The sequence below is a fragment of the Pseudomonas sp. 24 E 13 genome (genome assembly GCF_900004715.1).
GTDB lineage: Bacteria > Pseudomonadota > Gammaproteobacteria > Pseudomonadales > Pseudomonadaceae > Aquipseudomonas > Aquipseudomonas orientalis_A.
Genome location: NZ_CVTO01000153.1, coordinates 70312 through 122544 on the forward strand (window position 1 = coordinate 70312; position 52233 = coordinate 122544).

Annotated in this window: 50 protein-coding genes and 1 other RNA gene; 33 read left to right on the top strand and 18 right to left on the bottom strand. The window is 60.8% G+C overall.

The window, feature by feature from the left end; all coding sequences use genetic code 11:
• Window positions 1–247: 247 nt before the first annotated feature.
• Window positions 248–1642 (bottom strand): argininosuccinate lyase, encoded by a 1395-nt coding sequence (gene argH, locus BFP90_RS23565; RefSeq protein ID WP_065886979.1) that lies wholly within the window; start codon window positions 1640–1642, stop codon window positions 248–250.
• A gap of 502 nt (window positions 1643–2144) precedes the next feature.
• On the opposite strand from argH, the gene BFP90_RS23570 reads away from it, so the two are divergent.
• The 7 genes from BFP90_RS23570 to BFP90_RS23600 all read left to right on the top strand — a co-directional run bounded on the left by BFP90_RS23570 (window position 2145) and on the right by BFP90_RS23600 (window position 8530).
• Complete coding sequence (locus tag BFP90_RS23570) at window positions 2145–2891, top strand: LytR/AlgR family response regulator transcription factor (protein ID WP_065893926.1); 747 nt, start codon at window positions 2145–2147, stop codon at window positions 2889–2891.
• Window positions 2892–3028: 137 nt separating this feature from the next.
• Window positions 3029–3970 carry a hydroxymethylbilane synthase gene (gene hemC / locus BFP90_RS23575; protein ID WP_065893925.1) on the top strand — a complete coding sequence of 314 codons (942 nt, stop codon included), beginning with the start codon at window positions 3029–3031 and terminating at the stop codon, window positions 3968–3970.
• The gene (locus tag BFP90_RS23580) at window positions 3967–4725 is read left to right on the top strand and encodes a uroporphyrinogen-III synthase (protein ID WP_065898104.1); all 759 of its coding nucleotides are present in this window, start codon (window positions 3967–3969) and stop codon (window positions 4723–4725) included. The genes hemC and BFP90_RS23580 overlap by 4 nt, the downstream gene beginning before the upstream one ends.
• 18 nt (window positions 4726–4743) lie before the next feature.
• A complete protein-coding gene (locus BFP90_RS23585) occupies window positions 4744–5859 on the top strand; it encodes a uroporphyrinogen-III C-methyltransferase (protein ID WP_065898105.1) in 1116 nt (371 codons plus the stop codon).
• A 5-nt stretch (window positions 5860–5864) separates the two neighbouring features.
• Window positions 5865–7106 (top strand): heme biosynthesis protein HemY, encoded by a 1242-nt coding sequence (locus BFP90_RS23590; RefSeq protein WP_065886984.1) that lies wholly within the window; start codon window positions 5865–5867, stop codon window positions 7104–7106.
• Between the two features lie 237 nt (window positions 7107–7343).
• Window positions 7344–7895 carry a disulfide bond formation protein B gene (locus BFP90_RS23595; RefSeq protein WP_065898106.1) on the top strand — a complete coding sequence of 184 codons (552 nt, stop codon included), beginning with the start codon at window positions 7344–7346 and terminating at the stop codon, window positions 7893–7895.
• A 179-nt stretch (window positions 7896–8074) separates the two neighbouring features.
• Window positions 8075–8530 (top strand): Rsd/AlgQ family anti-sigma factor, encoded by a 456-nt coding sequence (locus tag BFP90_RS23600; RefSeq protein WP_065898107.1) that lies wholly within the window; start codon window positions 8075–8077, stop codon window positions 8528–8530.
• 52 nt (window positions 8531–8582) lie between these two features.
• On the opposite strand, the gene BFP90_RS23605 is transcribed toward BFP90_RS23600, so the two are convergent.
• A complete protein-coding gene (locus BFP90_RS23605; RefSeq protein WP_065886987.1) occupies window positions 8583–9260 on the bottom strand; it encodes an FKBP-type peptidyl-prolyl cis-trans isomerase in 678 nt (225 codons plus the stop codon).
• 192 nt (window positions 9261–9452) lie between these two features.
• Here BFP90_RS23605 and BFP90_RS27780 point away from each other — a divergent pair, with 192 nt between their 5' ends.
• Entirely contained in the window at window positions 9453–10514 is a 1062-nt protein-coding gene (locus tag BFP90_RS27780; RefSeq protein ID WP_083203319.1) for an AlgP family protein, read from the top strand.
• On the opposite strand, the gene BFP90_RS23620 is transcribed toward BFP90_RS27780, so the two are convergent.
• Window positions 10511–10975, bottom strand: coding sequence for a TIGR02444 family protein (locus BFP90_RS23620; RefSeq protein WP_065898109.1), 465 nt, complete (start codon window positions 10973–10975; stop codon window positions 10511–10513). The genes BFP90_RS27780 and BFP90_RS23620 overlap by 4 nt on opposite strands.
• Before the next feature lie 50 nt (window positions 10976–11025).
• Between BFP90_RS23620 and abc-f the strand changes: the two genes are divergently transcribed.
• The 5 genes from abc-f (at window position 11026) to BFP90_RS23645 (ending at window position 16693) form a co-directional block, all read left to right on the top strand.
• On the top strand, window positions 11026–12936 hold the full coding sequence (gene abc-f, locus BFP90_RS23625) for a ribosomal protection-like ABC-F family protein (RefSeq protein WP_065898110.1): 1911 nt from the start codon (window positions 11026–11028) through the stop codon (window positions 12934–12936).
• Entirely contained in the window at window positions 12936–13508 is a 573-nt protein-coding gene (locus BFP90_RS23630) for a mechanosensitive ion channel family protein (RefSeq protein ID WP_065886992.1), read from the top strand. The genes abc-f and BFP90_RS23630 overlap by 1 nt, the downstream gene beginning before the upstream one ends.
• An 87-nt stretch (window positions 13509–13595) precedes the next feature.
• Entirely contained in the window at window positions 13596–14228 is a 633-nt protein-coding gene (locus BFP90_RS23635) for a LysE family transporter (RefSeq protein ID WP_065886993.1), read from the top strand.
• 111 nt (window positions 14229–14339) lie between these two features.
• Window positions 14340–16235, top strand: coding sequence for a cytochrome c/FTR1 family iron permease (locus BFP90_RS23640; RefSeq protein WP_065893915.1), 1896 nt, complete (start codon window positions 14340–14342; stop codon window positions 16233–16235).
• Between the two features lie 2 nt (window positions 16236–16237).
• Complete coding sequence (locus tag BFP90_RS23645) at window positions 16238–16693, top strand: YaiI/YqxD family protein (protein WP_065886995.1); 456 nt, start codon at window positions 16238–16240, stop codon at window positions 16691–16693.
• Between the two features lie 106 nt (window positions 16694–16799).
• Here the strand turns inward: BFP90_RS23645 and elbB are convergent, their stop codons facing one another.
• Complete coding sequence (gene elbB / locus BFP90_RS23650; RefSeq protein WP_065893914.1) at window positions 16800–17465, bottom strand: isoprenoid biosynthesis glyoxalase ElbB; 666 nt, start codon at window positions 17463–17465, stop codon at window positions 16800–16802.
• Window positions 17466–17580: 115 nt separating this feature from the next.
• Here elbB and BFP90_RS23655 point away from each other — a divergent pair, with 115 nt between their 5' ends.
• Window positions 17581–18816, top strand: a complete 1236-nt coding sequence (locus BFP90_RS23655) for a sterol desaturase family protein (RefSeq protein ID WP_065893913.1) — start codon at window positions 17581–17583, stop codon at window positions 18814–18816.
• Here BFP90_RS23655 and BFP90_RS23660 read toward each other — a convergent pair.
• Window positions 18797–19432, bottom strand: coding sequence for a DedA family protein (locus BFP90_RS23660; RefSeq protein WP_065886998.1), 636 nt, complete (start codon window positions 19430–19432; stop codon window positions 18797–18799). The two genes, BFP90_RS23655 and BFP90_RS23660, sit on opposite strands and share 20 nt — an antisense overlap.
• Window positions 19433–19640: 208 nt before the next feature.
• Here BFP90_RS23660 and hemB point away from each other — a divergent pair, with 208 nt between their 5' ends.
• Both hemB and ppk1 read left to right on the top strand, forming a co-directional pair.
• Window positions 19641–20654, top strand: coding sequence for a porphobilinogen synthase (gene hemB, locus BFP90_RS23665; protein ID WP_065898111.1), 1014 nt, complete (start codon window positions 19641–19643; stop codon window positions 20652–20654).
• Between the two features lie 17 nt (window positions 20655–20671).
• The gene (gene ppk1, locus BFP90_RS23670; protein WP_065893912.1) at window positions 20672–22894 is read left to right on the top strand and encodes a polyphosphate kinase 1; all 2223 of its coding nucleotides are present in this window, start codon (window positions 20672–20674) and stop codon (window positions 22892–22894) included.
• Between the two features lie 130 nt (window positions 22895–23024).
• Here the strand turns inward: ppk1 and ppx are convergent, their stop codons facing one another.
• Window positions 23025–24527: an exopolyphosphatase gene (gene ppx, locus BFP90_RS23675; protein WP_065893911.1), complete on the bottom strand. Its 1503-nt coding sequence runs from the start codon at window positions 24525–24527 to the stop codon at window positions 23025–23027.
• A 482-nt stretch (window positions 24528–25009) separates the two neighbouring features.
• Here ppx and BFP90_RS23680 point away from each other — a divergent pair, with 482 nt between their 5' ends.
• From BFP90_RS23680 to BFP90_RS23695, 4 genes are all read left to right on the top strand, one after another.
• Window positions 25010–25666, top strand: coding sequence for a DUF1120 domain-containing protein (locus BFP90_RS23680; protein ID WP_065893910.1), 657 nt, complete (start codon window positions 25010–25012; stop codon window positions 25664–25666).
• A 131-nt stretch (window positions 25667–25797) separates the two neighbouring features.
• Window positions 25798–26487 carry a fimbria/pilus chaperone family protein gene (locus tag BFP90_RS23685; RefSeq protein ID WP_083203321.1) on the top strand — a complete coding sequence of 230 codons (690 nt, stop codon included), beginning with the start codon at window positions 25798–25800 and terminating at the stop codon, window positions 26485–26487.
• Window positions 26488–26494: 7 nt separating this feature from the next.
• Entirely contained in the window at window positions 26495–28996 is a 2502-nt protein-coding gene (locus tag BFP90_RS23690; protein WP_065898112.1) for a fimbria/pilus outer membrane usher protein, read from the top strand.
• Window positions 28986–29534: a hypothetical protein gene (locus BFP90_RS23695; RefSeq protein ID WP_065898113.1), complete on the top strand. Its 549-nt coding sequence runs from the start codon at window positions 28986–28988 to the stop codon at window positions 29532–29534. The genes BFP90_RS23690 and BFP90_RS23695 overlap by 11 nt, the downstream gene beginning before the upstream one ends.
• Here BFP90_RS23695 and BFP90_RS23700 read toward each other — a convergent pair.
• Genes BFP90_RS23700 through BFP90_RS23715 form a run of 4 tightly spaced genes read right to left on the bottom strand, consistent with a single transcriptional unit; the run spans window position 29506 to window position 32345 of the window.
• Window positions 29506–30243 (bottom strand): amino acid ABC transporter ATP-binding protein, encoded by a 738-nt coding sequence (locus tag BFP90_RS23700; RefSeq protein ID WP_065887006.1) that lies wholly within the window; start codon window positions 30241–30243, stop codon window positions 29506–29508. The two genes, BFP90_RS23695 and BFP90_RS23700, sit on opposite strands and share 29 nt — an antisense overlap.
• The gene (locus BFP90_RS23705; protein WP_065893906.1) at window positions 30230–30880 is read right to left on the bottom strand and encodes an amino acid ABC transporter permease; all 651 of its coding nucleotides are present in this window, start codon (window positions 30878–30880) and stop codon (window positions 30230–30232) included. Before BFP90_RS23705 ends, BFP90_RS23700 begins: the two co-directional genes overlap by 14 nt.
• Complete coding sequence (locus tag BFP90_RS23710; protein ID WP_065898114.1) at window positions 30877–31545, bottom strand: amino acid ABC transporter permease; 669 nt, start codon at window positions 31543–31545, stop codon at window positions 30877–30879. The genes BFP90_RS23705 and BFP90_RS23710 overlap by 4 nt, the downstream gene beginning before the upstream one ends.
• A gap of 14 nt (window positions 31546–31559) precedes the next feature.
• The gene (locus BFP90_RS23715) at window positions 31560–32345 is read right to left on the bottom strand and encodes a transporter substrate-binding domain-containing protein (protein WP_065887009.1); all 786 of its coding nucleotides are present in this window, start codon (window positions 32343–32345) and stop codon (window positions 31560–31562) included.
• A gap of 255 nt (window positions 32346–32600) precedes the next feature.
• On the opposite strand from BFP90_RS23715, the gene BFP90_RS23720 reads away from it, so the two are divergent.
• The 6 genes from BFP90_RS23720 to BFP90_RS23745 all read left to right on the top strand — a co-directional run bounded on the left by BFP90_RS23720 (window position 32601) and on the right by BFP90_RS23745 (window position 39874).
• Window positions 32601–33296: a FadR/GntR family transcriptional regulator gene (locus BFP90_RS23720; RefSeq protein ID WP_065887010.1), complete on the top strand. Its 696-nt coding sequence runs from the start codon at window positions 32601–32603 to the stop codon at window positions 33294–33296.
• A gap of 120 nt (window positions 33297–33416) precedes the next feature.
• Window positions 33417–33746: a thioredoxin TrxA gene (gene trxA, locus BFP90_RS23725; RefSeq protein ID WP_015886460.1), complete on the top strand. Its 330-nt coding sequence runs from the start codon at window positions 33417–33419 to the stop codon at window positions 33744–33746.
• A 234-nt stretch (window positions 33747–33980) separates the two neighbouring features.
• A complete protein-coding gene (rho, locus tag BFP90_RS23730) occupies window positions 33981–35240 on the top strand; it encodes a transcription termination factor Rho (protein ID WP_003176825.1) in 1260 nt (419 codons plus the stop codon).
• Window positions 35241–35397: 157 nt separating this feature from the next.
• Window positions 35398–37380: an acyltransferase family protein gene (locus BFP90_RS23735; RefSeq protein WP_065898115.1), complete on the top strand. Its 1983-nt coding sequence runs from the start codon at window positions 35398–35400 to the stop codon at window positions 37378–37380.
• Between the two features lie 59 nt (window positions 37381–37439).
• Complete coding sequence (gene ubiD / locus BFP90_RS23740; protein ID WP_065887012.1) at window positions 37440–38906, top strand: 4-hydroxy-3-polyprenylbenzoate decarboxylase; 1467 nt, start codon at window positions 37440–37442, stop codon at window positions 38904–38906.
• The gene (locus tag BFP90_RS23745; RefSeq protein WP_065893903.1) at window positions 38906–39874 is read left to right on the top strand and encodes a CDP-6-deoxy-delta-3,4-glucoseen reductase; all 969 of its coding nucleotides are present in this window, start codon (window positions 38906–38908) and stop codon (window positions 39872–39874) included. The genes ubiD and BFP90_RS23745 overlap by 1 nt, the downstream gene beginning before the upstream one ends.
• 181 nt (window positions 39875–40055) lie before the next feature.
• On the opposite strand, the gene BFP90_RS23750 is transcribed toward BFP90_RS23745, so the two are convergent.
• Window positions 40056–40538 carry a sn-glycerol-3-phosphate transporter gene (locus BFP90_RS23750; RefSeq protein ID WP_065898116.1) on the bottom strand — a complete coding sequence of 161 codons (483 nt, stop codon included), beginning with the start codon at window positions 40536–40538 and terminating at the stop codon, window positions 40056–40058.
• Between the two features lie 327 nt (window positions 40539–40865).
• Here BFP90_RS23750 and BFP90_RS23755 point away from each other — a divergent pair, with 327 nt between their 5' ends.
• Both BFP90_RS23755 and BFP90_RS23760 read left to right on the top strand, forming a co-directional pair.
• Complete coding sequence (locus tag BFP90_RS23755; RefSeq protein WP_065898117.1) at window positions 40866–43253, top strand: TonB-dependent receptor plug domain-containing protein; 2388 nt, start codon at window positions 40866–40868, stop codon at window positions 43251–43253.
• A gap of 27 nt (window positions 43254–43280) precedes the next feature.
• Entirely contained in the window at window positions 43281–43934 is a 654-nt protein-coding gene (locus BFP90_RS23760; RefSeq protein WP_065887016.1) for a gamma-glutamylcyclotransferase, read from the top strand.
• Here the strand turns inward: BFP90_RS23760 and glpT are convergent.
• Complete coding sequence (glpT, locus tag BFP90_RS23765) at window positions 43931–45268, bottom strand: glycerol-3-phosphate transporter (RefSeq protein ID WP_065887017.1); 1338 nt, start codon at window positions 45266–45268, stop codon at window positions 43931–43933. The two genes, BFP90_RS23760 and glpT, sit on opposite strands and share 4 nt — an antisense overlap.
• 211 nt (window positions 45269–45479) lie before the next feature.
• Window positions 45480–46457 (bottom strand): NADPH:quinone oxidoreductase family protein, encoded by a 978-nt coding sequence (locus tag BFP90_RS23770; protein WP_065893900.1) that lies wholly within the window; start codon window positions 46455–46457, stop codon window positions 45480–45482.
• Between the two features lie 150 nt (window positions 46458–46607).
• On the opposite strand from BFP90_RS23770, the gene BFP90_RS23775 reads away from it, so the two are divergent.
• Complete coding sequence (locus BFP90_RS23775; protein WP_065887019.1) at window positions 46608–47024, top strand: flagellar basal body-associated FliL family protein; 417 nt, start codon at window positions 46608–46610, stop codon at window positions 47022–47024.
• A gap of 4 nt (window positions 47025–47028) precedes the next feature.
• Here BFP90_RS23775 and BFP90_RS23780 read toward each other — a convergent pair whose 3' ends face one another.
• Complete coding sequence (locus tag BFP90_RS23780; protein ID WP_065898118.1) at window positions 47029–47478, bottom strand: EVE domain-containing protein; 450 nt, start codon at window positions 47476–47478, stop codon at window positions 47029–47031.
• A gap of 194 nt (window positions 47479–47672) precedes the next feature.
• Here BFP90_RS23780 and BFP90_RS28890 point away from each other — a divergent pair, with 194 nt between their 5' ends.
• Entirely contained in the window at window positions 47673–47819 is a 147-nt protein-coding gene (locus tag BFP90_RS28890; protein ID WP_015886446.1) for a hypothetical protein, read from the top strand.
• Between the two features lie 6 nt (window positions 47820–47825).
• On the opposite strand, the gene BFP90_RS23785 is transcribed toward BFP90_RS28890, so the two are convergent.
• The 4 genes from BFP90_RS23785 to BFP90_RS23800 form a co-directional block, all read right to left on the bottom strand.
• Complete coding sequence (locus tag BFP90_RS23785; RefSeq protein ID WP_065898119.1) at window positions 47826–48455, bottom strand: 5-formyltetrahydrofolate cyclo-ligase; 630 nt, start codon at window positions 48453–48455, stop codon at window positions 47826–47828.
• A 58-nt stretch (window positions 48456–48513) separates the two neighbouring features.
• A non-coding RNA gene (gene ssrS / locus BFP90_RS23790) (6S RNA) lies at window positions 48514–48692 on the bottom strand.
• Between the two features lie 30 nt (window positions 48693–48722).
• Window positions 48723–49040, bottom strand: coding sequence for a cell division protein ZapA (locus BFP90_RS23795; protein WP_065887022.1), 318 nt, complete (start codon window positions 49038–49040; stop codon window positions 48723–48725).
• Window positions 49037–49246: a TIGR02449 family protein gene (locus BFP90_RS23800; RefSeq protein WP_003177365.1), complete on the bottom strand. Its 210-nt coding sequence runs from the start codon at window positions 49244–49246 to the stop codon at window positions 49037–49039. Before BFP90_RS23800 ends, BFP90_RS23795 begins: the two co-directional genes overlap by 4 nt.
• A 139-nt stretch (window positions 49247–49385) precedes the next feature.
• On the opposite strand from BFP90_RS23800, the gene BFP90_RS23805 reads away from it, so the two are divergent.
• From BFP90_RS23805 to ubiH, 3 genes are all read left to right on the top strand, one after another.
• Window positions 49386–49943, top strand: a complete 558-nt coding sequence (locus BFP90_RS23805) for a YecA/YgfB family protein (RefSeq protein WP_065898120.1) — start codon at window positions 49386–49388, stop codon at window positions 49941–49943.
• Between the two features lie 20 nt (window positions 49944–49963).
• Entirely contained in the window at window positions 49964–51286 is a 1323-nt protein-coding gene (gene pepP, locus BFP90_RS23810) for a Xaa-Pro aminopeptidase (RefSeq protein ID WP_065898121.1), read from the top strand.
• Window positions 51283–52233 (top strand): 2-octaprenyl-6-methoxyphenyl hydroxylase (gene ubiH / locus BFP90_RS23815; protein WP_065898122.1); only part of this gene is annotated, 951 nt, incomplete at its 3' end. The genes pepP and ubiH, both read left to right, overlap by 4 nt.

Here is a 52233-nt window from a genome sequence, read left to right on the forward strand (position 1 = left end):
TATGTACTCGGTCCAATCCAACATCCCGGCCAGCCCAGAGGCCGCCATCGGGGGCAAGCCCCCTCCCACAGTTCGACCTCGGAGCGTCAGGTAGATACGCGTTAGCTCCCTCGCCATAGGAGCGGTGTCGCACCAAAATTGTGTAGATACCTATGCCCCGATGAGGGAGTGTCAGTCAGCACATGTGTGACTGACCCACCGCCATCGGGGGGGCAAGTCGAATCGTCGCACCGCCCCCCCACATTTTTTAGCGACTGGCGAGCAGTGCCTGGCCACGCACGACTGCGGCCTTCACCTGCGCCGGCGCAGTGCCGCCGATGTGATTACGGGCATTCACCGAGCCTTCCAGGGTCAGCACGGCAAATACGTCCTGCTCGATCTGGTCGCTGAACTGGCGCAGTTCTTCCAGGCTCATTTCCGCCAGGTCCTTGCCGGTGTCCACGCCGTACTTCACGGCATGGCCAACGATTTCATGGCAGTCGCGGAAGGGCAGGCCACGACGCACCAGGTAGTCGGCCAGGTCGGTCGCGGTGGAGAAACCACGCAAGGCCGCTTCGCGCATGATCGCATGCTTGGGCTTGATCGCCGGAATCATGTCGGCAAACGCACGCAGTGAATCGCGCAGCGTGTCGGCGGCGTCGAACAGCGGTTCCTTGTCTTCCTGGTTGTCCTTGTTGTAGGCCAGCGGCTGGCCTTTCATCAGGGTCAGCAGGCCCATCAGCGCGCCGAATACGCGGCCGCTCTTGCCACGTACCAGTTCGGGAACGTCGGGGTTTTTCTTTTGCGGCATGATCGAGCTGCCGGTGCAGAAACGGTCCGGCAGGTCGATGAACTGGAATTGCGCGCTGGTCCACAGCACCAGCTCTTCGGAAAAGCGCGACAGGTGCATCATCGCAATGCTGGCGGCGGCGCAGAATTCGATGGCGAAGTCGCGGTCCGACACGCCGTCCAGGGAGTTACCGCCCACGGCATCGAAGCCCAGCAACTGCGCGGTGTACTCGCGGTCGATCGGGTAGGTGGTGCCGGCCAGCGCGGCGCTGCCCAGTGGCATGCGGTTGGCGCGCTTGCGGCAATCGACCAGGCGCTCGTAATCGCGGCTGAGCATTTCGAACCAGGCCAGCAGGTGGTGGCCGAAGGTCACGGGCTGAGCGGTCTGCAGGTGCGTGAAGCCGGGCATGATGGTGTCCGATTCGCGCTCGGCCTGTTCCAGCAAACCTTTCTGCAGGCGGGTGATTTCAGCCAGGATCAGATCGATTTCATCGCGCAGCCACAGGCGGATATCGGTGGCCACCTGGTCGTTACGGCTGCGACCGGTGTGCAACTTCTTGCCGGTCACACCGATGCGATCGGTCAGGCGTGCCTCGATATTCATGTGCACGTCTTCCAGGTCGACGCGCCAGTCGAACGTGCCGGCTTCGATCTCGCCCCGGATGGTGGTCAGGCCTTCGATGATGCTGTCGCGCTCGGCATCGGTCAGCACGCCGACCTTGGCCAGCATGGTGGCATGGGCGATGGAGCCCATGATGTCGTGGCGGTACAGGCGCTGGTCGAAGTTGACGGAGGCGGTGAAGCGCGCGACGAAGGCGTCGACGGGTTCACTGAAGCGGCCGCCCCAGGACTGGTTGGTCTTGTCGGTGCTCATGAATTCGCTCGTGATCTGCTTAAAAAAGGCGTGAAGGTGTGCCGCCGATAATAACAGGGTTGTTCGCGGACGCGATGGTGCGGGTGGACGGCAATTTTATTTGTACAAAGGATGGCTAAGTGCCTTGCCGCCGATCGCATCCAGGACGAGACTGGGAGCAGGCCGTTATTGAAACGATATTTGACGATTGAGCAATATCGTTCCAGCGAGCGTCTACAGTTGGACTGAGAGTGTGTGAATGCACCAAAGTCGGGTGATGCGGTCAGAGCCCAGACTATCCATTAAATACGGGGGTATTCGGATTGTGTATCAGCAAACCCTATGACAATGCGCGAAGTTGGCGGGTCTTGGGCGCTATTGAACAGGTCCGGGTAAATTTGGGTGCCACTCCAAGGGCACTTTTTGCCGCTTGCGCCAGTCTTAGCGTGGATCGCTGTGACGTAAGTCACCGCACCTGTCTACGCTATCCTTGTGCGAGACTCACGCAGGAATCCAGCGCAATATGAATGTCCTGATCGTTGATGACGAACCCCAAGCCCGCGAGCGACTGAGCCGTCTGGTCAGTGAAATCGAGGGTTATACAGTCCTTGAACCGAGCGCCACCAGCGGCGAAGAGGCGTTGACGCTGATCGACAGCCTCAAGCCGGATGTGGTGTTGCTCGATATCCGCATGCCGCTCCTCGATGGCCTGCAAGTCGCTGCCCGTCTGAGCGAGCGCGAATCGCCACCGGCCTTGGTGCTGTGCGCGGCACAGGAAGAGTTTTCTGCACAGACGCTCGAAGAAAGCGGTGTGAGTTTTCTCGTCAAGCCGGTGGCCGGCGACGCATTGCTCAAGGCGTTGAAGAAGGCCGAGCGTCCCAGTCGCGCCCAGCTCGCAGCCCTGACCCAACCGGCTGCCCAGAGTGGCAATGGCCCCCGCAGCCATATCAGCGCACGCACCCGCAAGGGCATCGAGCTGATTCCCCTCGCTCAGGTGGTCTATTTTATCGCCGACCATAAATACGTGACCTTGCGTCACGAAGCGGGCGAAGTGTTGCTCGATGAGCCGCTCAAGGCCCTGGAGGATGAGTTCGGCGACCGCTTTGTGCGCATCCATCGCAATGCGCTGGTGGCTCGCGAGCGAATCGAGCGCTTGCAGCGCACGCCTCTTGGCCACTTCCAGCTCTTTCTGAAGGGGCTCAACGGCGATGCCCTGATCGTCAGTCGGCGCCATGTCGCCGGCGTGCGCAAGATGATGCAGCAGCTCTAGCCAGGGGCGGTGGCGAGCTCTGCAGTTCCTATCCCGGTGTGATGCGGCCAGGGAGGCCCCGCACTTGCTGATTCAAATCAAAGCGTATTTGCCTGAGCTGTTATTATCTGCCGTATCTATTCAGTACGGATTGATCCATGTCTTCTCGCGAAATCCGCATCGCCACCCGTAAAAGCGCCCTGGCCTTATGGCAGGCCGAGTACGTCAAAGCACGTCTTGAACAGGCTCATCCTGGCCTCAGGGTGACCCTGGTGCCCATGGTCAGTCGCGGCGACAAGCTGCTGGACTCGCCGCTGTCGAAAATTGGCGGCAAGGGGCTGTTCGTCAAGGAGCTGGAAACCGCGCTGCTGGAAAATGAAGCAGACATCGCTGTGCATTCGATGAAAGACGTGCCCATGGACTTCCCTGAAGGGTTGGGCCTTTTTTGCATCTGTGAGCGGGAAGACCCGCGCGACGCCTTTGTTTCCAACACTTACGCATCTCTGGATGAGTTGCCCCTGGGCAGTATCGTGGGCACCTCGAGCCTGCGTCGCCAGGCCCAATTGCTGACCCGTCGACCCGACCTGCAGGTCCGCTTCCTGCGTGGCAACGTCAACACGCGCCTGGCCAAGCTCGATGCGGGCGAGTATGACGCGATCATCCTCGCCGCCGCCGGCCTGATCCGCCTGGGCTTCGAAGACCGCATCACCCGCGCAATCAGCGTCGAAGACAGCCTGCCGGCCGGCGGGCAGGGCGCGGTCGGCATTGAATGCCGTACCGCCGACAGCGAAATTCACGCACTGCTCAAGCCGCTTGACCACGCGGACACCGAAGTTCGTGTCACAGCCGAGCGAGCCCTGAACAAGCACCTCAACGGTGGCTGCCAGGTACCGATCGCCTGCTATGCCGTGCTCGAAGGTGAAAACCTGTGGTTGCGTGGCCTGGTAGGCGACCCGGAGGGCGGCACGTTGCTGACCGCCGAGGTGCGTGGTCCACAACGCGACGCCACGGCCCTGGGCATCCAGGTCGCCGAGGAACTGTTGGACAAGGGCGCTGGCGCCATTCTGCAAAAAATCTACGGCGAGGCCGGCCCGCAGTGACCCAGTGGCGAGTGCTGCTGACACGGCCTGCCGAAGAATCGGCAGCCCTGGCGGCGACATTGTCCGATGCGGGAATATTCAGCAGCGAACTGCCGTTGCTGGAGATCGAAGCTTTACCGGTCACGCCGGAACAACAGGCGGTCCTTGGGGCGCTGCAGCGCTATTGCGCAGTGATCGTGGTGAGCAAGCCGGCGGCGCGTCTTGCCTTGCAACAATTGACCGCGCCCTGGCCGCGACTGCCGTGGTTCAGTGTGGGGGCGGCCACGGCACAGGTACTGGCCGATCAGGGTTTGGACGTCCACTATCCGCCAACGGGTGACGACAGCGAAGCCTTGCTTCAATTGCCGGCCTTGCGCGAGGCTATCGCATGCCCCGGTGCCAGGGTATTGATCCTGCGCGGCGAGGGCGGCCGGGAGTTGCTCGCAGAGCGTTTGCGCGAGCGAGGTGTTAGTGTCGACTACCTGGAGTTGTACCGCCGTTTTCTCCCGGCCTACGACGCGGGCGCACTGATGCAACGCATCCAGTTGGAACGCTTGAACGGCCTGGTGGTCAGCAGTGGGCAGGGTTTTCTACACTTGCAGGCCCTGGCCGGCTCCGATTGGCCTCAGGTGGCGAAGCTGCCGTTGTTTGTGCCCAGTCCGCGCGTCTACGAGATGGCGCGGGCCGCTGGCGCAGAAAAAGTTGTGGATTGTCGAGGCGCGAGTGCCTCGGCTTTGTTAGTGGCGTTAGGGAGCAATCCCGTTCCCACTCTCTGATACGCAAAGGACGGATACGTGAGCGAAACAGCCTTGCCTAAAGATGAAGCTCAGCCCGCGCTCGATGCGCCGGTCGGGACACCGGTCACCGCGCCACGCCGTGGCAATGGCCTGGCGGTCGTCGCGTTGCTGCTTGGCGCTGCCGGTGTTGCCGCCGGCGGCTGGGGGATCTGGCAGGTCCGTGCCCTGCAAGCCAGCAGCCAGCAGCAACTGGGTCAGGTGCAGACCCTCGATGACCAATCCCAGAGCCTCAAGCAGAGCCAGCAACAATTGGCCGCCCGCCTGGCGCAATTGCCCGGCGCGGATGAGCTGGAAGAGCGTCGACGCCTGGTTGCCCAGTTGCAGGGTGATCAGCAGCGCCTGAACCAGCGTCTGGAAACCGTATTGGGCGCCAGCCGCAAGGATTGGCGCCTGGCTGAGGCCGAGCATCTGATTCGTCTGGCCAGCTTGCGTCTGTCGGCTTTGCAGGACATCAACAGCGCCCAGTCGCTGGTCCAGGGTGCCGACGAAATTCTTCGTGGGCAAAGCGACCCAGGCGCGTTCGCCGCCCGTGAGCAACTGGCCAAGAGCCTGGCGGCTTTGCGCAGCACCGAACAACCGGACCGCACCGGCTTGTACCTGCAGTTGGCGGCGTTGCGCGACCAGGTGGTGCAATTGGCGGCTGTCGCTCCGGAGTATCAACTCACCGAGTCCGGTTCCCAGGGCCGTCCCAGCAGCGATACGGGTAATCAGTTGAGCCAATGGTGGGAACAGATCTCCCGTTATTTCCGTATCGACTTCAACCCGGATGACAACATTCGTCCGCTGCTGGCGGGTCAGGGGTTGAATCAGGTGCGCCTGGCCTTGAGCCTGGCGCTGGAGCAGGCACAGTGGGCAGCGCTCAACGGCGAATCGGCGGTGTATAGCCGTTCGCTGGGCGAAGCGCGTAGCGTGTTGCAGGATAACTTCAACCAGGACAACCCGCAGAGCAAGGCGATGCTGGCGCGTATCGCCGAGCTTGAGCCCAAGGCCGTTTCGGTGGTGACGCCTGACCTGGCCGCAAGCCTGGCGGCCGTGCAGGCGTACCTCGAGCGCCGCCATTTGTCTGCCGACGAAGCCAAGGCTTCGGCTGCCAAGCCTGCGACCCAGGAGTAGAACCGATGAAGCGCTTCTATGTGATCCTGGTGCTGGCAATTGCGATCGCCCTGGCGCTGGCCGTGGGCATTTCCAAACACACCGGCTACGTGCTGATTACCTATCCCCATTTGCTGCATTACGAGTCCAGCCTGTGGGCCACATTGGTGGCGGTGTTCGCCATAGGCCTGGCGATCTACCTGATCCGAGTGCTGTTGGGTCTGGTCAGCGTTTCCGGCGGTGTGGTCAACCCGTGGTCGCGGCGCAATCGCAGCCGCCGTGTGCAAGTTGCAATCGAGCAAGGCCAGATGGACCTTGCCGAAGGCCGCTGGGCCAGTGCCGAACGCCACCTGCACCGTGCTGCCGAGGCGGAGCGCCAGCCATTGCTGTACTACCTCGGCGCGGCACGTGCGGCCAACGAGCTGGGCCGTTACGAGGCATCGGATGCTTTGCTCGAGCGCGCCCTGGCTCGCCAGCCCCAGGCGGAGCTGGCCGTTGCCTTGAGCCATGCGCAACTCCAGATGGACCGTGGCGATACGGAAGGTGCCCTGACCACCCTGCAGGCCATGCACGAGCGCCATCCCCACAACGCCCAGGTCCTGCGACAGTTGCAGCGATTGCACCAGCAGCGTGGCGATTGGTCGTCGGTGATTCGCCTGTTGCCCGAACTGCGTAAAGACAAGGTGTTGCCGGCCAGCGAGCTGGCTGAATTGGAGCGTCGGGCCTGGGGAGAAAACCTTGGCCTGGCGGCCCAGCGTGAGGAGCATGGCGAAGCCGGCTTGCAGTCCCTTGACCGCGCATGGGAGCAATTGACTTCAGCCCAGCGCCAGGAGCCACAACTGGTGTTGGCTTATGCCGATCAACTGCGTCGACTGGGCGCCGATGCCAGGGCCGAGGAAGTGCTGCGCGGTGCGATCAAGCGCAGTTATGACAGCCATCTTATTCGGCTCTATGGCCTGCTGCGCGGCAGCGACCCGGCCCGTCAGTTGAAGTTTGCCGAAGGCTGGCTGAAGGATCATCCTGGCGATGCCAGCCTGTTGCTGACGCTGGGTCGTCTCTGCCTGCAGAACAGCCTGTGGGGAAAGGCCCGGGATTATCTGGAAAGCAGCCTGCAGGTGCAGCGCAATCCCGAAGCCTGTGCCGAATTGGCCCGTTTGCTCGCCCAATTGGGTGATACCGAGCGCAGCAACCGGCTGTTCCAGGAAGGCTTGGGGTTACTCGATAATCGTCTACTGGCCTCACCCTTGCCAGCACCGGCGCAAGCTTGAAGTAGGAAAGTGTTCACGGGTTGGCTCAGATCTATCTGTCAGCCAACCCTTTAACTCTTTGTAATTACTGAGCTTAAGTAGGCCTGTAATCAATTCTTACGTGTTGTAGGGCGATTTCCTCCGTGTGTTGACGGAATCTCCTTGTCTCTTCGCGGAATTGTCCGCTCCAAGGCGTATTGAAAGGGATCGGGCCTTTCCTCTACCGTAGCGACCTATCTCTTGCGGTGCGGATAAACAATGTCTTTGGCCCCTTTACGCTCCTTGTTTGTCCTGGCGTTCATGGCCGGTGCGCTGACGTTGGGCGTGTCTTTCTATCTGGAATATGGTGCGCTGTTACAGCCCTGCTTTTTGTGCCAGGTACAACGGTTGTTTCTCGCCGTCTTTGTACTGATCAACCTGATCGCCGCCCTGCATAATCCTGGCCGCACAGGCGTGTGCCTGTATGGGCTGGCGAGTATCGGGTGTGCATTATTCGGCGCCGTCACCGCCGGGCGCCAAGTGCTGCTGCAGAACACTCCGCCGGATCAGATGCCCAACTGCTGGCCAAGCCTGGACTACATGATTGAGCACCTGTCGTTCTGGCGGGCTGTCCAGTCAGTCTTCAAGGGATCGGTCGACTGCGTCGAAATCAATTGGACGTTATTTGACCTCAGCGTTCCGGAGTGGAGCCTGCTGTTTTTCCTGGCGATGCTGATTCTGTGGAGCACACTGCTTTCCCGGTTGTTGCCTGGCCGGCGTCACGTATCACAAAGCGAGGAAAATTCTGTTCATGTGGTAGGACGGGATTAAACGCTTGTATGAACTTTCTCTCCTGCGTACCTTGAAGCCATAGTGATGCGGGCATAATCTGGCCCGCACGCGTTATCGAAACCGCTTGTCAGACGCGACCTCGTCCGATTGCCGCTTCAACCCTGAAGCATTGCGCGGGCACGGTGCAGCAGCGTCCCCTATAGGGAAGAGAGATCATCATGTTGGAACGTTGCAAGAATGCTCGCGAACGCTGGGGTGGCGTGCACACACTGATCGATAAGTGGTTGGATGCGCGTCGCAAATTGGTTCTGGCTTTTGATGAGTTGGGGGCCGAGCCTGGAGCGCTGGCCGAGAAACGTGAGCCGTTGCAGGACTTCTGTGTCGTACTGGTGGATTACGTTTCTGCCGGTCACCTGAGTATCTACACGCAACTCACCAAGGAAGCGGAAGCCTTCGAGGACAAGCGCGGTCTTGAGTTCGCTGAGACCCTTTACCCGCGCATTGATGTGATTACCGAAAAGCTGCTGGCTTTTAACGATCTGTGCGATGAAGGCAAGTGTGTCGCGGAAAAATTCAAAGAGCTGGGTGGTCTGTTGCATGAGCGTTTCGAGCTTGAAGATTGCCTGATCGAAGTGCTGCACAACGCCCACAAAGAAGAGCCTGCTCAGGTCTGATCGGGGCAATGCGATAAAAAACGGTGCGCTTGACGCACCGTTTTTTTATGCGTCAGTGGCGGGTCCCGAGTAACTCGATGTCGAAGACAAGGGGTGTGTAGGGCGCAATCAATTCGCCTGCGCCGTCCGCGCCGTAGGCTTGGGCCGAGGGGATTACCAGACGCCATTTCGCGCCGGTGGGCATCTGCTGCAATGCACTGCGCCAGCCACTGATCACGCTGTCCAGGCGAAACCACTGGGGCTGTGCGCTCTGGTCAAACACGCTTCCATCGGGCAGCCGACCCACATATTTCACCTGCACCTCATCAGTTGCCAACGGCTTGGTGCCCGTGCCCGGCGTCAACTCGGTGAGCAGGATGCCGTCCGCCAACTCACGCACACCCTTTGCAGCTTTTTCCTTCGACAAAAATTGCTGTTCGGCGGCGAGAGCTTTTTCGCTCTGCGGCGCTGGGTTGTCGATGGCGTTCTGTGCTTCGTGCTGTGCAAGAATCTGTTCGATGCGCGCGTTGTCCAGTGCCAATGGTTTGCCCTGGTAGGCTTGTTTGAGTCCATCGATCAGGGCCTGGATCTGCAAGTCGGGGACCTCCTGGCGCAAGCGTTCACCGAGGCTGGCGCCCAGGCTGTAGGCGAGGTCATGCTGATCTTGAACAGCGGTTTTTGGCGGCGATTGCTCGTCCGCATCGGCGCTGGAAATCGCCAGGGCAAGCACTACGAAAAGGTAACGCGACATAGGTGTCCTCCCGCCTGAAGTGCGACGGATTATGCCAGCGTAAATGGCTGAGTAGTGGTGCGCTTTTCTGTTATATCGATAAGAATTTTCGTACGTTGCAACGCAACGCAAACGATACTGTCAACATGCCCTAGCGGCGGTAAGAGCAGAGGGCTAGTATGAGCCGCACCCACGTCAGCCAGGAGGTAAACCATGTCGGCCAAACAGAAGCCTGTAAATACCCCGTTGCACTTACTCCAACAATTGTCGGGCAGCCTGCTCGAACATCTGGAAAGCGCTTGTTCCCAAGCCTTGGCCGATGCAGAAAAACTGCTCGCCAAACTGGAAAAACAACGCGGCAAAGCGCAAGAAAAGCTGCACAAATCCCGCACCAAACTGCAAGACGCCGCCACTGCCGGCAAGGCCAAGGCACAAGCCAAGGCCAAAGACGCTGTTAAAGAACTTGAGGACCTGCTGGACGCCCTCAAGGATCGCCAAGCCGAAACCCGCAGCTACATTTCCCAACTCAAAAAAGACGCTCAGGAAAGCCTGAAACTGGCTCAGGGCGTTGGTCGTGTGAAGGAAGCTGTCACCAAGGCGCTGGGTACTCGTACTCCGGCAAAAGCTGTCGCAGCCAGCGCGGCCAAGAAGCCGGCGAGCAAGGCTGTTGCAGCGAAGGCGCCGGCTAAAACGGCCGCCAAGCCAGCGGCTAAAACCGCTGCTGCAAAACCAGCCGCCAAGCCAGCGGCTAAAACCGCTGCTGCAAAACCAGCCGCCAAGCCAGCCGCTAAAACCGCTGCTGCGAAACCAGCCGCCAAGCCAGCCGCTAAAACCGCTGCTGCGAAACCAGCCGCCAAGCCAGCTGCTAAATCTGCTGCTGCCAAACCAGCCGCTAAGCCAGCCGCTAAAACTGCTGCTGCCAAACCAGCCGCTAAGCCAGCTGCCAAAACCGCTGCTGCAAAACCGGCCGCCAAGCCAGCTGCTAAAACCGCTGCTGCAAAACCAGCCGCCAAGCCAGCTGCCAAAACCGCTGCTGCAAAACCGGCCGCCAAGCCAGCCGCTAAAACCACTGCTGCCAAACCAGCCGCCAAGCCAGCTGCAAAACCGGCCGCAAAACCCGCTGCCAAGCCTGCTGCGGCAAAGCCAGCACCTGCAAAGCCAGCAACTCCCGCAGCAACTGCCGCTACCCCGGCAGCGTCCTCCGCTCCAACCGCATCCGTCGGCAGCGCTGCTGCACCGGCAGCGCCAAGCGTCACCCCAACCAGCGCTTCCTAAGCGCGGGTGACCATGACGCGCAGCTGCTGCAGCGCGTTGTGGTCAAGGTTGGCGGCTTCGGTCGCCAGACCTTCAAGCCATTCCTGTCGACCTGTCACCTCATTGCTCGACCATGACTGCGTCAGCGCTTCCAGGCGCATCAGCAAGGCTCGCTCGGCCTCCAGCTCCAAGGCCTTGACCTGCTCTCGCAATTCATCCAGATGCGCATCCTGCTGTGCCATCGCCCGCCATTGCACACGTACCGCTCGCAAGGGTTCGACGACGTGCATCCGCCACGGCCGCGCAAGCTGTTGCAGTGCCACGACGCGCTCGGGCAGCCGCGCCACACCCCGTTGTTCCAGCCACGCACCACACAGCAGCAGGCACACATCCGCTCCCTGTTCCTGCAACCGCAGGCAAGCGGCCTCCACACCGGGGCGGGCATAAGTCGAGAGGGCAAAGCTCCACAGGTCAGCGCACATATTCACACCCAAGCCAGCGGTCAACGAAGCTGGTAGACTCCGCCGCCATTATGATCCGACTTCAAAGCCTAACATTACAGCGTGGCCCGCAACGTCTTCTTGAAGATGCCGAGCTGACCCTGCACGCCGGTCACAAAGCCGGCCTGATCGGTGCCAACGGCGCCGGAAAATCCACGTTGTTTGCCCTGTTGCTGGGTGAGCTGACCCCGGATTCCGGGGACTGCCTGCTGCCGGCCGACTGGCGTATCGCCCATATGCGCCAGGAGATCGACACCCTGGACCGCATCGCAATCGACTACGTGCTCGATGGCGACTTGCGTCTGCGCGAGGTACAGCGCGACCTCGCCGCAGCGGAAACAGCCCAGGACGGCGCCGCCCAGGCGCGCCTGCACTCGGAACTCGACAGCGCCGACGGCTACACCGCCGACGCCCGCGCCCGCAAGATGCTGGCCGGCCTGGGTTTTACCAACGAACAGATGGATCGCCCGGTCGCCGACTTCTCCGGCGGCTGGCGCATGCGCCTGAACCTGGCTCAGGCGCTGATGTGTCCCTCGGACCTGTTGCTGCTCGACGAACCGACCAACCACTTGGACCTCGATGCGATCCTGTGGCTGGAAGACTTCCTCAAGAACTATCAGGGCACCTTGTTGCTGATTTCCCACGACCGGGATTTCCTTGACGCCGTGGTCGACAATATCGCCCATGTCGAACAGAAGAAAATCACGCTCTACCGTGGCGGCTATACCGCCTTCGAGCGCGCCCGTGCCGAGCGTCTGGCCCAACAGCAGCAAGCGTTCGAGAAGCAACAGGCGCAGCGCGCGCACATGGAAAGCTACATCGCCCGGTTCAAGGCCCAGGCCACCAAGGCCCGCCAGGCCCAGAGCCGGATCAAGGCCCTGGAGCGCATGGAAGAGTTGTCGGCGGCCCACGTCGATTCGCCGTTCGACTTCGTGTTCCGTGAGTCGGTGAAAATCTCCAGCCCCCTGCTCGACCTGTCGGATGCGCGCCTGGGTTATGGCGACAAGACCGTCCTGGAGAAGGTCAAGCTGCAGCTCATACCCGGCGCGCGGATCGGTTTGCTGGGGCCTAACGGCGCGGGCAAGTCGACGCTGATCAAGAATCTGTCGGGCGAGCTTGAGCCTTTGGCCGGGCACCTGACCCGTGGCGAGAACACGGTGGTGGGTTACTTCGCCCAGCATCAACTGGACTCGCTCGATGCCAAGGCCAGCCCGTTGTTGCACCTGCAGCGCCTGGCGCCGAGCGAACGCGAGCAAACCCTGCGCGACTTCCTCGGAGGCTTCGACTTCCGTGGTGCGCGCATCGACGAGCCGGTGCTGAACTTCTCCGGTGGTGAAAAAGCCCGACTGGCCCTGGCCCTGATTGCATGGGACCGCCCGAACCTGTTGCTGCTCGACGAACCGACCAACCACCTGGACCTGGAAATGCGCCTGGCGCTGACCATGGCCCTGCAGGAGTTCAGCGGTGCAGTATTGGTGGTGTCTCACGACCGCCATCTGCTCAAGAGCACCACCGATAATTTCCTGCTGGTGGCCGATGGCAAGGTCGAAGAGTTTGATGGCGACCTGGACGACTATGCGCGCTGGCTGACTGACTATCGTCTGCGCAATGCGCCGGTGAGCAATACCCCGGTCAACCCGGACAAGACCGACAAGAAAGCCCAGCGCCAGGCCGCCGCCGCACTGCGTCAGCAGTTGGCCCCGCACAAGCGCGAAGCCGACAAGCTGGAGGCCGAGCTGGGCAAGGTGCATGAGCGCCTGGCCAGGATCGAAACCAGCCTGGGCGACAGCGCCGTGTATGAGGCCGCGCGCAAGGATGAATTGCGTGACTTGCTGGCCGAACAGGCCAGGCTCAAGGTGCGCGAGGGGCAATTGGAGGAGTCCTGGATGGAAGCCCTCGAACTGCTTGAAACCCTGCAAGCGCAGCTCGAGGCGCTGTCCTGATGGACGCGTTGCAGCTGCCCTTGCCGGCGCAATGGATCGAACCTGTGTGGATCGGCGTGCAAATCCTGCTGATCCTGCTGGCCGGCTACCTTGCCCAGCGTTTTGTCGCCAAAGGCCTGACCCGCCTGGGTGAGCGCTATCCGTTCCCGCCGCAGTTGCTGATGCCGCTGCGTGGAGGCCTGCGCTGGCTGATCATGGGCAGCGCGCTGATCTTCGTGTTGGGCCGCCTGGGTGTATCTGCCACGGTGCTGTGGACTGCGCTGTCAGGCTTTGTGGCCGTGGCGGCAGTGGCTTTCTTCGCCATGTGGTCCGTGCTGTCCAATTTGCTGTGCGCCATTTTGATCTTCACCGTGGGTCCGTTTCGCCTCGGCGATATCGTCGAACTGGTGGACACCGTCGACAAGCCCGGCGTGAAGGGGCGCGTGGTGGCGATCAATCTGCTCTATACCACGCTGATCGAGGTGCAGGAGGCCGGCACCGACAGTGCGATGGTGCAAGTGCCCAACAGCTTGTTCTTCCAGCGTTCGGTACGGCGCTGGCCTGGTACGCACGTGTTCCCTGGCGACCGCTAGAATCATATCTTGTAAAAATTTATAGCCAGCCTTTGGTCGCCGGAGTTAGCTTAAGGCACAACCACAAACTCCCTTTCGAGGTGTGCTATGGCACTCGACACGTGGCTGGCTTTTCTCGTGGCCAGCTGGATCATTTCCCTTTCCCCCGGCGCAGGCGCCATCGCCTCGATGTCCAGCGGTCTGCAGTACGGTTTTGTACGCGGCTACTGGAACGCCATTGGCCTGCAACTGGGCCTGGCGATGCAGATTGCCGTGGTGGCGGGCGGCCTGGGGGCGATTCTGGCGACGTCATCGACCGCGTTCTATGCGATCAAATGGTTCGGGGTGGCGTACCTGGTGTACCTGGCCATCAAGCAATGGCGCGCCTTGCCGCTGGACATGACCGATGACGCGGCGATACGTCCGATCGGCAAGCCGCTGGCGATGATGTTCCGCGGGTTCCTGGTCAACGCCAGCAACCCCAAGGCGCTGGTGTTCATGCTCGCGGTGTTGCCGCAGTTCGTGAATCCACAGGCGCCGTTGGCGATTCAGTACCTGATCATCGGTGCGACGATGATCAGCGTCGACATGATCGTGATGGCCGGTTACACGGGTCTGGCCTCGAAAGTCCTGCGCCTGCTGCGCTCGCCGAGACAGCAGAAGCGTGTAAACCGTACGTTCGCCGGGCTGTTCGTCGGTGCCGCCGGTTTTCTCGCCAGCCTGCATCGCGCGACGGCCTGACTGAAGAAACTGGATCAAAATGTGGGAGGGGCGTGACGAAATAACACCTTGAGTCAAATCGGTTAAAGCTCAACAATAGTGTTACTTCGTATTTCCACCTGAGATTCATTCATGACTGCCCCTTTCCGCTTTCTCGCCTGGCTGATGCTGCCGGTGTTGATGTCGTGCAGCTTCAATCTATGGGCCGCGACCGCCGAAGGCGCACCACAGGCTCTGCATTTGCTCGATTACATCGGCGCCGACTACCCGCCGACGGTAGAGGCGGGCAAGGTGGTGGACGACTCGGAATACCGCGAGCAGGTGGAGTTCCTGGGCGTGCTGCAGGGTCTGGTCGCGCAACTGCCGGAAAAACCCGAACGCGCCGAGTTGATAAAGGGCGTCGATGAGTTGCTGGCGGCCGTCACTGCCCATGCAGACGGCGCAACTGTCGCCCGCCAGGCGCGTCAGTTGGGCGCCAAACTGGCAGTGGCGTATGAAGTCAGCCAGGCGCCGGCGATCACTCCAGATCCCACGCGCGGTGCGCCGCTCTACGCACAGCACTGTTCGGTGTGCCACGGTACTGCTGGCGCCGGCGATGGCCCGGCCGCCATGGGCATGACACCGCCGCCGGCTAACCTGCGCGATGCCACGCGACTGGATCGCCTGAGCCTGTATGCGATCTACAACACCCTGGGCCTGGGTGTCGAAGGCACCGACATGCCATCCTTTTCCGATCAGTTGGATGACCGTCAGCGTTGGGACCTCGCCACGTACATCGCAGGTTTCACAGCGGACCCGGCTGCGGCCAAGAGCGAACAGCCCTTCAACCTCGCCGACTTGGCGCGCCAGACGCCCAACGAAGTGCTGGCGGCAGACGGCCCTGCGGCGGCGGCGACCTTCCGCGCCCAGCGTGCACAACCGCCGCAGGTCAAGCGCGGCCCGGCGCAGTTGCTCGATTACACGTCCGCCACCCTGGACAAAAGCCTGGCCGCGTTCCGTAACGGCGACCACGAACAAGCCTATGACCTGTCGGTAGCTGCTTATCTGGAAGGCTTCGAGCTGGTGGAAAGCTCCTTGGATAATGTCGACGCCAATGTGCGCAAGGACACCGAGAAGGCGCTGATGGCCTATCGGCAGTCATTGCAGGACGGACTGCCGATCGAGCAGGTGCAACAGCGCCTGGACGTGGCCAAGGGCAAGCTCGGTGAGTCTGCCGGCTTGCTCGGCGGCGACGGCCTGAGTTGGTCGTTGAGTTACATCTCCGGTTTGCTGATCCTGCTGCGCGAAGGCCTGGAAGCGATCCTGGTGCTTGCCGCGATCCTGGCTTTCCTGCGTAACACCGGCCAGCAATCGGCGGTGCGCAGCGTCAACGTCGGCTGGGGCCTGGCGCTGTTGGCCGGCTTGGCCACCTGGGCGCTGGCGGCGTACGTGATTGATGTCAGCGGCGCCCAGCGTGAATTGCTGGAAGGCTGCACGGCGCTGTTTGCCAGCGTGATGGTGCTGTGGCTGGGCGTCTGGATGCACGACCGGCGCCACGCGGCGGCCTGGCAGGACTACATCAAGAGCAGCCTGGTGGGCGGCGGTGGGCGCTTTGGCTTTGCGCTGCTGGCATTCTTCTCGGTGTACCGCGAACTGTTCGAAGTGATCCTGTTCTACGAAACCCTGTGGCTGCAAGCCGGCCCGGCCGGGCACGAAGCGGTGCTGGCGGGTGGCGCCACCGCCCTGGTGCTGCTGGTGGGCCTGGCCTGGGTGATTCTGCGCGGTTCGGCGAAGCTGCCGCTGGCACTGTTCTTTGGCATCAACGCCGCGCTGTTGTGCGCACTGTCGGTGGTATTCGCCGGGCATGGCGTCAAGGCGCTGCAAGAGGCAGGCATCTTCGGTACTCGGCCGGTGGCGTTTTTTGACTTTGACTGGCTGGGCATTCACGCCGATGCGTATTCGTTGAGTGCGCAGGCCGTGGCGATACTGGCGATCGTGGTGCTGTATGGCCGCAGTCGCCTGGCCGAGAAGCAAAGGGCGGCGGCGTAGGCATGCGGGTCTGGATCGACGCGGACGCTTGCCCACGGGCGGCCAAGGATCAGGTGGTGAAATTCGCCCTCAAGCGTCAATTCGAGGTGGTGCTGGTGGCGGGGCAGAGTCAGATCAAACCTGGCTTTTCCTGCGTGAAGTTGATCGTGGTGCCCAGCGGCCCTGACGCGGCCGATGATTATCTCGTTGAACACGCTGTGCCTGGCGAACTGGTGATCTGCAGCGACGTGCCGTTGGCTGACCGGCTGGTGAAAAAGGGCGTCACGGCCCTTGACCCACGGGGCAAGGAGTTCAGCCCGGCGAACATGAGCGAGCGCCTGGCGGTGCGTAACCTGTTCACCGATCTGCGTGAGCAAGGCCAGATGGGCGGCGGGCCGCCGCCCCATGGTGAAAAAGACAAGCAAGCGTTTGCCAATGCGCTTGACCGCCTGCTTACCCGTTTAATGAAGCCTTTGTAGGAGCGAGCTCGCTCGCGAAGAACGTCAACGATAACGCGGGCATTCTGGATGGACGCGGCGCTCTTAGATTCTTCGCGAGCAAGCTCGCTCCTACAGGAAGAGGGCGTCAGTCGTTTTCGTGGGTCAGTTCCAGCACCCGGTCTACCAGCTTGTTGATGCCCGACGCGACTTCACTGATGTTCTTGCCCAGCATATAGGCCGGCGTACTCACCAACTTGCGCGCGGTGTCCTCGACAATATCTTCCACTGTGCATTCCTGATGGGTGGCGCCCATTTTGTCCAGGGCGGCTGCGGTGTCGGCATCGTTGCCGATGGTGCAGGTCACGCCGGGGCCGTAGATTTTCGCGGCCAGGGCAGGGGAGATGCAGATCAGCCCCACAGGCTTGCCGGCTTCGGCAAAGGCTTCGGCCAATTCCAGGACTTGCGGGTTGACGCTGCAGCCGGCGCCTTGCACGGCAAAATCCGACAGGTTCTTCGCCGCGCCGAACCCACCCGGCACGATCAGCGCATCGAAGTCAGCAGCGTTGGCCTCACGGATATCCTTGACCGCGCCTCGGGCGATGCGCGCTGACTCCACCAATACATTACGCGATTCGGGCATTTCTTCGCCGGTGAGGTGGTTGATCACATGCAACTGCGCAATATCCGGCGCAAAACATTCAACGTGAGCGCCGCGCTGGTCCAGGCGCAGCAGGGTGATCACGCTTTCCTGGATCTCTGCACCGTCGTATACGCCACAGCCGGAAAGGATCACTGCAATCTTTTTGCTCATGGGCATTTCTCCTGATTCATGGCGTTAAATGTCTACTAATTTGTAACCTGTTGCCAATGGGAACTCACGCCACTGCACCTAATCTTGCTGTAACAAAAAAAGACCGGACTAGCCCATGGACTTCGTGCCTTACGCGGTACCGTTTTTCATTGCGTTGATCGTGGTTGAGCTGCTGGCCGACCGCTGGCGCGGTGCGCGCAACTATCGAGTGGCGGATGCCATCAACAGCCTCAGCACCGGGGTGCTGTCCACCACAACCGGATTGCTGACCAAAGGTGTGGGCCTTTTGACTTACGCGTTCGCCCTCAAGCACCTGGCGCTGATCGAGCTGTCGGCCCGGAGTGCCTGGACCTGGGTGTTCGCATTCGTGTTCTACGACTTCTGCTATTACTGGCTGCATCGCATGGGCCATGAGCGCAATATCCTCTGGGCTGCGCACTCCGTGCACCACCAGAGTGAGGACTACAACCTCACCACCGCGCTGCGTCAGACCAGCACCGGCTTCTTGCTGAGCTGGATCTTCTACCTGCCCCTGGCCGTGCTCGGTGTGCCGTTGGTGGTGTTTATCAGCGTGGCTTCGCTCAACCTGCTGTATCAATTCTGGGTCCATACACGTCACGTTCCCAAGCTCGGCTGGTTCGAATGGTTCTTCGTCACCCCGTCCAATCATCGGGCCCACCACGCACAGAACGCTCTCTACATGGATCGCAACTATGGCGGGGTGTTCATTTTTTGGGATCGGCTGTTCGGCACGTTCCAGGAGGAAGATGACAACGAGCCGGTGATCTTCGGTGTAACCACGCCCCTGGCCAGCTGGAACCCGCTGTGGGCAAACCTGCAGTTTTATGCGCAGCTGTGGAACGATGCCCGCCGTACTGAAAGCCACTGGGACAAGTTGCGCATCTGGTTTATGCGCACCGGCTGGCGCCCCGCAGACGTCAAAGCCAAGTATCCGCTGGCCAAGCCGGACCTGGCCCGGTTCCGCAAATTCGAGGTGCCGCTGGACAGACGCCAACAGGTTTATGTCGCGTTGCAATTCGCAGTTTACGTGGGGTTTGGCAGCTATCTGATGAATATCGGCGAAGGTCTGCCCACGGAGGCGCTGGTCCTGGGCTGGGGAGCGATGGCGTTGGGGCTGTTCACGTTGGGGGTCGCGTTGGAGAATCGCCCGTGGTCGCTGAAGGCCGAGTGGGTGCGCCTGGGGCTGAATGTGCCCTTGGCAGGGCTGGCCCCGTGGGTCGGCCTGTGGCCCGCCGGCAACCTGGGCTGGCTGGGCCTGGCGAGCTACAGCGTGCTCAGCGTGATCGGCCTCTACTGCTGCAGGGGCCGGCTTACGCGTCTGGCGTCTTAGGCGTTTCGACCGGCGCGGGTTCGGCAGCGCGCCGAGCCTTGGCCTCGGCGCATGCCTCGCGGGCGATGCGGGCATTCTTGAAGCGGCGTCGCAGCCACAGGCCAAAACCCAGCACCAGCAAGGCGCCCAGCACCCACAGCTCGTATTTCTTGACGCTGCCGAGCATGCCTTCGAGCACTGCGCCGAAGTGGTAGGCCGCAGCCCCCAGCGCTGCCGCCCATATCGCTGCACCAATACCGTTAAGGATCAGATAGCGCAGGGGCGGGTAGCCGGACAGGCCAATCGCCACGGGCATGACCGTGCGCAAACCGTAGACGAAGCGAAAGCTCAGTACCCAGATATCCGGATGCTTGCGGATATGCTCCAGCGCCTTGTCGCCCATCAATTGCCAGCGCGGTTTGCGCGCCAGCAACTTGCGGCCGTGCTTGCGCCCCATGTAGTACCAAAGCTGGTCGCCGGCGTAGCTGCCGAAGAAGGCAACGACCACTACCAGGTTGATATCCATGTATCCACGAAACGCCAGGAAGCCTGCGAGTACGAGGATGGTCTCGCCTTCGAAGAACGTGCCGAGGAAGAGGGCAAAGTAGCCGAAGTCATGCAGAAATTGTTGAAGCATGGTCTAGGGTGCTGGCGAAATGAACGCGCAGCCTACGCCTTCACGAAGATTCATGAAAGTATCGAGATGTGTCACGAAGTGAACAATTCCTATGTCAGTGCAGAATGTGACTACAGGTCGCATCGATAAGCACAACTGTCATTCGTTCGTCATAATGGCCGCTTATAACTGCACCGCTCGCCCGTAAACGCGGGCTCAGGAGTCTGTCGTGAGCTTTACCCCCGCCAATCGGCTGTTCCCCGCCACGCGTCTGCGTCGTAACCGTCGTGATGATTTTTCGCGCCGTCTGGTACGTGAAAATGTACTGACGACGAATGATCTGATCCTGCCGGTATTCGTGCTGGACGGCGAAAATCGCCGGGAAGCGGTGGCTTCGATGCCAGGGGTGGAGCGCTTGAGCATCGATCTGCTGCTTGAAGAAGCCGCGCATTGGGTGGCGCTGGGCATTCCGGCGCTGGCGCTGTTCCCGGTAACGCCCGCAGAGCTCAAGTCACTTGACGCGGCCGAAGCCTGGAATCCGCAGGGCATCGCCCAGCGCGCCACCCGCGCCCTGCGCGAGCGTTTCCCGCAGCTTGGGGTGATCACCGACGTAGCCCTCGATCCATTCACCACCCATGGGCAGGATGGCATCCTCGATCCGTCAGGCTACGTCGAGAACGACATCACCGTCGATGCGCTGGTCAAGCAGGCCTTGTCTCACGCGGCGGCCGGTGCCCAGGTGGTGGCGCCGTCGGACATGATGGACGGTCGCATCCAGGCGATTCGCGAAGCGCTTGAGCTGGCCGGACATGTCAACGTGCGGATCATGGCCTACTCGGCCAAGTATGCCAGCGCCTATTACGGCCCCTTCCGCGAGGCAGTGGGCTCGGCCCTGAACCTGGGCAAGGCCGACAAGGCTTCGTACCAGATGGACCCGGCCAACAGCCATGAGGCCCTGCACGAAGTGGCGGCCGACCTGGCCGAAGGCGCCGATATGGTCATGGTCAAGCCAGGGATGCCTTACCTGGACATCCTTTGCCGGGTCAAAGAGGAATTCAAAGTGCCGACCTTTGTCTATCAGGTCAGCGGTGAATACGCCATGCACATGGCCGCAATCCAGAATGGTTGGTTGAGTGAAGGGGTGATCCTCGAATCCCTGACAGCCTTTAAACGTGCCGGCGCTGATGGCATTCTGACCTACTTCGCCGCCCGCGCTGCCCAATTGCTTAGAGAGCAACAATAGCCCTCACAGGAACACTCATGAATACCGAAGGACTTACAGAAGTTGCCGTAAAAGACGCTCATCCGGTGGTTGAACAAGTCGCCGAGACCCCGCCGGAGCTGGAGCCGGCCCCGCCTGCGGTGGTTGCCGAAGCGCCGGCGCCGGCGCCGGTTGCCGTGGTCACCAACCTGGATGACAGCAGCCTGTACATCCACCGCGAGCTGTCACAACTGCAATTCAACATCCGCGTGCTGGAACAGGCGCTGGATGAGTCCTATCCGTTGCTGGAACGGCTCAAATTCCTGCTGATTTTCTCGAGCAACCTGGACGAATTCTTCGAAATCCGGGTCGCCGGCCTCAAGAAGCAGATTACCTTCGCGCGTGAGCAAGCCGGGGCCGACGGCCTGCAACCGCACCAGGCCCTGGCGCGCATCAGTGAGCTGGTGCACGGCCATGTGGACCGCCAATACGCGATCCTCAACGACATCCTGCTGCCGGAACTGGAAAAACATCAGGTTCGCTTCATCCGTCGCCGTCACTGGACCACCAAGATCAAGACCTGGGTGCGCCGTTACTTCCGTGACGAGATCTCACCGATCATCACCCCGATCGGCCTCGACCCGACGCACCCATTCCCGTTGCTGGTGAACAAGAGCCTCAACTTTATCGTCGAGCTGGAAGGCATCGACGCCTTCGGCCGCGACTCGGGCCTGGCGATCATCCCGGCGCCGCGTCTGTTGCCACGCATCATCAAGGTACCCGAAGAAGTGGGGGGCGCTGGGGATAACTATGTATTCCTGTCGTCGATGATCCATGCGCACGCCGATGACCTGTTCCAGGGCATGAAGGTCAAGGGCTGCTACCAGTTCCGCCTGACCCGTAACGCCGACCTGGCGCTGGACTCCGAAGACGTCGAAGACCTGGCGCGTGCCCTGCGCGGCGAGCTGTTTTCGCGGCGCTACGGCGATGCGGTGCGCCTGGAAGTGGCCGACACCTGCCCCAAACACCTGTCGGACTACCTGCTCAAGCAGTTCAACCTGGCCGAATCCGAGTTGTATCAGGTCAATGGCCCGGTCAACCTGACGCGCCTGTTCAGCATCACCGGCCTGGACAGCCATCCGGAGCTGCAATACAAGCCGTTTACGCCGCAAATCCCGAAACTGCTGCAGAACAGCGAGAACATCTTCAGCGTGGTGAGCAAGCAGGACATCCTGCTGCTGCACCCCTTCGAATCGTTCACGCCGGTGGTCGACCTGTTGCGCCAGGCCGCCAAGGACCCTCACGTGCTGGCCGTGCGCCAGACGCTGTACCGCTCAGGCGCCAACTCGGAAATCGTCGATGCGCTGGTGGATGCTGCGCGTAACGGCAAGGAAGTCACCGCAGTGATCGAGCTGCGGGCGCGCTTTGATGAGGAGTCCAACCTGCAACTGGCCAGCCGTCTGCAAGCGGCCGGTGCGGTGGTGATCTACGGCGTGGTCGGCTTCAAGACCCACGCCAAGATGATGCTGATCCTGCGCCGCGAAGCCGGTGAGATCGTGCGTTACGCTCACTTGGGCACCGGCAACTACCACGCCGGCAACGCCAAGCTCTACACCGACTACAGCCTGCTGACCTCCGACGACGCCTTGTGCGAAGACGTCGGCAAGCTGTTCAGCCAGCTCATCGGCATGGGCAAGACCTTGCGCATGAAGAAGCTGCTGCACGCGCCGTTTACCCTGAAGAAGGGCATGCTCGACATGATTGCCCGCGAGACCCAGTTTGCCCTCGACGGCAAGCCGGCGCACATCATCGCCAAATTCAACTCGCTGACCGATCCGAAGATCATCCGCGCGCTGTACAAGGCCAGCCAGTCGGGCGTGCGTATCGACCTGGTGGTACGTGGCATGTGCTGCCTGCGCCCGGGCATTGTCGGCGTCTCGCATAACATCCATGTGCGCTCGATCATCGGCCGCTTCCTGGAGCACACGCGGGTGTTCTACTTCCTGAACGGCGGCGAAGAGCAGATGTTCCTCTCCAGCGCCGACTGGATGGAGCGCAACCTCGACAAGCGTGTGGAGACCTGTTTCCCGGTGGAAGGCAAAAAGCTGATCATGCGCGTCAAGAAGGAGCTGGAAAGCTACCTGACCGACAACACCCATAGCTGGAGTTTGCAGTCGGACGGGCGGTATGTACGCAACACGCCGACCGGCAACCAGAACGCGCGCAGTGCACAGGCGACGCTGCTGGAGAAGCTGGGCAGCCCGATCCTGACGGTGAACTAGAGCCCAGCGCGGTGTGAAAAATGTGGGAGGGGCGGTGCGACGATTCGACTTGCCCCCGATAGCGGTGGGTCAGTCACTTATTTGTAAACTGACCCACTGCCATCGGGGGCAAGCCCCCTCCCACATTTGGTTAGCGCAAGTTCAGGCTGAACCCAACCCGCGTCAGCCACTCCGCTTCCTGGGCGAAGTCCGCCTGGGTCAGCTGGTTTTCGTCCAGCCAGCCTTTGGGGAACATCACTTCCAGGCTGTCGCCGTCGGCGCGCAGTTTCACCTGGGGCATTTCCTGGGTGCCGCGGATGTGGTGGAACAGGATTGCAAAGCGCAACAGCGCGCACAGCCGAATCAGCTTGATGCCGTCCATGCCGAACTCGGCAAACTTGTCCTTGGGAATATTGCGGCGGTGACCGCGCACCAGCAGCGCGAGCATCTGCTGATCTTCCCGTGAGAATCCGGCCAGGTCCGAGTGCTCGATCAGGTAGGCGCCGTGCTTGTGATAGTGGTAGTGGGCGATGTCCAGGCCCACTTCGTGCACCTTGGCGGCCCAGCCCAGCAGTTCGCGCCATACACCGTTTTGCAGGTCCCAGTCGTCGGCCACCTGGTCGAAGGCATGCAGGGCTTTGCGCTCGACGCGCGCCGCTTGCTCCAGGTCGACGTGGTAGCGCTCCATCAGCGAACTGAGGGTGCGCTCACGCACGTCTTCATGATGATGGCGACCGAGCAGGTCATAGAGCACACCTTCGCGCAGGGCGCCGTCACAGTGGTCCATGCGTTGCAGTTCGAGGGCGTCGAAGATGGCTTCAAGAATCGCCAGGCCCGCCGGGAAGATGGTGCGGCGGTCAGGCTTGATGCCGTCGAAGTCGATCTTCTCGGCATCCCCCAGCTTGAACAGCTTGCGCTTGAGCCACGCCAGGCCTTCGGCATTCACCTCGCCAGTGCCATGGCCGCCGGCCTTGAGCGCCAGGCCGATGGCACGGATGGTGCCGGAGGAGCCGATGGCTTCATCCCAGCTCAGGCGGTGCAGGGCGTGTTCGATACTCATGATCTCCAGACGCGCCGCCGTGTAGGCCTGGGCATAGCGCGCCGGGGTGATCTTGCCGTCCTTGAAATAACGCTGCGTGTAGCTGACGCAGCCCATCTGCAGGCTTTCGCGCAGCAGGGGTTCGAAACGCTGGCCGATGATGAATTCGGTGCTGCCGCCGCCAATGTCCGCGACCAGGCGTTTGCCCGGGGTGTCGGCCAGCGTATGGGAAACCCCGAGGTAAATCAGGCGCGCTTCTTCGCGGCCGGAAATAACCTCTACCGGGTGCCCGAGGATTTCCTCGGCGCGATGGATGAATTCATTGCGGTTGCGGGCTTCGCGCAAGGCGTTGGTGCCCACTATTCGTACAGCGCCAGGGGGCATGCCGTTGATCAGTTGCGCAAAGCGCTTGAGGCAGTCGAGCCCACGCTGCATGGATTCTTCATTGAGCTGACGTTCGTCGTTGATCCCGGCAGCCAGTTGCACTTTCTCGCCGAGCCGCTCAAGGATGCGGATTTCACCGTTCTGGGCCTTGGCCACGACCATGTGAAAGCTGTTGGAGCCCAGGTCGATGGCTGCGATCAGGGACAGATTCTTGGCTTGGGATTGCGGCATGGTTTGGGGATCTCGGTCGATAACCCAACCATCGTGCCACGATCGACCGCTGGAGCCAACGCGTTGTGCTTCGGTAATTTTTCTGAAGCTGTCTGCGGGGATATCTTGTGAGATATGTAGGGTGATATCCCATGATAGCTGCTGAGTAGTGACTTAGTTTTGTAGGGGTTTTTAACTCTGGTTGTAGTAATGCCGGATTTTGATTATTCCTACAAAGTGCGTTTGGTTATTCCAGCTATTAATTTGTCTTGGCCTACCTTGAAGTTGTTATTAGGTAGCCTGAAATTTTTACTGTTCTTACAGTGGTCGTAGTTTTATCCGATTCTTTAATGCGGCGCCAAAGCGACACACTGTTATCCGGCAATTGTGCCTTGGTGTTATCTATGTGTCGTTGTGCATGTCCGGGAAGATAAGGTGTTTGGCGATGGAGCCGCCAAGACGACAACAGAAAGCACCTGATAACTTTAAGTGACAGGTCGAATATGAAGAAAATTGTTGGATTGACCCTGGGTCTCGCCTGCATGGCGGCAAACATCGGTGCCCATGCTGCCACCAGCGCCGAACTGATCGTCAGGGGCGTCATCAAGCCCGCTGCCTGCAACCTCAGCATGAGCGGCGGCGGCATTATCAACTACGGCGATATTCCCTCCGGTCAACTGTCCCAGACGGCGTTCAACGCGCTTGGCGAAAAAACCACGCCTATCACCGTCAGCTGTGGCAATACGCCGGCGCAGTTCGGGCTCAAGTTTGTCGACCTGCAAGCCGGCAGCAAGGTAACGGGCATACTCGCGGCACTCGGAGGAGGTTACACCGAGGCGCAGAACTTTGGGTTGGGCACCGTGGCCGGTCGCAAGACCGGTGGTTTTGCCGTGACCCTCAAGGACCTGCGCTCGCCGAGCGCAACGCTGTCTCCGATCATGCGTGTCAGCAGTGGCGCCTGGCAAAACAGCGATGGCAAGGTTGCACAGTCGCCTAGTCAATATTCCTGGCGCAGTGGTTCATCGCCCACGCCTGCCGCGATCTCCCAGTTGACCGGGACGATCACGGTGCGAGCGGTTATCAATAAAGGCCAGGACCTGGACCTGAGCCGCGACGTTACTCTGGATGGGCGCGCAACACTTGAACTGAGTTACATCTAAGCGACATAACGACAGTCGATCAAGAGGCTTGATGTTTCTGATCGACTGTTTTTTATGCGCGGCCGGCGATCAGCAGTCAACTTTAAGGTTGTGGGGAGCACAGTGTGTCCAGTCGTCCAGTATTAAAAAATATGCGCTTATTATTTGCAATGTTGATGCTCTGTGTTGTCGGTGTTGCGGTGGCAGATGGCATGTTGCCCGAAACCACGGTCATTGTGCTGAACGAAGAGCAGGGTGAAGCGACTATAAACATCAAGAATACCGACGCGGCGCCAGCATTACTGCATTCGGTAATAGAAAATGTGCCTGAAGATATGGAACCGCTTTTGATCGTAACGCCGCCTATTGCGCGGGTGGAAGCGGGAGAGACGCAACTGGTCCGTTTTATCAGCACTTTGAAGGCACCGTTGAAGACTCAGCGGTTAAAGCGCGTAACTTTTGAAGGCATCCCCCAGGCGCGTGCTGCGGGCGGTGCGACCATTGGTATCACCCTGCGGCAGAACTTGCCGCTGATCCTGCATCCCCAGGGTCTGCCCGTTCATCACACGCCCTGGGAACTGTTGAAGTGGCGGAGCACAGGGCAACGCTTGTCGGTTCACAACGACAGCGCTTATGTGGTGCGCATGGCACCACAGGTCCGGTTATTGCCACAGGGAACCCTGGCTACGTTGCCACGCACCTACATCCTGCCGGGCGAAGCGCTGGCGGTGAAGGTTGAAGGCCCCCTGCAGGGACTCACCGGCATTGAGATTCAGCCGGCCACGATCTACGGCTTTTCGGTAGAAAACTACCGGGCCCCGATCACTGCCGATGGGGGTTGATCAACCCATGACCAACCTGTCGAATCACCGAACTGGAACATCTTTACGGGCCCGCCGACCCACCCTGCTCGTGGGGGTCGCGACACTCTGGAGTTTGCCTGGCGTTGTCCCGGCGTTGGAGTTGGGCGAGGGCTTTGACCTGGCGGCATTGACCACGCACGGTATTGACCCGAAAGTCTCGGACTACTTTCGCACGGCGGCGCGCTTTCGCGAGGGCACCCAGGTGGTGGGATTGCAAGTCAATGGCAACCCGCTCGGGTTGGTGGACGCACAGTTCGATGCCAATGGGCAGTTGTGCTTTACCCCGGCGTTGCTGGAAAAAGCCGGGTTGGTAAAGCCTGATGGGGTCGTGCGCAAGGGCGCCACCGCCGACCAGACGTGCCATGACTTCCTGGGAGCCTTCCCTACCACCATGGTGCGGTTGCGCCCGGGCAACGACGAGGTGTCTCTGGTGGTGCCCACTTCATCATTGCGCGGACCGCAGTGGGAAGCCGGCGATTTTGCCCGGGGCGGGGCGGCGGCGCTGTTCAACTATGACGTGCAAGGTTTCGACAGCCATTCGCGCGGCGGGAACAACCGGTTCGTATCGGCCTACACCGAAGCGGGCTTCAACCTGGGTGATTGGATTGTTCGCAGTCGTCAACTCTATGTCTCCGATAATGGCGTGGCGCACAATGAGCACCTGTATGCCTATGCGCAGCGGGACATCGCCGCATTGCAGTCGACGTTCCAGGCTGGCCAGCTTTCCAGCAACAACCCATTGTTTGGCGGCATCCAACTGTCGGGTGTGCAGTTTTCCCCCGACGGGCAGTCGCGCGTGCCGGCAGGCAGCAATAATGCCGTGGTGGAGGGTTTGGCCCAGAGCCAGTCGCGCATCGAGGTGCGGCAGTCCGGTGTGTTGATCCACAGTACGCTGGTGCCCGAGGGGCCTTTCCGACTGACCGGTTTGCCGTTGCTCAATGGCACGAGCGACCTTGAGGTCAGTGTGATCGACGTGCGCGGAGCCCGACGCAGCTTCGTGGTGCCGGCGGCTTCGTTCGCCGGCGCCGTGCCGGCGGCGCCTGGTTATTATTTTTCCCTGGGCAAGGTACGTGAAGAAACGCAGGGTGAGGGCCCTTCGCCCATTGTCGCAATGGGCAGCGGGACCTGGGCGTTGGGGCGTGACTCATCCGCCGGTTTCGGCTTGTTGAGCAGCGACGAGTACTGGTCGGCAGGTGGCACGTTGAGCAGTGTGTTTTTCCAGCGGGTCTCGGTGGGCGCGCGCCATAAGCTGTCCCGCGACAGCCGTAATGCGGTGTCCGGTTCACGCAGTAGCGTATCCGTGAGCAGCCCGGTCTCCGCTGGCATCGATCTCAATCTCAGCGCCACCAGCCAGACCCGGGGCTATCGCGAGGTGGTCGAGGTCGGCCAGCCCCTCGAGGGCGATGTGCTGGAATCGCGCTTCAAGAATCAATACACGGCGGGCGTGACATGGGTCGACCCCACCCTGGGGGCGTTCTCCCTGAACTATAACCACAACGCTCAATTTGACGGACAATCGAGCGAACATGTATTCGCGTCATGGAACAAGTCGTTCCGTTACGCCGATGTTGCGTTGATTGCCGACTCCCAGGTCGGCAGCACCCAGTCCCGCCGTGACGCTGCGCGGGATCGTAGCCGGCGCGACACCGTGCGCGAGGATGACTTGTCCTTGCGGTTGCAGGTCAGCGTGCCCTTGGGCGTTGATCGTCGCGTGAGCAGCTATGTCAGCCGCCGTGGGGGGCAATCCCGTGCCGGTACGGCGCTCAATGAGCGGGTCAACGAGTATGTGAATTACGAGGTGGGCGTCGAGCGCGACCTCAGTGCGAGGGAGCAATCGGTGCGCGGCCAGGTAGATCTCACGCCGCGTTATACCCGAGTCGGTCTGGGTGCCAGTCGCGACTCATTGGGCACCAGTTATAACGGGCAATTGCAAGGAGGTGTGGTCGCTCACGGAGGTGGGATCACCTTCTCGCCTTACACGGTGCAGGACACCTTCGGTATTGCGTCGGTAGGCGACATTGGTGCTGCCAAAATCGACACCCCGCAAGGCCCTGTATGGACCGATTTCACCGGCCAGGCCGTGCTTCCAGGTTTGCCTGCCTACTCCAACAGCCACATCGAAGTGCAAACCCAGTCCTTGCCAAAGCGCGTTGATTTGAAGAACGGCACCCGGGTACTCGCCGCAGGTCGCGGTTCCGTCAACACAGTGGCATTCGATGTGGTGAAAGTGCGCCGTATGCTGGTCAACGCCACGGATGATCAGGGTCGACCATTGCCTCAGGGGGCTGCGGTGTTCGGCAAGGGCGATCGTTTTCTAACCAGCGTGGTGGGCGAGGGCACGATCTTTCTCAATGACGTGAACGACTTGCTGGACCTGAAGGTTTTACTGCCGGACTCTGCCAGTTGCCTGCTGAACATTTCACCTGGAGGCCAGCCTGACAATGACAAGTTCTTCGAAACCACTGCGGCGGTGTGCCATGGTCGGTAAGCTCGCAAGCATCGGCGCTGCGCTGTTCTGTACGGTGTTGCTGACTCAGGAGGCACGGGCCGAAAACTGCCGGTTGTCGTTGAGCCAACCGCGTATCGACTACGGTGTCATTCGCAGGGAGGCGCTGGCCGAAAGCGCTACGGTCACGCTCGGTACGCGATCGCTGCAGCTCAACGTGTTGTGTGTCGAGCCATCGGCAATGGCGTTGCGGTTTATCGGTGCCGCCAATGGGCAAACGTTCCGCTTCGGCCAGCAGGGCCGACTGCGGTTGAGCCTCAAGCATGCACAGGTGGATGGGCGTCCCGTCGAATGGGCGATGATGAGCCAGCCTGATGGCGGCGCGGGCGGGCAGTTATTGCCCGGACAGGTCCTGGTGGCCCGTGCCGCAGGGGGACTGGTGACAGGCCAGCGCTTGACGGCTCAGGTCGACATCGACACCGACCTGCCCGCCGACGCCTTGCAAGTACGCAGCCAGACGCTGTTGGAAGGGCAGGGTAGTTTTGAACTGGTCAGCCCGGCTGTTCCACGGAGCCGATGAAGTTGGCGAGCTCGGGCGTTTGCGGGTTGGCAAACACGACCTTGGGGTCGCCCACTTCATGCACCTTGCCCTGGTGCATGAACACCAGCTTGTCACCGACTTCGCGGGCGAAGCGCATTTCGTGGGTCACCATGATCAGCGTCATGCCGTCTTTGGCCAGTTGGCGCACCACACTGAGCACTTCATTGACCAGTTCCGGGTCCAGGGCCGAGGTGATTTCGTCGCACAACAGCACCTTGGGCGACATGGCCAGCGCGCGGGCAATTGCTACACGTTGCTGCTGGCCGCCAGACAGGCGGTCGGGGAAGGCATCGAACTTCTCCCCCAGACCCACGCGTTCCAGCATCTGCTTGGCCAGCTGCGCTGCCTTGGCCTTGGGCACTTTCTGCACCACCTGTGGCGCGAGCATGACGTTTTCGCCCACGGTCAAATGTGGAAACAGGTTGAATTGTTGAAACACCATGCCGACCTTCTGTCGCAGGCTGCGCAGGTCGGCGCGGGCGGCGTCGAGGTATTCGCCATCGACTTCGATCACGCCGTCGTTGATCGACTCCAGGCCATTGAGGGTACGCAGCAGGGTGGATTTACCCGAGCCACTGCGGCCGATGATCGCCACCACCTGGCCTTCTTCAACGGTCAGGTCAATGCCCTTGAGCACGTGGTGATCGCCGTAATATTTATGCAGGGCAGAAATTCTAAGCAGAGGCATGCAGTCTCCTTTCCAGATAGCGCGCACTGAGGGACAAGGGGTAGCAGAGCAGGAAGTAACCGAGGGCCACGAGGCCGTAGACCATGAAAGGTTCGAAGGTGGCGTTGGCGAGCATGCCGCCGGTCTTGGTCAGCTCGGTAAAGCCGATGATCGAGGTCACGGCGGTGCCTTTGACCACCTGCACCGAAAACCCTACGGTCGGCGCCACGGCAATACGCAGGGCCTGGGGCAGGATCACGTAGCGCAGTTGTTCAAGAGGGTTGAGCGCCAGGCTGGCCGACGCCTCCCACTGCCCATGGGCAATGGAGTCAACGCAGCCGCGCCAGATCTCGGCGAGGTAGGCGCTGGTAAACAGGGTCAGGGCAATGGCTGCCGCCAGCCACGGCGAGATATCCACACCGAGCAGGGCAACGCCGAAGAACACCAGAAACAGCTGCATCAGCAGCGGCGTGCCCTGGAACAGCTCGATATAGGTGCGCGCAACATTGCGCGCGAATGCCTTTTTGCTGATGCGCAGGGTCATCACCAGCAACCCGATCAGGCCCCCGCCGATGAACGCCACCAGCGACAGCAACAGCGTCCATTGCAGGCCGGTGAGCAGGTTGCGCACGATGTCCCAGAAGGAAAAATCACTCATCGACTGTTCCTCATCACATAGCGGCGGCCGATCCAGTTCAGCAACTGGCGAATCATCAACGCCATGCACAGGTACACCAGGGTGGTCAGGGCATAGGTTTCAAAGGCGCGGAAATTGCGCGATTGAATGAAGTTGGCGGCAAAGCTCAGCTCTTCGGTGGCAATCTGCGAACACACCGCCGAGCCGAGCATCACGATGATGATCTGGCTGCTCAGGGCCGGCCACACCTTGCCCAGTGCCGGCAGCAGCACCACATGACGGAACGCTTCGAAACGCGTCATCGCCAGTGCGGCGGCGGCTTCCAGCTGCCCCTTCGGGACGGCCTGGATGCCGGCACGGATGATCTCGGTGGAATAGGCGCCCAGGTTGATCACCATCGCCAGCACTGCGGCTTGCCACTCCGTGATCTTCAACCCCAGGGAGGGCAGGCCGAAAAAAATGAAGAACAGCTGCACCAGGAACGGCGTGTTGCGGATCAACTCGACATACACCCCGAAAAACCAGGCGAACGGCTGGATCTTCCACGCCCGCACGACGGCGCCGAGCGTGCCCAGGGCCACGCCGAGGATGGCGCCGATGGCCGTCAGCTCAAGGGTGAACAGCGCGCCGCGCAACAGCAGGTCGGTGTTGGCCAGCACCGGCACAAAGTCAAATTGATACGCCATGGATCAACTCCGGCTTAGAGGTCGGCAGGCAAGGGCTCTTTGAGCCATTGCAGCGCGTTCTTTTCAAGGCTGCCGTCGGCCTTGGCCGCGACCAGGATCTGGTTGACCTTCTCCAGCAACGCCGGCTCGTTCTTGTTCACGCCGACGTACACCGGCGAGTCCTTGAGCTTCACTTTCAGCGCCGGTACGCGCTTGGGATTGCGCTCACTGATCGCCACCATCACCACGTTGCCGCTGGCGATCAGGTCGACCTGGCCGGCCAGATAGGCGGCGATGGTCGAGTTGTTGTCTTCAAAGCGCTTGATGGTCGCCTCCTTGGGCGCGACAGCCGTCAGCTCGATGTCCTCGATGGCGCCACGGGTCACGCTGATAGTCTTGCCCTTGAGGTCGTCGGTGCTGCTGACGGCGGCGTCAGGCGGGCCGAATACGGCGAGGTAGAAAGGTGCGTAGGCCCTGGAGAAGTCGATGACTTTTTCGCGCTCGGGGTTCTTGCCCAGGCTGGAGATCACCAGGTCCACCTTGCCGGTGGTGAGGAACGGGATGCGGTTGGTGCTGTTGACCGGGGTCAACTCCAGCTTGACCTTGAGTTGGTCGGCCAACAGCTTGGCGGTGTCGATGTCCAGGCCGCGGGGTTTCATGTCGGGGCCTACCGAACCGAATGGCGGGAAGTCCTGCGGCACAGCAACCTTGAGGGTGCCACGGGCGACGATATCGTCCAGACCGTTGGCCTGGGCGGGTGCCTGGCTCAGCATCAGGCTGGCAAACAGGGCAGTGAGCAGGGCGCTGTAGCGCTTGGTCATGGCAACTCTCCGAGAAGGGCGAAGGAATTTTCTGAATTTGCTCAGTGCACAGCCCATGCCAGCCCTCTTGGAAGAGGCTGTAAGGCACGCAGTCGTTGAGATGAGATGGTCTTACTGGTCTGAACAGTCGTTGAGCTTTTCGCACCCTTTTCGAGCGCCGTGAAAAGCGCGCGAGCCCCTTTGGGGCGTGGCTTGCCGGCAGACATGAATAGCTTTACAACTAGTCACTCAATCGACTGCAACCTTGAGTTTTCCATGAATTCCATCGCTCAAGCCGTACCGGAGGCGGCCCTGCAGGCCATCCGCAAACTGATCAAGGAGCAGGGCTTCGGGCCGGGCGATGCATTACCTTCTCAACGTGATCTGGCGCTGCGCCTGGGCGTCAGTCGGGCGTCGTTGCGGGAAGCGTTATCGTCCTTGAGCGCCCTGGGTGTGGTCAGCGTGCAGCCGGGCAAGGGCGTGTTCGTGCAGGTACCGCAGCCGCCGTCCGAACTCGCCTGGCCGTTTGCGGCGCAGGCCACGCCGCTGGATATCTTCCAGCTGCGTTACGCCCTTGAAGGGTTCGCAGCCGGTTTGGCGGCGGTCACCTTGACCACCGATGAACTCGACAGCCTCCAGGACAATGTCGAAGCAATGCGCAAGGTGCTTAAGGCCGGTGACTTTGAAAGCGCCGCCCGGCTGGACTTCGAGTTCCATCGGCGCATCCTGCTGGCCAGCGGCAACCAGGCGATGGTGAGTATCCTGAGCGCCAGCGCCGAGGTCTTCCTGGAAAGCCAGAAACTACCGTTCATCCGGCCGGAACGCGCCATGGAAACCTGGCAGGAACATCGCAAGATCCTGCGCGCCCTGGCCCGGCGCACCAGTGCGGCAGCGCAGAAAACCATGCAGGAACATGTACGTAATGCGGCGATGCGCACGGGCATTGCCTTCGTCACACCTGTCTCGCCGTGAGCGGGCGATATTCAAAGTCATGCGCGGCCATAGCAACACTCAATCAGAGGCGGCTTCCTGAACGGGGGAAGGGCGGCTATGATGGGCAACGTTTTTTTTGCTTACAATCCGGAGACATCCATGAGCAACGATCTTATCAAGCACGTCACCGACGCGACCTTTGAGGCCGAAGTACTCAAGGCTGCCGGCCCGGTGCTGGTTGACTACTGGGCTGAATGGTGCGGCCCTTGCAAAATGATCGCTCCGGTCCTGGACGACATTGCAACCACTTACGAAGGCAAGCTGACCATTGCCAAGCTGAACATCGACGACAACCAGGAAACCCCGGCCAAGCACGGCGTGCGTGGTATCCCAACGTTGATGCTGTTCAAGAACGGCAACGTCGAAGCCACTAAAGTGGGCGCGCTGTCGAAGTCCCAGCTGCAAGCTTTCCTCGACGCCAACATCTAAGCGTCGCCAAAAAAGCCCCGAAAATCTCGGGGCTTTTTCGTAAAACAGGGCTAGACGCTCCGAAATTCAGGTGGTACATTCGGCCCCGCACTGGTTTCTCCACTGCCCCCTGCAAGCCGTCGCCGACGCATTCCTTTTCGATTAGTACGCGATCCTGTCGCCTTCTCTGCGGCGCGGCCTCATTAAGCCAAAAGCTTAATTTCCCCCCTCCATAAATGATTACGTCATTCCTATATGAATCTGACTGAACTCAAGCAAAAGCCGATTACCGACCTGCTCCAACTGGCCGAAGAAATGGGCATAGAAAATATGGCCCGTTCGCGCAAGCAGGACGTGATTTTCTCCCTGCTCAAGAAGCACGCGAAAAGCGGCGAGGAAATCTCCGGTGATGGCGTGCTGGAGATTCTCCAGGACGGCTTCGGCTTCCTCCGCTCTGCAGACGCTTCCTATCTCGCCGGCCCAGACGATATCTATGTCTCGCCGAGCCAGATCCGTCGCTTCAACTTGCGCACTGGCGACACCATCGTTGGCAAGATCCGACCGCCGAAGGAAGGCGAGCGTTATTTCGCCCTGCTCAAGGTCGACACGATCAACTTCGATCGTCCCGAGAACGCGAAAAACAAGATTCTCTTCGAGAACCTGACCCCGCTGTTCCCGACTGTGCGCATGAAGATGGAAGCCGGCAACGGTTCCACCGAAGACTTGACCGGTCGTGTGATCGACCTGTGCGCGCCGATCGGCAAGGGCCAGCGTGGCCTGATCGTCGCGCCGCCGAAAGCCGGTAAAACGATCATGCTGCAGAACATTGCAGCGAACATCGCGCGTAACAATCCTGAAGTTCACCTGATCGTACTGTTGATCGATGAGCGTCCGGAAGAAGTGACCGAAATGCAGCGCACTGTGCGTGGCGAAGTGGTTGCCTCGACGTTCGATGAGCCGCCAACCCGTCACGTACAGGTTGCCGAAATGGTCATCGAGAAGGCCAAGCGCCTGGTCGAGCACAAGAAAGACGTGGTGATCCTGCTCGACTCCATCACCCGTCTGGCCCGTGCCTACAACACGGTGATCCCGAGCTCCGGCAAGGTGCTGACCGGTGGTGTCGATGCCCACGCCCTGGAGAAGCCAAAGCGTTTCTTCGGCGCCGCGCGGAACATCGAAGAAGGCGGTTCGCTGACCATTATCGCCACCGCACTGGTTGAAACCGGCTCGAAGATGGACGAAGTGATCTACGAAGAGTTCAAGGGTACCGGCAACATGGAACTGCCCCTCGACCGTCGTATCGCTGAAAAGCGTGTGTTCCCGGCCATCAACATCAACCGCTCCGGCACGCGCCGCGAAGAGTTGCTGACCGCCGACGACGAACTGCAGCGCATGTGGATCCTGCGCAAGCTGCTGCACCCGATGGACGAAGTGGCCGCTATCGAGTTCCTGATCGACAAGCTGAAAACCACCAAGACCAACGACGAGTTCTTTCTGTCGATGAAACGCAAGTAATACGGCGTTTCAGGTCCGAAAAATGGCGTCCCGCCCGGGGCGCCATTTTTTTTGCGTCGAGATTCATCGTTTTTTATGGCATAAGTCTCCGTTAAGTAACAAAAATTGTATCCGCGACTACGCTCACTCCTTTCGTCACAGACTGACCACAATTCTTATGACCACTCTTGCTTACCGCAGGGACATTGACGGCCTGCGTGCCATCGCTGTCCTCGCAGTCGTGCTGTTTCACTTCGGCGTTCCTGGCCTCACCGGCGGTTTCGTTGGCGTCGATGTCTTCTTCGTCATTTCCGGCTTTTTGATCACGTCCATTATTTGGCGTGAGCGTCAGGCCGGGCGCTTCAGTTTCATCGACTTCTGGGCTCGGCGCGCACGGCGCATCCTGCCGGCGCTGTTCGTAATGATTGCGGCCACACTCGCGGTGGGCTGGTTTCTGTTGGCGCCCAAGGACTACGAAGAGTTGGGGCGGTCTGCGCACTATCAGGTGACCTTTACCTCCAACCTGTTGTTCTCGCGCCAGCATGGCTACTTCGATGCAGCTTCTGACATCAAGCCCCTGCTGCACACCTGGTCGCTGGCGGTAGAAGAGCAGTTCTACATTTTCTTCCCGCTGTTGCTCACGCTGCTTTCAGCTCGCCTGAAGCACTGGCGCCTGGCGCTGTTCGCGGTGCTGCTGGGCTCGTTTGGCATGAGCGTCTGGGCGGTTGAGCACGAGCCGCAAAAAGCCTTCTTCCTGCTGCACCTGCGTGCCTGGGAATTACTGGCCGGTGCGATGCTGGCGGTGCTGCCCAAATATCAATGGCGCGCTTCGCCTGCCCTGGCCCAGGGGGTCAGCCTGGCCTCCATGGCACTGATCCTGATCGCGGTATTCGGTTACGACGCGAAAACCCCGTTCCCAGGCCCGGCCGCGCTATTGCCGGTGCTGGGCGTGGTCGGGTTGATCTGGGCCAACGGGCAGCAATACACCTGGGTCGGGCGCCTGTTGAGTACGCGGCTGATGGTTGGTATCGGGCTGATTTCCTATTCCTGGTACCTGTGGCATTGGCCGGTGTTCGTGTACGCCAGCTATGCCGCGGTGGATGGCTTGAGCGTCCTGGAACTGGCCGGCTTGATGCTGCTTTCGTTGGTGCTGGGCTACCTGTCCTGGCGCTTCGTGGAAACGCCGTTCCGGGAAAAACGCTTGCTGGCCTCGCGTAAGGCGATTCTTGCTTCAGCCGTGGTCGGCATCCTGGGGCTGGGCTTTACTGGCTTGGCGATCCGTGAATTCGACGGTGTGCCGTCGCGCTTGTCTGAGCAGGCGTTGATTTTCGCGAAGGCAAAGAAGTGGAGCCCTGAGCTGATGGCGTGCATGGCTGACAAGGACACGCCCGATGAGCGGTTGTTCTGCCATTTCGGTCCCAAAAGTCAGTCGGTTTCGGCGCTGGTATGGGGCGACAGTCACGCCACCGCGCTGATTCCGGCGCTCAAAGAGGGCGCTGATCGCCATGATATCAGCGTGATTGAAGCCAGCTTTGCCGGCTGCATCCCCTTGGATGGCCTTGAGAACATTGCCCGGTGTGCGCATTTCAACCATCGCGTCGAGAAGGCGATGACCGAAAAGAAAATCAGCGATGTGGTGTTGGCGGCGCGCTGGAGCCTGTATGTCTACGGGCAAATGTCGGGTGACAAAGAGCATGCGCTCAAAGACCCCAGCACCGGCGAGTACGTGCAGGCTGTGGCTGAGCAACGCTTTGCCCAGGGGATGCGCGAGCGCATTCAGGCGCTGCGCGCTGCGGGGCACAAGGTCTGGCTGGTCAAGGAGGTGCCGCTGCAGGAAATCATCGTGCCTTACCGCCTCAGTCGCCTGGCAATGATGCACCGACCGTTTGACGGCGAAGGTCTCGACGTAGCCAAGCATCTCAAGCGCCAGGCGTTTATCAGTCAGTTGTTCGACGAACTGGCGGCCGCCGACAGCGGCGTCGCGGTGCTGGACCCGGCGCCCTCGCTGTGCGGCACCGATGGCTTGTGCCGGGTCGAGCTCAACGGGCGCGCGCTGTACACCGACGATAACCACCTGTCTGAAGTGGGCGCGCGGCATATCGAGGCCTTTATGGAACCGCTGTTCAGTTCGCTGCAGTCACGGGGGCTGACGGCCAATTAAGCTGCCAGCCGCCTCGAGAGCAGGTAGGATGTACGCCTATTTTACGGGTGGCATGGTTAATGAAATTCAAGGATCTTCGGGATTTCGTGCAGCAACTTGAGCAGCGCGGAGAGTTGAAACGTATCCAGATGCCGATTTCACCGGTACTGGAAATGACTGAGATTTGCGACCGTACCTTGCGTAACAAGGGCCCGGCGCTGTTGTTCGAGAACCCGACCGGCTACGACATTCCGGTGCTCGGCAACCTGTTCGGCACACCCGAGCGCGTCGCCTTCGGCATGGGCGCCGAGGCGGTCAGCGAACTGCGCGAGATCGGCAAGCTGCTGGCCTTCCTCAAGGAGCCCGAGCCGCCCAAAGGTTTGAAGGACGCCTGGTCGAAGCTGCCGATCTTCCGCAAGATCATTGCCATGGCGCCCAAGGTGGTCAAGGACGCGGTGTGCCAGGAAGTGGTCATCGAAGGCGATGACGTCGACCTGGCCATGCTCCCCGTGCAGACCTGCTGGCCCGGCGACGTCGGCCCGCTGATCACCTGGGGCCTGACCGTCACCAAAGGTCCGAACAAGGACCGCCAGAACCTCGGCATCTACCGCCAGCAAGTGATCGGCCGCAACAAGGTGATCATGCGGTGGCTGAGCCACCGTGGCGGCGCCCTGGATTTTCGTGAATGGTGCGAAAAACACCCGGGCCAGCCATTTCCGGTCTCTGTGGCGCTGGGCGCCGACCCTGCCACCATTCTGGGCGCAGTGACGCCGGTGCCGGACAGCCTGTCCGAATACGCCTTCGCCGGCCTGCTGCGCGGTAACCGCACCGAGCTGGTGAAGTGTCGCGGTAACGATCTGCAAGTGCCGGCCACCGCCGAAATCATCCTGGAAGGTGTGATTCATCCCGGTGAAATGGCCGATGAAGGGCCTTACGGTGATCACACCGGCTACTACAACGAAGTCGACAGCTTTCCGGTGTTCACCGTTGAGCGCATCACCCATCGGATCAAGCCGATCTACCACAGCACCTACACCGGCCGGCCACCGGATGAGCCGGCCATCCTTGGCGTGGCGTTGAACGAGGTGTTCGTGCCGATCCTGCAAAAGCAGTTTCCGGAAATCACCGACTTCTACCTGCCGCCGGAAGGTTGCTCGTACCGCATGGCCATCGTCACCATGAAGAAGTCGTACCCAGGCCATGCCAAGCGGGTAATGCTGGGTGTGTGGTCGTTTTTACGACAGTTCATGTACACCAAGTTCGTTATCGTCACCGACGACGACATCAATGCCCGCGACTGGAACGACGTGATCTGGGCCATTACCACGCGCATGGACCCCAAGCGCGACACGGTGATGATCGACAACACGCCGATCGATTACCTCGACTTCGCTTCGCCGGTGTCGGGGCTTGGGTCGAAAATGGGCCTGGATGCCACTCACAAATGGCCGGGTGAAACCACCCGCGAGTGGGGCCGGGTCATCGTCAAGGATGACGCCGTGACTGCTCGCGTCGATGCAATCTGGAAAGAATTGGGAATAGATTGATGCGTGTAACCCTGCAACCTTCCGGCGCGGTACTGGAACTGAACCCCGGCGAACGCATCCTCGACGGCGCGCGCCGCCTGGGCTACGAATGCCCGCAGGCGTGTCGCAACGGCGTATGCCACGTGTGTGCGGCGCTGTTGGTGGAGGGCCGTGTGCAGCAGGGCGGTGAAGTGCGCGATCATGGTGAGTTCTACACCTGCATCGCCGAGCCGTTGGAAGATTGCATTGTGTTGTGGGATGGCGTGCTGGCGCCGGGGGAGTTGCCGGTGCGCAAATTGTCGTGCCAGTTGAGCGAATGCGTGGAAGTCGGCGGCGATGTGTGGCGCGTGCGCCTGCGGGCGCCGGCTGGCAAGGCGGTGCGTTACCACGCCGGGCAGTACCTGATGATCGAGCGTGAGAACGGCGAGAAGTCGGCGTTTTCCCTGGCATCGGCACCTCACTGCGGCCGCGAGCTGGAACTGCATGTGCTGGCCCGTGAGGACAGCGCACGCAACCTGTTGGAGCAGCTACAGCGCAACCGGATGGCGCGGGTTGAACTGCCGTTCGGTGACACCCACCTGGCCCAGTTGCCGGACGGGCCGCTGGTGCTGATCGCCGCCGGCACGGGCATGGCCCAGATGCACAGCCTGATCGAGCATTGCCGGGCTTCCGGCTTCAAGCACCCGGTGCACCTGTATTGGGGCGTGCGTCGCCCGGAAGATTTCTACGAGATCGAGCACTGGGATCAATGGCGGCAACTGCCCAACCTGTTCCTGCACAAAGTCGTCAGTGACCTGTGCGGTTGGGAAGGGCGCTGCGGCTTGCTGCATGAAGCCGTGTGCGAAGACATTACCGACCTCAAGGCCGTGCACGTGTACGCCAGCGGATCACCGGCGATGATCTACGGCACGCTGGATGCGTTGGTCGACGCCGGGATGGATGCGCACCAGATGCGCGCCGACGTATTCGCCTACGCCCCGCGTCCCTGACGTAATCAACGTATGGGAGGGGGCTTGCCCTGATGCCGCCCTCTGTAGGAGCGAGCTTGCTCGCGAAAAACTCACAGGCACCGCGTTCATTCAGGAAACACGCGTTATCGTTGACGGTTTTCGCGAGCAAGCTCGCTCCTACAGACAGGGCTTGCACCCTCCCACATTGATTTGCGCCCGTTCAGAATCTTAGTCCAGTCGTCACCATCGCTGCATTGAACCCCAGCAACGCCAGTTCTGCCGCCATCGGCCCGTAATGCGTGCCCACGGACGCAATGATGACGGGCGCCACGCCATAACGGTTCAGGGGGATCTTGTCACGGTACTTGCCGCGATAACCCTGGATCGCCCCACCCGTGACCTTCAGGTACACCGGGTACTCGGCCATGTCATAGCGCTTGCCGGCGTATGCGTAGTAGGCGCGTTGCCTGAACGAGTTGCGAAAGGTCGCCGCGCCATAGACCAGGCCCGACGCTTCGTTGCGCTCCAGTCCCAGCAGGTTTTGCTGGTTGTTGTGCTCGGGGTCGGGCGCGAAATGCCGGGTGTAGACGCTGGTCTGCGCGTACCAGAAGCCTTTGTCGTCGTTTGCCGGTGGGGTTTCAGCTGCCAGTGCAGTGGTGGCCTGGGCCAGGAACAACAGGCCAGGCAAGCGGATTTTGTGCATGGGCGGCCTCGATAGTCGATTGGGTGAGCGGCTAAGTGGGTCGTGATGTGTGCGGCATTTTGGCGGATTGCCCGCTGCTCAGGCTGAACCTGGGCTGAAAGCGCTCGGATTGCCGTCGCAGTGGCTGATGAGCGGGGGAGGGTGCTTATGCCTTCGCTTATTCTTTTAAGGTATTTATTTTATTCGATGAATATCTTTAGGCTATATGCCAACGGACTACCGACTTCATCCACAGCCACCAATCACTGACCGCTACCGCCCGCCAGCCGGATCGATCGTACGAACTCAGAGCGTTGAAGTTCTATTAATTGATTCATAGGGAGCGGTATGGGGAGCTACAGAAAACACGCGTTATACACGGCGATTTTGTCGGCCAATTTGCTGACCACCGTGGGATTCAATCCCGTTCTGGCGGATGAAACGTCCGCCGTCGATGCGCCCCAACTGGATACGGTCATCGTGACCGGCACCCGCGCCCAGGAGCGCACCGCCAGTGCTTCGCTGTCGCCAATCGATGTGATCTCCGGCGAAACCCTGCGCAGTACCGGTTCCGACGAGCTGGGCGCGGTGCTGGCGCGCCTGATCCCATCGATCAACTTTCCACGGCCGAGCCTGGTGGATGGCGCCGAGCTGGTACGCCCGGCGCAGTTGCGCGGTTTGTCACCGGACCAGGTGTTGGTACTGGTCAACGGCAAGCGCCGTCATACCAGCGCTTTCGTCAACCTCGGCGGTGCGGTCGGTCGCGGTTCGGCACCGGCGGACCTGAATGCAATCCCACTGTCGGCGGTGGACCACATCGAAGTGCTGCGCGATGGCGCGTCGGCACGTTACGGCTCCGACGCGATCGCCGGCGTGATCAACGTGATCCTCAAGCACGACGACCAGGGCGGTTCGATCTCCACTCGGTTCGGCGGGTACAAAAAAGGTGACGGCATCCAGCGTAATGTCAGCGGCAATACGGGCCTGGCATTGGGCGAAAACGGCTTTATCAATCTGTCGGCCGAAGGTGCCGACAACGATTACACCAACCGTGCCGGCAATGATTACCGCCCAGGCAGCGTCGGTTCCACCACCTACGGCCAGCGTGTATTCCGTCAAGGCGAGCCGGCCACCAATGAGGGCAAATTCCAGTTCAACTCGGAATATTCCTTCAACGATGCCGCCGAGTTCTACAGTTTCGGTGGCTACAGCAAGCGCCGCGGCGAGACGGCAGCGTTCTACCGCGCCAGCAACGCTTCCAACAATATTGCGGCACTCAACCCCAACGGCTACCTGCCGCTGATCAAGGGCAACCTGGAAGACACCTCGCTGGTGGTGGGCCTGCGCGGGCTGCTCGCCTACGACTGGCACTACGACCTGTCGGCCAACTACGGCAAGAATCAGTACGAGCTCGGCACCGAAACCATCAACACCTCTCTGGGCCTGGCGACGCCGCGCAAATTCAACAACGGCACCCTGAGCAACGAGCAGAAGCAAGTCAGCCTGGACCTGTCCCGTGAGTTTGATCTGGGCTGGCTGCCGTACCCGGTGGCCGTGGCGTTCGGCGGTGAATACTTGCATCAGGGCTATGAAATCCAGGCAGGTGAGCCCGCGTCCTACTACCAGACCGGCAGTTCTGGCCTTGGCGGGTTCCGCGATGCCGATGCCGGCACCAGTACGCGGCATAATTGGGCGCAATACCTGGATTTGGAAACCCACTTCACCGAAAAACTCAGCGCCTCGGCCGCCGTGCGCCATGAGGACTACAGCGATTTTGGCTCCAACCTCAGCGGTTCGCTGTCGGCGCGTTACGACTTCACCCCGCAAGTGGCGTTGCGCGGCAGCATTTCCAATGGCTTTCGCGCGCCGTCCCTGGCCCAGCAGAACTTCGCCTATACCTCATCGCAATTGATCGGTAATACGATCCAGGAGGCCGGCACGTTCCCGGCCAACAGCCAAGTGGCGCGCCTGCTCGGTGCCGAAGACCTCAAGGCTGAAAAATCGCGTAACTACAGCCTTGGCCTGGTGCTGGAGCCTGCCGACGACCTGACGGTGACACTGGATGTGTACCGCATCGACATACGCGACCGCATCAGCCTGTCGTCCAACCTGAATCTCAATCCGGCGACGGTGGCCTACCTGCAAGCTAACGGTGTCGGCAATATCAACTACACCACAGCGCGTTATTTCACCAACGCCACCGACACCAGCACCGACGGTGTCGACCTGGTGGCCAACTATCGCTATCAGTTCGATAACGGTATTCGCTGGAACAGCACCGTGGGCTACAACTACAACCACACCAAGGTCACCGATGTGAAGGCCAATCCGGCCGTCCTCGACAGCCTGGGCGCCAACCTGGTGCGGGTGGACCGTCGCGAGCGCATCGGCCTGCTCGGCGATACCACACCCCAGCACAAGCTGAGCCTGGGCAACGACTTCACCTTCGGCAATTGGGCGCTGCACAGCAACCTGGTGCGCTATGGTGAGTTCACCAGCTACCAGGCGGACAAGGTCAACGACCAGACCTTCAAGGCAGCCTGGGTGCTGGACCTGTCGGCGGACTACAAGTTGAAGAACTGGACCTTCACGCTCGGCGGCGACAACGTCACCGATAAATACCCCGAGAAGGTCAATGCCTACGCCAGCAGCGGCGGCAACCTGGCCTACAGCACTTTTTCGCCGTACGGTTACAGCGGCGCGTTTTATTACGGTAAAGTCGCTTACAACTGGTAGCACACAGGAGGCGCAACGCTTTTCGCCATGACCGCCATTGAAACCGATCTTTTGCAGTTGGCTTACCCTCCGCGGCTCGATCTTGGGCCGCAACTCACTCACGAACAATTAATGAGCTCGATGCAGGCCACCATGGCCCGGCATAAGGGTGGGCCGGTCTGGCTGTTTGCCTATGGTTCGTTGATCTGGCGTCCTGAATGTTCGTCGAGCGAGCGGGTGCGCGCACGGGTTCACGGTTATCACCGTGGCCTGTACCTGTGGTCCCACGAGCACCGGGGTACGCCGGAGTTGCCGGGCCTGGTCTTCGGGCTGGATCGGGGCGGTTCGTGCAGCGGGTTTGCCTACCGCTTGCCGGAAGATCAGTTGGAGGCTTCGCTGTATGCGTTATGGCAACGCGAAATGCCTTACCCCTCCTACAAGCCGCACTGGCTCAGTTGCCGCCTGGAAGATGGCAGTCAGGTGCAGGCGTTGGGATTTGTGCTGGAGCGGCACTTGCCCAGCTATGCCGGCAACTTGCCCGATATCGTACTGAACCATGTGCTGCAAAGCGCTTGCGGGCGTTACGGCACTACTCGCGATTATGTCGAGCAGACCGTGAACGCCCTGCGTAGCCACGCCATGCCAGATAAAAACCTGGAGGCGCGGCTCAAGCGTTGTGCGAAGGATTGCCCGGGCAGTTAGCGCGCCGAGCTGACGCTGTTGGTGTGCCACAGGGTCGGGATCAGGAAGGCGATCGCCAGCACGCACGCGCCAATCAGCAGCACGAAACCACCGTCCCAACCGAAGTGGTCCACGGTGTAGCCCATCGCCGCGCTCGCCGCCACCGAACCGCCCAGGTAGCCGAACAGGCCGGTGAAGCCAGCCGCGGTGCCGGCGGCTTTCTTCGGTGCCAGTTCCAGCGCCTGCAGGCCGATCAGCATCACCGGGCCGTAGATCAAAAAGCCGATGGAGACCAGCGCAATCATGTCGACCATCGGGTTGCCCGGCGGGTTGAGCCAGTAAACCAGAGTCGCCACGGTCACCAGCGCCATGAACACGATGCCGGTCAGGCCGCGATTGCCACGGAAGATTTTGTCCGACATCCAGCCGCACAGCAGCGTGCCCGGGATACCAGCCCACTCGTAAAAGAAATACGCCCAGGACGACTTGTCGACCGTGAAATGCTTGGCTTCTTTCAGGTAGGTCGGCGCCCAGTCCAGTACGCCGTAGCGCAGCAGGTAGACGAACACGTTGGCGAGGGCGATGTACCACAGCATTTTGTTGCGCAGCACGTACTTGACGAAGATTTCCTTGGCGCTGAATTCGTCTTCGTGGCTGGCGTCGTAGCCTTCCGGGTAGTCGTTCTTGTACTGCTCGATCGGCGGCAGGCCAACCGATTGCGGCGTGTCGCGCATGGTGATGAAGGCAAACGCCGCCACTGCCAGCGCCACCGTGGCCGGGACGTAGAACGCCGCATGCCAGTCATTGAACCAGGCCATGCCCAGCAGGAACAGCGGACCGATCAGGCCGCCGCCGACGTTGTGCGCCACGTTCCACACCGAGACCACGCCGCCGCGTTCTTTCTGCGACCACCAGTGCACCATGGTCCGCCCACTTGGCGGCCAGCCCATGCCTTGGGCCCAACCGTTGATGAACAGCAAAATGAACATCATGGTCACGCTGGACGTCGCCCAAGGCGCGAAACCGAAAATGAACATCACCCCCGCTGACACCAGCAGGCCGAAGGGCAGGAAGTAACGCGGGTTGGAGCGGTCGGACACCAGGCCCATGAGGAACTTGGACAGGCCGTAGGCAATCGCGATGGCCGACATCGCCAGGCCCAGCTCACCGCGGGTATAGCCCTCGTCGATCAGGTAGGGCATGGCCAGGGAGAAGTTTTTGCGCAGCAGGTAATAGCCGGCGTAACCGAAGAAAATACCGGCGAAGATCTGCCAGCGCAGGCGTCGGTAGGTGCTGTCTATTTTTTCTTCAGGCAGGGGCGCCTGGTGTGCGGCAGGTCGGAAGAAAGCAAACATTCAAGGGCTCCAAATTTCTTGTTTTGACTGCGGATGCGAATGTTACAGTTTCGTTACCGAAAATAGCATCGCCTCTTATCCGCAAACACAGGAAATGGGAGCAATTGCATGTTCTCTTATGAACATGTCGCGAATAGGTAAGTGTGGGTCGTTGAGGATCAAATGTGGGAGGGGGCAAGCCCCCTCCCACATTGACGGCATTCCACTTCGGTCAGCGGATTTGCACCACAACCTTACCCACCGCCTTGCGCTGCCCCAGGTCATTGATCGCCTGGGCCGCCTGTTCCAGCGGGTACACCTGTGACACCAGCGGCTTCAACTTGCCCTCGGCATACCAGGTGAACAGTTGCTGAAAATTGGCCGCATTGTCCTGCGGCTGGCGCTGGGCAAACGAGCCCCAGAATACGCCCACCACCGCCGCGCCCTTGAGCAGTGCCAGGTTCACCGGCAATTCGGGGATGCGCCCGCTGGCAAAGCCCACTACCAACAGACGACCATTCCAGGCGATCGAGCGGATCGCCTGGTCAAACAGGTCACCACCCACCGGATCGTAGATCACATCGGCGCCGTTGCCGTCGGTGAGGCGCTTGACCTCATCCTTGAGGTTGGCTTCGCTGTAATTGATCAACTCATCGGCGCCGGCCGCCTTGGCCACCGCGAGTTTGTCGGCGCTGCTGGCGGCGGCGATCACCCGGGCGCCCATGGCCTTGCCGATTTCCACGGCGGCCAGGCCCACGCCACCGGAAGCGCCGAGCACCAGCAGGGTTTCGCCGGGTTGCAGGTTGGCGCGCTGTTTCAGCGCGTGCATCGAGGTGCCGTAGGTCATGCTGAAGGCGGCCGCGGTGTTGAAGTCCATGCTCGGCGGGATCGGCAGCACGTTATAGCCCGGCACCGCCACCTGCTCGGCAAAACTGCCCCAGCCGGTCAGGGCCATCACGCGATCACCGACTTTCAAGTGGCTGACCTTCTCCCCGACGTCACTCACCACGCCCGCCGCTTCGCCACCCGGAGAAAACGGGAAGGGCGGCTTGAACTGGTATTTACCCTCGATGATCAGGGTGTCCGGAAAATTCACCCCGGCCGCGTGCACGTCCAGCAGGACTTCGTTCTTCTTGATCGCGGGGCTGGCTATCTCTTCCAGCACCAGGGTTTCGGCGGGGCCGAAGGCTTTGCACAGCACAGCTTTCATCGGACTATTCCTTTTGGCGTCGTGGCCGATAAGTGTAGGAGGGTACGCCCGTGGGTCAACAAGCATGCCCGCGCCTGATAAGTCCCCATAAGCTTGTGCTCAGCCTTGCTAGCGTTATGCTACCCGGCAATCGAATTCGAGGAATGAACTGTGAAAGCGTGGATCCTGTTGATGCTGGCCCTGACCTTGCCGATGGCCGCCCAGGCCGAAGAAGCCAAAGAGGCCAAAGAGGGCGAGGCGCCGAAGGTCAGCTATATCAGCCTGACGCCGCCGTTCGTGGGCAACTACGGCCTGGATGGCACGGCAAAACTCAAGGTATTCAAGGCCGACATCGCTCTGCGCGTCACCGGCACCGAAGCCGCCGCAGCGGTCAAAGCCAATGATGCGTTGATTCGCAACCAACTGGTGGCACTGTTTACCCAGCAGACCAACGAAGCCATGAGCACGGTTGAAGGCAAGGAAAAGCTGCGCCAGGAAGCGTTGAAACAGACGCAGCAGGTGATGAACGATGAGACCGGCAAGCCGATGGTGGAAGACCTGTTGTTCAACAACCTGATCATTCAGTAACCCTTCAACGCAACGCCAGGACTGCCGCCCACTGTTCGGCAGTGACCGGCATCACCGAGAGCCGGCTGCCTTTTTGCACCAGAGGCAGTTCGGCCAGCGCGGCCTGCTGTTTCAGGTAGCCCAGGCCCAGCACCTTGGGAAAGGTCTGCACGTGCGCGACGTCAATTGCGCTCCACGGGTTTTTTTCCGGTGTGGCCTTGGCATCGAAGTAGTGGCTTTCTGGTTCCAGTGCGGTGGGGTCGGGATAGGCGGCCTTGGCGATCTTGCCGATGCCGGCAATGCCTGGCTCGGGGCAGCTGGAGTGGTAGAAGAAGAATTCGTCGCCCACCGCCATGGCCCGCAAAAAGTTGCGCGCCTGGTAATTGCGCACCCCGTCCCAGCGGGCTTCACCGAGCGTTTCCAGGCCTTTGATCGAGAGTTCGTCGGGCTCGGATTTCATCAACCAGTAGGCCATTTTTGCGCTCCTGAAAAAGGCATTGGGCAAGTTGTCGGGCAATCCCATGACAAACCGACAGTCGGTTGGCGTCAAGGTTTGCGTGTTGGTTCACGTTACCGCAGAATGCCGGGCTTCAAGCTTGGCGCAGCTGCAACGGACTACTTTGGAACGTTGTTGTCATCGTGTACGAGATGCCTGAAGGGGGGCAATCGATGCAACGTAAACCGGATTTACTATGGATATTGGTTATTTTGTTTGGTCTGGGTGTCGTGACCACCGGGTATGCCCAGAGCTTGTGGTCGAACAAGACCGATGCACCGGTTGAGCTTTCGCCTGTGCAGCAGCAATTCAAGCGTTAACGCGATTTAAAGCGTCGCTGGTTCCGGCGGCGTTTCTGCTACATACCATTGCTTTTCGGTGACAGTGCCCGCCAGCGGCACGTCCCAACTCGCCTGCGCCAAGCGATCGACTTGCTGACATTCATGGGCCAACCCCAGCAGCGTCGGCTTGCGCCATGTGTTGCGCCTGGCCAGGTAAGCCAGGCTGCGGTCATAGAAACCGCCGCCCATGCCCAATCGCCCACCCTCATTATCGAACCCCACCAGCGGCAGCAGCACCAGGTCCAGCGCCCACACTTTGCGTTGGCGGTGGGCATCGGCCCGAGGTTCGAGAATACGAAAGCGGTTGGGCAGCAACTTATCCCCAGGCCGCACGCGCTGGAACACCATTTTGGTACGCGGCCACGCACTCAGTACCGGCAGGTAGGTGGCCTTGCCCCGGCGCTGGGCAGCGCGCAGCAGCAGGCGCGGATCGATTTCACCGTCCGTCGGTAGATACAGGGAAATATGTCTGGCCCGGCGAAACAGCGGGTGCTGTGCCAGTTGCCGGTAAAGACCTTGCGCGGCCTGACGCTGCTCGCTCGGTGTCAGAGCGCGGCGTGCTTTGCGCAACAGGCGTCGAAGTTGCGGACGGGAAAGCGGCGCAGGTTCGGTCATGGCTGTTCGGCTCATAAAACAATGCCAGTCCGAAGACTGGCATTGAGTTTGGGAATTCAGGCTCCCCGGCAGAGCCGCTGTCGACTAAGCCCTTGAACCCGAAAGTTCAAGGTGGAAGAAGCAGTAGGCTTTAAGGCTTTCCGTCTAGCGGACATGCACACCAGCCCAACGTGCAACTTCCAGGGTAGTGCGAATCGGCTCCGGGACATCGCCGACTGGCAAACACGCCAGGGAGTGAGGCGAGTATACCTTAAACTGACTCGGCAATCAGCCCTTGGGTGCGTCGGAATCGGTGGAAAGCGCCAGGTCGACGCGTTCGAGCAGGTCACGCACCTGCTCGCGGGTCGAGCCGCTGGCCTGCGCGTCAGGGCGTTCCTGCTTGTGCAGCAGGTCGTGGGTAATGTTCAGTGCAGCCATCACGGCGATGCGGTCGGCGCCGATTACTTTGCCGCTGCTGCGGATTTCACGCATCTTGCCGTCCAGGTAGCGGGCAGCGCTCACCAGGTTGCTGCGCTCCTCCTGGGGGCAGATGATCGAATACTCTTTGTCGAGGATCTGCACGGTAACGCTATTGCTTGAACTCATGAGTCTTGCTCCAGGGCCTTCAGGCGCGAAATCATCGATTCGACCTTACGCCGGGCGATTTCGTTTTTTTCAATGAGGTGAGCGCGTTCCTCGCGCCAGGTCTTTTCCTGAGCTAATAGGAGTCCGTTTTGACTCTTAAGTTGCTCGACCCGATCAATTAGCAGTTCGAGTCTGGCCATCAGCGCTTGCAGGTCGGTGTCTTCCATTGGGTTCCACTGGATTTTGTCTGATGAATGGCAACTTCAGGATAAACGATCTGACGCCCTCGATAGTCTTGGTGCGTCTGCCGGTGCTAGGATACAGCGCTCCATTCTAGACATTGCGCCGTCTGGCGCCTAGCTCACCATGCCCATTCAGAACTCCCCGTACGACGCTTTTTCCAAACTGCTGAGCACCAGCGGTCATCCTTGCTCGCCTGCCGAACTGCATGGCGTGCTGTTGGGCCGCAGTTGCACCGGCGTGGGCTTCGATGCCGACAACTGGCTGGCCGATGTGGCCGAGCTGCTGGAAACCGAACCGACCGAGAACGTGCGTAACGCGCTGATCGGCCTGCAAGAGATGGTCAAGGGCGAGCTGACCGGTGATGACGTCACCGTGGTCCTGCTGCTGCCGACCGACGACGCACCGCTCGCCGAGCGCGCCGCAGCACTGGGCCAATGGTGCCAGGGCTTCCTCCACGGTTTCGGCGTGAATGCCGGCGGCCTGGAACTGAGCACCGACGCCAAGGAAGTGTTGCAGGACCTGGCGGCCATCTCCCAGGTGCAAGATGCCCTGGAAGAGTCCGAAGACGGCGAGGGCGACTATATGGAAGTCATGGAATACCTGCGCGTTGCGCCGTTGCTGCTGTTCACCGAGACCAGGAAGTCCGCTGAACCTGCGGTGCCCAAGCCGTCGCTGCACTGAAAAAGGAAGCCCATCTGCCCATGATCCATATCCCCAAAGCGGAATACACCCGTCGCCGCAAGGCGCTCATGGCGCAGATGGAACCCAACAGCATCGCGATCCTGCCGGCCGCCGCCGTGGCGATTCGCAACCGTGATGTAGAGCATGTCTACCGTCAGGACAGCGACTTTCAGTACCTGAGCGGCTTCCCTGAACCGCAGGCGGTGATCGTGCTGATGCCCGGTCGCCAGCATGGCGAGTACATAATGTTCTGCCGCGAACGCAACGCCGAACGCGAATTGTGGGACGGCCTGCGCGCCGGTACCGAAGGCGCGATCCGCGATTTTGGCGCTGACGACGCGTTTCCCATTACCGATATCGATGACATCCTGCCCGGCCTGATTGAAGGCCGCGACCGCGTGTATTCGGCCATGGGCAGCAATGCCGAATTCGACCGGCATGTGATGGAGTGGATCAACGTGATCCGCTCCAAGGCGCACCTGGGCGCCCAGCCGCCGAACGAATTCGTTGCCCTGGATCATTTGCTGCACGACATGCGCCTGTATAAATCGGCGGCGGAAGTGAAGGTGATGCGCGAGGCGGCGCGAATTTCCTGCGCCGCCCATGTGCGCGCGATGCAGGCCAGCCGTGCCGGCCTGCATGAGTTCAGCCTGGAGGCCGAGCTGGACTACGAATTCCGCAAGGGTGGCGCGAAAATGCCGGCGTATGGCTCCATCGTGGCGGCCGGACGCAACAGCTGCATCCTGCATTACCAGCAGAATGACGCGCTGCTCAAGGACGGTGACCTGGTATTGATCGATGCCGGTTGCGAGATCGACTGCTACGCCAGTGACATCACTCGCACCTGGCCGGTCAACGGCAGGTTTTCGCCCGAGCAAAAGGCGATCTACGATATTGTGCTGGCCTCCCAGGAAGCCGCCTTCGCGCAGATCGCGCCGAACAAGCATTGGAACCAGGCGCATGAGGCGACCGTGCAGGTCATCACGGCCGGGCTGGTCAGGCTGGGGTTGCTGCAAGGCGAGGTTGACGAACTGATCGCCAGCGAAGCCTACCGCGCTTTTTATATGCATCGCGCCGGTCATTGGCTGGGCATGGATGTGCATGATGTGGGCGAGTACAAAGTCGGCGGTGAATGGCGCGTGCTGGAAGTTGGCATGGCCTTGACCGTGGAGCCGGGGATCTATATTTCACCGGATAACCAGAACGTAGCGAAGAAGTGGCGTGGCATTGGCGTACGCATCGAGGACGACGTGATAGTGACCAAGCAAGGCTGTGAAATTCTGACCGGCGCGGTGCCCAAGACGGTGGCCGAGATCGAAGCGCTGATTGCGGCTGCCCGATGAGCCGGGTCAACCTGGCGATCATCGGCGGTGGCCTGGTGGGCGCCAGCCTGGCGCTGGCGTTGCAGGCCGGGGCCAAGGCGCGAGGGTGGAAAATCGCACTGATCGAGCCCTTCGCGCCCGGCGACAGTTATCAGCCGAGCTACGATGCGCGTTCCTCGGCGCTGTCCTTTGGTGCCCGGCAGATCTATCAGCGCCTGGGCGTGTGGCAGGACATTTCCCGTCGCGCCGAGCCGATCAAGCAGATTCATGTGTCCGACCGTGGACGCTTCTCCACCGCGCGTCTGTCAGCCCTGGAAGAGGGTGTGCCGGCCCTCGGTTACGTGGTGGAAAACGCCTGGCTGGGCCAATGCCTGTGGCAAGGCCTGGATAAAGAGGTGGTCAGCTGGCGCTGCCCGGCGGAAGTCACGCGCATGGAGCCGCTGCCTGATGGCTACCGCCTGACCCTCAACGATGAAACCGTGCTCGAATGCGACCTCGCGGTACTGGCCGACGGCGGCCGCTCGGGCCTGCGCGAACAACTGGGCATCGGCGTCAAGACGCGCCCGTATAACCAGAGCGCGCTGATCGCCAACATCACCCCGAGCGAAGCCCATAATGGCGAAGCGTTCGAGCGCTTCACCGATGAAGGGCCGATGGCCTTGCTGCCGCTGCCCGACAACCGCTGCGCGCTGGTCTGGACCCGCATGGGCATGGACGCCCAGCGCCTGGCGGGCCTTGACGAGCGCAGTTTCCTCAGCGAATTGCAGGGCGTGTTCGGCTATCGCCTGGGCACCCTGAAGCAGGTAGGCGCGCGGCATCTGTATCCGCTGACCCTGGTGGAAGCGGAAGAACAGGTCCGCTCGCACCTGGTGGTCCTCGGCAATGCGGCGCACAGCCTGCACCCGATCGCCGGGCAGGGTTTCAACCTGTCCCTACGCGACGCCAACGCCCTTGCTGAAGCCCTGCTG

What these genes read in the sequence shown, in the direction of transcription:
- argH (WP_065886979.1), bottom strand. Translation starts at nt 1,642, where the DNA reads ATGAGCACCGACAAGACCAACCAGTCCTGGGGCGGCCGCTTCAGTGAA.
- BFP90_RS23570 (WP_065893926.1), top strand. Translation starts at nt 2,145, where the DNA reads ATGAATGTCCTGATCGTTGATGACGAACCCCAAGCCCGCGAGCGACTG.
- hemC (WP_065893925.1), top strand. Translation starts at nt 3,029, where the DNA reads ATGTCTTCTCGCGAAATCCGCATCGCCACCCGTAAAAGCGCCCTGGCC.
- BFP90_RS23590 (WP_065886984.1), top strand. Translation starts at nt 5,865, where the DNA reads ATGAAGCGCTTCTATGTGATCCTGGTGCTGGCAATTGCGATCGCCCTG.
- BFP90_RS23595 (WP_065898106.1), top strand. Translation starts at nt 7,344, where the DNA reads ATGTCTTTGGCCCCTTTACGCTCCTTGTTTGTCCTGGCGTTCATGGCC.
- BFP90_RS23600 (WP_065898107.1), top strand. Translation starts at nt 8,075, where the DNA reads ATGTTGGAACGTTGCAAGAATGCTCGCGAACGCTGGGGTGGCGTGCAC.
- BFP90_RS23605 (WP_065886987.1), bottom strand. Translation starts at nt 9,260, where the DNA reads ATGTCGCGTTACCTTTTCGTAGTGCTTGCCCTGGCGATTTCCAGCGCC.
- BFP90_RS27780 (WP_083203319.1), top strand. Translation starts at nt 9,453, where the DNA reads ATGTCGGCCAAACAGAAGCCTGTAAATACCCCGTTGCACTTACTCCAA.
- BFP90_RS23620 (WP_065898109.1), bottom strand. Translation starts at nt 10,975, where the DNA reads ATGTGCGCTGACCTGTGGAGCTTTGCCCTCTCGACTTATGCCCGCCCC.
- abc-f (WP_065898110.1), top strand. Translation starts at nt 11,026, where the DNA reads ATGATCCGACTTCAAAGCCTAACATTACAGCGTGGCCCGCAACGTCTT.
- BFP90_RS23630 (WP_065886992.1), top strand. Translation starts at nt 12,936, where the DNA reads ATGGACGCGTTGCAGCTGCCCTTGCCGGCGCAATGGATCGAACCTGTG.
- BFP90_RS23635 (WP_065886993.1), top strand. Translation starts at nt 13,596, where the DNA reads ATGGCACTCGACACGTGGCTGGCTTTTCTCGTGGCCAGCTGGATCATT.
- BFP90_RS23640 (WP_065893915.1), top strand. Translation starts at nt 14,340, where the DNA reads ATGACTGCCCCTTTCCGCTTTCTCGCCTGGCTGATGCTGCCGGTGTTG.
- BFP90_RS23645 (WP_065886995.1), top strand. Translation starts at nt 16,238, where the DNA reads ATGCGGGTCTGGATCGACGCGGACGCTTGCCCACGGGCGGCCAAGGAT.
- elbB (WP_065893914.1), bottom strand. Translation starts at nt 17,465, where the DNA reads ATGAGCAAAAAGATTGCAGTGATCCTTTCCGGCTGTGGCGTATACGAC.
- BFP90_RS23655 (WP_065893913.1), top strand. Translation starts at nt 17,581, where the DNA reads ATGGACTTCGTGCCTTACGCGGTACCGTTTTTCATTGCGTTGATCGTG.
- BFP90_RS23660 (WP_065886998.1), bottom strand. Translation starts at nt 19,432, where the DNA reads ATGCTTCAACAATTTCTGCATGACTTCGGCTACTTTGCCCTCTTCCTC.
- ppk1 (WP_065893912.1), top strand. Translation starts at nt 20,672, where the DNA reads ATGAATACCGAAGGACTTACAGAAGTTGCCGTAAAAGACGCTCATCCG.
- ppx (WP_065893911.1), bottom strand. Translation starts at nt 24,527, where the DNA reads ATGCCGCAATCCCAAGCCAAGAATCTGTCCCTGATCGCAGCCATCGAC.
- BFP90_RS23680 (WP_065893910.1), top strand. Translation starts at nt 25,010, where the DNA reads ATGAAGAAAATTGTTGGATTGACCCTGGGTCTCGCCTGCATGGCGGCA.
- BFP90_RS23685 (WP_083203321.1), top strand. Translation starts at nt 25,798, where the DNA reads ATGCGCTTATTATTTGCAATGTTGATGCTCTGTGTTGTCGGTGTTGCG.
- BFP90_RS23690 (WP_065898112.1), top strand. Translation starts at nt 26,495, where the DNA reads ATGACCAACCTGTCGAATCACCGAACTGGAACATCTTTACGGGCCCGC.
- BFP90_RS23695 (WP_065898113.1), top strand. Translation starts at nt 28,986, where the DNA reads ATGGTCGGTAAGCTCGCAAGCATCGGCGCTGCGCTGTTCTGTACGGTG.
- BFP90_RS23700 (WP_065887006.1), bottom strand. Translation starts at nt 30,243, where the DNA reads ATGCCTCTGCTTAGAATTTCTGCCCTGCATAAATATTACGGCGATCAC.
- BFP90_RS23705 (WP_065893906.1), bottom strand. Translation starts at nt 30,880, where the DNA reads ATGAGTGATTTTTCCTTCTGGGACATCGTGCGCAACCTGCTCACCGGC.
- BFP90_RS23710 (WP_065898114.1), bottom strand. Translation starts at nt 31,545, where the DNA reads ATGGCGTATCAATTTGACTTTGTGCCGGTGCTGGCCAACACCGACCTG.
- BFP90_RS23715 (WP_065887009.1), bottom strand. Translation starts at nt 32,345, where the DNA reads ATGACCAAGCGCTACAGCGCCCTGCTCACTGCCCTGTTTGCCAGCCTG.
- BFP90_RS23720 (WP_065887010.1), top strand. Translation starts at nt 32,601, where the DNA reads ATGAATTCCATCGCTCAAGCCGTACCGGAGGCGGCCCTGCAGGCCATC.
- trxA (WP_015886460.1), top strand. Translation starts at nt 33,417, where the DNA reads ATGAGCAACGATCTTATCAAGCACGTCACCGACGCGACCTTTGAGGCC.
- rho (WP_003176825.1), top strand. Translation starts at nt 33,981, where the DNA reads ATGAATCTGACTGAACTCAAGCAAAAGCCGATTACCGACCTGCTCCAA.
- BFP90_RS23735 (WP_065898115.1), top strand. Translation starts at nt 35,398, where the DNA reads ATGACCACTCTTGCTTACCGCAGGGACATTGACGGCCTGCGTGCCATC.
- ubiD (WP_065887012.1), top strand. Translation starts at nt 37,440, where the DNA reads ATGAAATTCAAGGATCTTCGGGATTTCGTGCAGCAACTTGAGCAGCGC.
- BFP90_RS23745 (WP_065893903.1), top strand. Translation starts at nt 38,906, where the DNA reads ATGCGTGTAACCCTGCAACCTTCCGGCGCGGTACTGGAACTGAACCCC.
- BFP90_RS23750 (WP_065898116.1), bottom strand. Translation starts at nt 40,538, where the DNA reads ATGCACAAAATCCGCTTGCCTGGCCTGTTGTTCCTGGCCCAGGCCACC.
- BFP90_RS23755 (WP_065898117.1), top strand. Translation starts at nt 40,866, where the DNA reads ATGGGGAGCTACAGAAAACACGCGTTATACACGGCGATTTTGTCGGCC.
- BFP90_RS23760 (WP_065887016.1), top strand. Translation starts at nt 43,281, where the DNA reads ATGACCGCCATTGAAACCGATCTTTTGCAGTTGGCTTACCCTCCGCGG.
- glpT (WP_065887017.1), bottom strand. Translation starts at nt 45,268, where the DNA reads ATGTTTGCTTTCTTCCGACCTGCCGCACACCAGGCGCCCCTGCCTGAA.
- BFP90_RS23770 (WP_065893900.1), bottom strand. Translation starts at nt 46,457, where the DNA reads ATGAAAGCTGTGCTGTGCAAAGCCTTCGGCCCCGCCGAAACCCTGGTG.
- BFP90_RS23780 (WP_065898118.1), bottom strand. Translation starts at nt 47,478, where the DNA reads ATGGCCTACTGGTTGATGAAATCCGAGCCCGACGAACTCTCGATCAAA.
- BFP90_RS28890 (WP_015886446.1), top strand. Translation starts at nt 47,673, where the DNA reads ATGCAACGTAAACCGGATTTACTATGGATATTGGTTATTTTGTTTGGT.
- BFP90_RS23785 (WP_065898119.1), bottom strand. Translation starts at nt 48,455, where the DNA reads ATGACCGAACCTGCGCCGCTTTCCCGTCCGCAACTTCGACGCCTGTTG.
- BFP90_RS23795 (WP_065887022.1), bottom strand. Translation starts at nt 49,040, where the DNA reads ATGAGTTCAAGCAATAGCGTTACCGTGCAGATCCTCGACAAAGAGTAT.
- BFP90_RS23800 (WP_003177365.1), bottom strand. Translation starts at nt 49,246, where the DNA reads ATGGAAGACACCGACCTGCAAGCGCTGATGGCCAGACTCGAACTGCTA.
- BFP90_RS23805 (WP_065898120.1), top strand. Translation starts at nt 49,386, where the DNA reads ATGCCCATTCAGAACTCCCCGTACGACGCTTTTTCCAAACTGCTGAGC.
- pepP (WP_065898121.1), top strand. Translation starts at nt 49,964, where the DNA reads ATGATCCATATCCCCAAAGCGGAATACACCCGTCGCCGCAAGGCGCTC.